Source organism: Flavobacterium sp. GNP001, assembly GCF_054343775.1.
This window is the reverse complement of sequence record NZ_JBTGUX010000001.1, coordinates 3,229,603-3,271,849: the sequence shown is the minus strand read 5'-3', so window position 1 is coordinate 3,271,849 and position 42,247 is coordinate 3,229,603. Positions and strand designations below refer to the sequence as shown.

General features: G+C 38.4%; 25 protein-coding genes (1 of these 25 cut by a window edge). 1 reads left to right on the top strand and 24 read right to left on the bottom strand.

Going from position 1 to position 42,247, the window contains the following annotated elements; translation table 11 throughout:
• The 18 genes from ACXX8U_RS14030 to aspS all read right to left on the bottom strand — a co-directional run.
• Positions 1-15,026 (bottom strand): tandem-95 repeat protein (locus tag ACXX8U_RS14030; protein WP_458566373.1); only part of this gene is annotated, 15,026 nt, incomplete at its 3' end.
• A gap of 1,193 nt (positions 15,027-16,219) precedes the next feature.
• Positions 16,220-16,933 (bottom strand): DsbA family oxidoreductase, encoded by a 714-nt coding sequence (locus tag ACXX8U_RS14025; RefSeq protein ID WP_458566372.1) that lies wholly within the window; start codon positions 16,931-16,933, stop codon positions 16,220-16,222.
• Between the two features lie 168 nt (positions 16,934-17,101).
• Complete coding sequence (locus tag ACXX8U_RS14020) at positions 17,102-18,472, bottom strand: NADH-quinone oxidoreductase subunit N (protein ID WP_458566371.1); 1,371 nt, start codon at positions 18,470-18,472, stop codon at positions 17,102-17,104.
• Between the two features lie 12 nt (positions 18,473-18,484).
• Positions 18,485-19,927 carry a complex I subunit 4 family protein gene (locus ACXX8U_RS14015; protein ID WP_458566370.1) on the bottom strand — a complete coding sequence of 481 codons (1,443 nt, stop codon included), beginning with the start codon at positions 19,925-19,927 and terminating at the stop codon, positions 18,485-18,487.
• Positions 19,928-19,936: 9 nt separating this feature from the next.
• On the bottom strand, positions 19,937-21,820 hold the full coding sequence (gene nuoL / locus ACXX8U_RS14010; protein WP_458566369.1) for an NADH-quinone oxidoreductase subunit L: 1,884 nt from the start codon (positions 21,818-21,820) through the stop codon (positions 19,937-19,939).
• Between the two features lie 6 nt (positions 21,821-21,826).
• Positions 21,827-22,147 (bottom strand): NADH-quinone oxidoreductase subunit NuoK, encoded by a 321-nt coding sequence (gene nuoK / locus ACXX8U_RS14005; protein ID WP_166139024.1) that lies wholly within the window; start codon positions 22,145-22,147, stop codon positions 21,827-21,829.
• 1 nt (position 22,148) lies between these two features.
• Positions 22,149-22,661: an NADH-quinone oxidoreductase subunit J family protein gene (locus ACXX8U_RS14000; RefSeq protein ID WP_166139020.1), complete on the bottom strand. Its 513-nt coding sequence runs from the start codon at positions 22,659-22,661 to the stop codon at positions 22,149-22,151.
• Entirely contained in the window at positions 22,661-23,206 is a 546-nt protein-coding gene (locus tag ACXX8U_RS13995) for a NuoI/complex I 23 kDa subunit family protein (RefSeq protein WP_458566368.1), read from the bottom strand. Before ACXX8U_RS13995 ends, ACXX8U_RS14000 begins: the two co-directional genes overlap by 1 nt.
• Before the next feature lie 151 nt (positions 23,207-23,357).
• Positions 23,358-24,410 (bottom strand): NADH-quinone oxidoreductase subunit NuoH, encoded by a 1,053-nt coding sequence (nuoH, locus tag ACXX8U_RS13990; RefSeq protein ID WP_166139015.1) that lies wholly within the window; start codon positions 24,408-24,410, stop codon positions 23,358-23,360.
• Positions 24,403-25,452 (bottom strand): NADH-quinone oxidoreductase subunit G, encoded by a 1,050-nt coding sequence (locus tag ACXX8U_RS13985; RefSeq protein WP_458566367.1) that lies wholly within the window; start codon positions 25,450-25,452, stop codon positions 24,403-24,405. Before ACXX8U_RS13985 ends, nuoH begins: the two co-directional genes overlap by 8 nt.
• A 69-nt stretch (positions 25,453-25,521) precedes the next feature.
• A complete protein-coding gene (gene nuoF, locus ACXX8U_RS13980) occupies positions 25,522-26,889 on the bottom strand; it encodes an NADH-quinone oxidoreductase subunit NuoF (protein ID WP_166139009.1) in 1,368 nt (455 codons plus the stop codon).
• A 1-nt stretch (position 26,890) separates the two neighbouring features.
• A complete protein-coding gene (locus ACXX8U_RS13975) occupies positions 26,891-27,421 on the bottom strand; it encodes a complex I 24 kDa subunit family protein (protein WP_210790725.1) in 531 nt (176 codons plus the stop codon).
• Positions 27,422-27,502: 81 nt separating this feature from the next.
• Positions 27,503-28,741, bottom strand: coding sequence for an NADH-quinone oxidoreductase subunit D (locus tag ACXX8U_RS13970; RefSeq protein WP_166139003.1), 1,239 nt, complete (start codon positions 28,739-28,741; stop codon positions 27,503-27,505).
• Positions 28,742-28,772: 31 nt separating this feature from the next.
• The gene (locus ACXX8U_RS13965; RefSeq protein ID WP_210790723.1) at positions 28,773-29,294 is read right to left on the bottom strand and encodes an NADH-quinone oxidoreductase subunit C; all 522 of its coding nucleotides are present in this window, start codon (positions 29,292-29,294) and stop codon (positions 28,773-28,775) included.
• 3 nt (positions 29,295-29,297) lie between these two features.
• A complete protein-coding gene (locus ACXX8U_RS13960) occupies positions 29,298-29,846 on the bottom strand; it encodes an NADH-quinone oxidoreductase subunit B (RefSeq protein ID WP_166138998.1) in 549 nt (182 codons plus the stop codon).
• Between the two features lie 127 nt (positions 29,847-29,973).
• Entirely contained in the window at positions 29,974-30,339 is a 366-nt protein-coding gene (locus tag ACXX8U_RS13955) for an NADH-quinone oxidoreductase subunit A (protein WP_166138995.1), read from the bottom strand.
• Between the two features lie 290 nt (positions 30,340-30,629).
• Positions 30,630-30,824, bottom strand: coding sequence for a cold-shock protein (locus tag ACXX8U_RS13950; protein WP_007137066.1), 195 nt, complete (start codon positions 30,822-30,824; stop codon positions 30,630-30,632).
• Between the two features lie 132 nt (positions 30,825-30,956).
• Positions 30,957-32,702, bottom strand: a complete 1,746-nt coding sequence (gene aspS, locus ACXX8U_RS13945; protein ID WP_458566366.1) for an aspartate--tRNA ligase — start codon at positions 32,700-32,702, stop codon at positions 30,957-30,959.
• Positions 32,703-32,927: 225 nt separating this feature from the next.
• Between aspS and ACXX8U_RS13940 the strand changes: the two genes are divergently transcribed.
• Positions 32,928-33,272, top strand: a complete 345-nt coding sequence (locus ACXX8U_RS13940) for a toxin-antitoxin system YwqK family antitoxin (protein ID WP_210790718.1) — start codon at positions 32,928-32,930, stop codon at positions 33,270-33,272.
• Between the two features lie 147 nt (positions 33,273-33,419).
• Here the strand turns inward: ACXX8U_RS13940 and ACXX8U_RS13935 are convergent, their stop codons facing one another.
• From ACXX8U_RS13935 to ACXX8U_RS13910, 6 genes are all read right to left on the bottom strand, one after another.
• Entirely contained in the window at positions 33,420-35,090 is a 1,671-nt protein-coding gene (locus tag ACXX8U_RS13935) for a sodium/sugar symporter (protein WP_458566365.1), read from the bottom strand.
• A gap of 3 nt (positions 35,091-35,093) precedes the next feature.
• The gene (locus ACXX8U_RS13930) at positions 35,094-36,161 is read right to left on the bottom strand and encodes a UDP-glucose--hexose-1-phosphate uridylyltransferase (protein ID WP_458566364.1); all 1,068 of its coding nucleotides are present in this window, start codon (positions 36,159-36,161) and stop codon (positions 35,094-35,096) included.
• A 98-nt stretch (positions 36,162-36,259) separates the two neighbouring features.
• Positions 36,260-37,435, bottom strand: a complete 1,176-nt coding sequence (galK, locus tag ACXX8U_RS13925) for a galactokinase (protein ID WP_458566363.1) — start codon at positions 37,433-37,435, stop codon at positions 36,260-36,262.
• Positions 37,436-37,488: 53 nt separating this feature from the next.
• Entirely contained in the window at positions 37,489-39,912 is a 2,424-nt protein-coding gene (locus tag ACXX8U_RS13920) for a DUF4982 domain-containing protein (RefSeq protein ID WP_458566362.1), read from the bottom strand.
• 203 nt (positions 39,913-40,115) lie between these two features.
• On the bottom strand, positions 40,116-41,159 hold the full coding sequence (locus tag ACXX8U_RS13915) for a glycoside hydrolase family 53 protein (protein ID WP_458566361.1): 1,044 nt from the start codon (positions 41,157-41,159) through the stop codon (positions 40,116-40,118).
• An 8-nt stretch (positions 41,160-41,167) separates the two neighbouring features.
• Positions 41,168-42,247, bottom strand: the 3' portion of a protein-coding gene (locus ACXX8U_RS13910) for a glycoside hydrolase family 53 protein (protein WP_458566360.1). 15 nt of this gene lie beyond the right edge of the window; the window shows 1,080 of its 1,095 coding nt (coding positions 16-1,095); its start codon lies off the right edge, out of view; its stop codon occupies positions 41,168-41,170.

Here is a 42,247-nt window from a genome sequence, read left to right as displayed (position 1 = left end):
AACGTATTAGTAACTAACACTGTTGCAGTTGCTGTATCGCAATTCGCTGGTGTTACATTTAATCCTGTTGATGGATTAGCTTCGCATAATTGGTAGGTGATACTGTACGTACCACTTGCAGTATTAGCTGCAACGGTTACTATACCGTTAGCATTAATACTCAATGGCCCTGTCGTTAATGGCGTTACATTGGTATTGGTCGTAGTGGCTGCTATGTTACTTAACGTATCATTTGTCAATACATTCAATGCTGTTACAACCGTATTGCTTGATGAAACAGTTACCGATGGATCATTCACTGCATCGATTGGATTACTAACTACAACTGTAGCCATAGCTGTATCGCAATTCGCTGGTGTTACATTTAATCCACTTGATGGATTAGCTTCGCATAATTGATAAGTGATACTGTACGTACCACTTACAGTATTGGCTGCAACGGTTACTATTCCATTAGCATCAATGCTCAGTGGTCCTGTCGTTAATGGCGTTACATTGGTATTGGTCGTAGTGACTGCTATGTTGCTTAACGTATCATTTGTCAATGCGTTCAATGCAGTTACAACTGTATTGTTTGAGGCAACAGTTACAGATGGATCATTCACTGCATCGATTGGATTGTTAACTACAACTGTTGCGATAGCGGTATCACAATTTGCTATGCTGGCACCAGCTTCGCACAATTCATAGGTAATTGCATATGTTCCACTTGCAGTATTGGCTGCAACGGTTACTATTCCATTAGCATCAATACTCAATGGTCCTGTCGTTAATGGCGTCACATTGGTATTAGTCGTAGTGCCTGCAACTCCATTTAACGTATCATTTGTTAAAGTATTTAAGGCCGTTACAATTATATTGTTTGACACAACAGTCACTGATGGGTCGTCTACTGCATCTATCGGATTTAAAACTACTATTGTAGCAATAGCGCTATTACAATTTGCAGGTACCACACTCAATCCTGTTGAAGGATTAACTTCACATAATTCATAGGTAATACTATAACTACCACTTGGAGTGTTTCCTGCTAATGTTACTGCTCCATTTGAATCGATACTCAATGGTCCTTCAGAAACTGGTGTAACATTCGTATTGGCTGGACTTACTAAAACAGTATTCAAAGTATCATTATCTGTTACATTAAACACCACTTTTGGATTTACTCCTGTGTTTACTGCCACTGGATTATCATCAACAGCATCAATTGGGTTTAATACAACAACTGTTGCGGTAGCGTTTGTGCAATTAACAGGATCTGCTCCCGTTTCACACAATTGATAAGTGATGCTATAGGTCCCTGAAACTGTATTAGGTGCTAGTGTCAAATTCCCATCTGCATCAATACTCAATGGACCTGTGGTTATTGGAGTAACATCGGTTTTTGCTAATGTAACTGCTATTCCATTCAAACTATCTGCTCCATTACCGTTATTAGCTAACACACTTCCAACTTGTGTAGCAACTGTAGTACTTGGAACTTGTGTTGGGAAGCTATCAGCAAAAGCATCAATATCATTACTAATAAGGATTTTTGCATTTGCTATATCACAGTTTGATGGATTTATCTTTTCACATATTTGATAAAAAACCATATAGGTACCTGAAACCTGTCCAGGTGGAACCGTAATTGTACCATTACTATTAAGTACAAATCCTGTTGGCGCAGTTCCACTTAATGTTAAATTAACATCTGCTGGATTTAAAACTACTCCATTTAGAGTGTCATTATTCAATACTGATGTGGTAGTTCCACCAATACCTCCTGTATATGGTACTGCTGTAAAATCATCAACAATGGCATCTACAGCTGCTTTGAAGACGTCTACTGTCACTGTTGCAGTACTGCAATTAGCCGGATTTGAACCAATTTCACATATTTGATACTCTAGGGTTCGAAGTCCTGCAGGTGTACCTGCTGCAATTGTAATGGTACCGTCTGGATTTAAAGTTAATGCTGGATTTGAAACTGTTGTTGTCAAAATTACATCAGCTGGATTAACTGGTGGAATTCCACTTAATGTATCATTCCCTAAAACTGAACCAGTTGTAGCTCCAGGGAGTCCTCCTGTTGTATCCGCATTTGCCACAATAGCATTTAAAACTACTATTGTAGCTGTTGCTGTTTTGCAATTAACAGGGTTTGCTCCTACTTCACATATTTGGTAAGTAATACTATAAGTACCGGAAACTGTGTTGGGTGCTAAACTAATCTCCCCATTACTTGCTATACTTAGTGGACCTGCTATTTGTGGTGTGACATTGGTATTTGCATCTGTAACTGGAACTCCATACAATGTATCATTTGTAGTTACATTTAAAACAACTTTAGAAACTTCACCAGTTGCTACTGTAAGAGGCCCATCATTTACTGCAACTAATGGATTCTGAACTACAACTGTCGCTGTAGCTGTATCACAATTGGCTGGACTTGCCCCAGATTCACACAATTGGTATGTTATTGTATAAGTTCCAGAAGCTGTGTTTGCTGCTAATATTAAATTACCGTCAACATCTACACTTAAAGGCCCTGTCGTTATTGGTGTTACATCACTATTAGTTGCTGTAACTAATTCACCATTCAACCTATCATTTGATATCACATTTTGTACGGTAACAGGCGTAGTAGCAGACGCAATTGTTGTTGGACCATCATTTACAGCATCTATTGGATTTAAAACTACTACAGTAGCCGTTGCATTATCGCAATTTGCTGGACTTACATTCGATCCTGTTGATGGATTGGCTTCACATAATTGGTAGGTGATGCTATAAGTACCACTTGCAGTATTAGCTGCAACGGTTACTATTCCGTTAGCATCGATACTCAATGGTCCAGTCGTTAATGGCGTTACATGCGTATTGGTCGTAGTGGCTGCCATGTTATTTAACGTATCATTTGTCAATGCGTTCAATGCAGTTACAACCGTATTGATTGATGAAACAGTTACCGATGGATCATTCACCGCATCGATCGCGTTGTTTACTACAACTGTAGCCGTAGCTGTATCGCAATTCGCTGGTGTTACATTTAATCCTGTTGATGGATTAGCTTCACATAATTGGTAGGTGATGCTATATGTACCACTTGCAGTATTAGCTGCAACAGTTACTATTCCATTAGCATCAATACTCAATGGCCCTGTCGTCAATGGTGTTACATTGGTATTGGTTGTAGTTGCTGCTATATTGTTTAACGTGTCATTTGTCAATGCGTTCAATGCAGTTACAACCGTATTGTTTGAGGCAACAGTTACCGATGAATCATTCACTGCATCGATTGGATTGTTAACCACAACTGTAGCCGTAGCTGTATCGCAATTTACTGGATTGGCTCCCACTTCACAAATTTCATATATTACTGTGTAGGTTCCTGATGGAGTATTTGCGTTTACTGTTATAGATCCGTCTACATTCAAGGTAAGTCCTGCCGGAACGTTTACTCCTGACAATGTTACTTGACGAGGATTGGTACCAATAACAACTGGATTACCATCTAAAGTATCATTTGCTACAACACTTGCTGTGCTATTGCCTACTGAAACTGCTGCTAACGTGTCATCATTTGCTACTAGCACTTCATTGACTGCTGTTACAGTTACAGAAATAGTAGCGCTATTCGATACTAATCCGTTATTGTCGTTTACCGTGTAGTTGATTGGTGTGGCTGCTCCGTTGAAGTTCAATACCGGTGTAAAGGTTACTACGCCTAAATTGTTTACCGTGTACGTTCCTTGTCCTGCTACTGTGAATGTCGTTTGGATACCGGCTGTAGCTGGGTCCAAATCTACTGTTGCTACATCAATGGTTCCGTCTGCATCTGTGTCGTTCGTGGTAACGTTGATGGTTACTGCCGTGTCTTCGTTGGTTGTAGCCGAATCGTTGTTCGCTACTGGTGCATCGTTAACTGCTGTTACTGTTACTGAGATGGTAGCAATATTTGATACTAATCCGTTATTGTCGTTTACAGTGTAGTTGATTGGTGTCGCTGTTCCGTTGAAGTTCAATACCGGTGTAAAGGTTACTACGCCTAAATTGTTTACCGTGTACGTTCCTTGTCCTGCTACTGTGAATGTCGTTTGGATACCGGCTGTAGCTGGGTCCAAATCTACTGTTGCTACATCAATGGTTCCGTCTGCATCTGTGTCGTTCGTGGTAACGTTGATGGTTACTGCCGTGTCTTCGTTGGTTGTAGCCGAATCGTTGTTCGCTACTGGTGCATCGTTAACTGCTGTTACTGTTACTGAGATGGTAGCAATATTTGATACTAATCCGTTATTGTCGTTTACAGTGTAGTTGATTGGTGTCGCTGTTCCGTTGAAGTTCAATACCGGTGTAAAGGTTACTACGCCTAAATTGTTTACCGTGTACGTTCCTTGTCCTGCTACTGTGAATGTCGTTTGGATACCGGCTGTAGCTGGGTCCAAATCTACTGTTGCTACATCAATGGTTCCGTCTGCATCTGTGTCGTTCGTGGTAACGTTGATCGTTACTGCCGTGTCTTCGTTGGTAGTAGCCGAATCGTTGTTCGCTACTGGTGCATCGTTAACTGCTGTTACTGTTACTGAGATAGTAGCAATATTGGATACTAATCCTAGGTTGTCGTTTACAGTGTAGTTGATTGGTGTCGCTGTTCCGTTGAAGTTCAATACCGGTGTAAAGGTTACTACGCCTAAATTGTTAACCGTGTACGTTCCTTGTCCTGCTACTGTGAATGTCGTTTGGATACCGGCTGTAGCTGGGTCCAAATCTACTGTTGCTACATTAATGGTTCCGTCTGCATCTGTGTCGTTCGTGGTAACGTTGATGGTTACTGCCGTGTCTTCGTTGGTTGTAGCCGAATCGTTGTTCGCTACTGGTGCATCGTTAACTGCTGTTACTGTTACTGAGATGGTAGCAATATTTGATACTAATCCGTTATTGTCGTTTACAGTGTAGTTGATTGGTGTCGCTGTTCCGTTGAAGTTCAATACCGGTGTAAAGGTTACTACGCCTAAATTGTTTACCGTGTACGTTCCTTGTCCTGCTACTGTGAATGTCGTTTGGATACCGGCTGTAGCTGGGTCCAAATCTACTGTTGCTACATTAATGGTTCCGTCTGCATCTGTGTCGTTCGTGGTAACGTTGATGGTTACTGCCGTGTCTTCGTTGGTTGTAGCCGAATCGTTGTTCGCTACTGGTGCATCGTTAACTGCTGTTACTGTTACTGAGATGGTAGCAATATTTGATACTAATCCGTTATTGTCGTTTACAGTGTAGTTGATTGGTGTCGCTGTTCCGTTGAAGTTCAATACCGGTGTAAAGGTTACTACGCCTAAATTGTTTACCGTGTACGTTCCTTGTCCTGCTACTGTGAATGTCGTTTGGATACCGGCTGTAGCTGGGTCCAAATCTACTGTTGCTACATCAATGGTTCCGTCTGCATCTGTGTCGTTCGTGGTAACGTTGATCGTTACTGCCGTGTCTTCGTTGGTAGTAGCCGAATCGTTGTTCGCTACTGGTGCATCGTTAACTGCTGTTACTGTTACTGAGATAGTAGCAACATTTGATACTAATCCGTTATTGTCGTTTACAGTGTAGTTGATTGGTGTCGCTGCTCCGTTGAAGTTCAATACTGGTGTAAAGGTTACTACGCCTAAGTTGTTTACCGCATACGTTCCTTGTCCTGCTACTGTGAATGTGTTTTGGATACCGGCTGTAGCTGGGTCCAAATCTACTGTTGCTACATCAATGGTTCCGTCTGCATCTGTGTCGTTCGTGGTAACGTTGATCGTTACTGGCGTGTCTTCGTTGGTTGTTGCCGAATCGTTGTTCGCTACTGGTGCATCGTTAACTGCTGTTACTGTTACTGAGATAGTAGCAATATTTGATACTAATCCGTTATTGTCGTTTACAGTGTAGTTGATTGGTGTCGCTGTTCCGTTGAAGTTCAATACCGGTGTAAAGGTTACTACGCCTAAATTGTTTACCGTGTACGTTCCTTGTCCTGCTACTGTGAATGTCGTTTGGATACCGGCTGTAGCTGGGTCCAAATCTACTGTTGCTACATCAATGGTACCGTCTGCATCTGTGTCGTTCGTTGTAACGTTGATCGTTACTGCCGTGTCTTCGTTGGTTGTAGCCGAATCGTTGTTCGCTACTGGTGCATCGTTAACTGCTGTTACTGTTACTGAGATAGTAGCAATATTGGATACTAATCCTAGGTTGTCGTTTACAGTGTAGTTGATTGGTGTCGCTGTTCCGTTGAAGTTCAATACCGGTGTAAAGGTTACTACGCCTAAGTTGTTTACCGTGTACGTTCCTTGTCCTGCTACTGTGAATGTCGTTTGGATACCGGCTGTAGCTGGGTCCAAATCTACTGTCGCTACATTAATGGTTCCGTCTGCATCTGTGTCGTTCGTTGTAACGTTGATGGTTACTGCCGTGTCTTCGTTGGTAGTAGCCGAATCGTTGTTCGCTACTGGTGCATCGTTAACTGCTGTTACTGTTACTGAGATAGTAGCAATATTGGATACTAATCCGTTATTGTCGTTTACAGTGTAGTTGATTGGTGTCGCTGCTCCGTTGAAGTTCAATACCGGTGTAAAGGTTACTACGCCTAAATTGTTTACCGCATACGTTCCTTGTCCTGCAACTGTGAATGTCGTTTGGATACCGGCTGTAGCTGGGTCCAAATCTACTGTTGCTACATCAATGGTTCCGTCTGCATCTGTGTCGTTCGTGGTAACGTTGATGGTTACTGCCGTGTCTTCGTTGGTTGTAGCCGAATCGTTGTTCGCTACTGGTGCATCGTTAACTGCTGTTACTGTTACTGAGATAGTAGCAACATTTGATACTAATCCGTTATTGTCGTTTACAGTGTAGTTGATTGGTGTCGCTGCTCCGTTGAAGTTCAATACTGGTGTAAAGGTTACTACGCCTAAGTTGTTTACCGCATACGTTCCTTGTCCTGCTACTGTGAATGTGTTTTGGATACCGGCTGTAGCTGGGTCCAAATCTACTGTTGCTACATCAATGGTTCCGTCTGCATCTGTGTCGTTCGTGGTAACGTTGATGGTTACTGCCGTGTCTTCGTTGGTTGTAGCCGAATCGTTGTTCGCTACTGGTGCATCGTTAACTGCTGTTACTGTTACTGAGATAGTAGCAACATTTGATACTAATCCGTTATTGTCGTTTACAGTGTAGTTGATTGGTGTCGCTGCTCCGTTGAAGTTCAATACCGGTGTAAAGGTTACTACGCCTAAGTTGTTTACCGTGTACGTTCCTTGTCCTGCTACTGTGAATGTGTTTTGGATACCGGCTGTAGCTGGGTCCAAATCTACTGTTGCTACATTAATGGTTCCGTCTGCATCTGTGTCGTTCGTTGTAACGTTGATGGTTACTGCCGTGTCTTCGTTGGTTGTTGCCGAATCGTTGTTCGCTACTGGTGCATCGTTAACTGCTGTTACTGTTACTGAGATAGTAGCAATATTTGATACTAATCCGTTATTGTCGTTTACAGTGTAGTTGATTGGTGTCGCTGTTCCGTTGAAGTTCAATACCGGTGTAAAGGTTACTACGCCTAAATTGTTTACCGTGTACGTTCCTTGTCCTGCTACTGTGAATGTCGTTTGGATACCGGCTGTAGCTGGGTCCAAATCTACTGTTGCTACATTAATGGTTCCGTCTGCATCTGTGTCGTTCGTTGTAACGTTGATGGTTACTGCCGTGTCTTCATTAGTAGTAGCCGAATCGTTGTTCGCTACTGGTGCATCGTTAACTGCTGTTACTGTTACTGAGATAGTAGCAATATTGGATACTAAGCCTAGGTTGTCGTTTACAGTGTAGTTGATTGGTGTCGCTGTTCCGTTGAAGTTCAATACCGGTGTAAAGGTTACTACGCCTAAATTGTTTACCGTGTACGTTCCTTGTCCTGCTACTGTGAATGTGTTTTGGATACCGGCTGTAGCTGGGTCCAAATCTACTGTCGCTACATTAATGGTTCCGTCTGCATCTGTGTCGTTCGTTGTAACGTTGATGGTTACTGCCGTGTCTTCGTTGGTAGTAGCCGAATCGTTGTTCGCTACTGGTGCATCGTTAACTGCTGTTACTGTTACTGAGATAGTAGCAATATTGGATACTAATCCTAGGTTGTCGTTTACAGTGTAGTTGATTGGTGTCGCTGCTCCGTTGAAGTTCAATACCGGTGTAAAGGTTACTACGCCTAAATTGTTTACCGCATACGTTCCTTGTCCTGCAACTGTGAATGTGTTTTGGATACCGGCTGTAGCTGGGTCCAAATCTACTGTTGCTACATTAATGGTTCCGTCTGCATCTGTGTCGTTCGTGGTAACGTTGATGGTTACTGCCGTGTCTTCGTTGGTTGTAGCCGAATCGTTGTTCGCTACTGGTGCATCGTTAACTGCTGTTACTGTTACTGAGATAGTAGCAATATTGGATACTAATCCGTTATTGTCGTTTACAGTGTAGTTGATTGGTGTCGCTGCTCCATTGAAGTTCAATACCGGTGTAAAGGTTACTACGCCTAAATTGTTTACCGTGTACGTTCCTTGTCCTGCTACTGTGAATGTCGTTTGGATACCAGCTGTAGCTGGGTCCAAATCTACTGTTGCTACATCAATGGTTCCGTCTGCATCTGTGTCGTTCGTGGTAACGTTGATGGTTACTGCCGTGTCTTCGTTGGTTGTAGCCGAATCGTTGTTCGCTACTGGTGCATCGTTAACTGCTGTTACTGTTACTGAGATGGTAGCAATATTTGATACTAATCCGTTATTGTCGTTTACAGTGTAGTTGATTGGTGTCGCTGTTCCGTTGAAGTTCAATACCGGTGTAAAGGTTACTACGCCTAAATTGTTTACCGTGTACGTTCCTTGTCCTGCTACTGTGAATGTCGTTTGGATACCGGCTGTAGCTGGGTCCAAATCTACTGTTGCTACATCAATGGTTCCGTCTGCATCTGTGTCGTTCGTGGTAACGTTGATGGTTACTGCCGTGTCTTCGTTGGTTGTAGCCGAATCGTTGTTCGCTACTGGTGCATCGTTAACTGCTGTTACTGTTACTGAGATGGTAGCAATATTTGATACTAATCCGTTATTGTCGTTTACAGTGTAGTTGATTGGTGTCGCTGTTCCGTTGAAGTTCAATACCGGTGTAAAGGTTACTACGCCTAAATTGTTTACCGTGTACGTTCCTTGTCCTGCTACTGTGAATGTCGTTTGGATACCGGCTGTAGCTGGGTCCAAATCTACTGTTGCTACATCAATGGTTCCGTCTGCATCTGTGTCGTTCGTGGTAACGTTGATCGTTACTGCCGTGTCTTCGTTGGTAGTAGCCGAATCGTTGTTCGCTACTGGTGCATCGTTAACTGCTGTTACTGTTACTGAGATAGTAGCAATATTGGATACTAATCCTAGGTTGTCGTTTACAGTGTAGTTGATTGGTGTCGCTGTTCCGTTGAAGTTCAATACCGGTGTAAAGGTTACTACGCCTAAATTGTTTACCGTGTACGTTCCTTGTCCTGCTACTGTGAATGTCGTTTGGATACCGGCTGTAGCTGGGTCCAAATCTACTGTTGCTACATTAATGGTTCCGTCTGCATCTGTGTCGTTCGTGGTAACGTTGATGGTTACTGCCGTGTCTTCGTTGGTTGTAGCCGAATCGTTGTTCGCTACTGGTGCATCGTTAACTGCTGTTACTGTTACTGAGATGGTAGCAATATTTGATACTAATCCGTTATTGTCGTTTACAGTGTAGTTGATTGGTGTCGCTGTTCCGTTGAAGTTCAATACCGGTGTAAAGGTTACTACGCCTAAATTGTTTACCGTGTACGTTCCTTGTCCTGCTACTGTGAATGTCGTTTGGATACCGGCTGTAGCTGGGTCCAAATCTACTGTTGCTACATCAATGGTTCCGTCTGCATCTGTGTCGTTCGTGGTAACGTTGATCGTTACTGCCGTGTCTTCGTTGGTAGTAGCCGAATCGTTGTTCGCTACTGGTGCATCGTTAACTGCTGTTACTGTTACTGAGATAGTAGCAATATTGGATACTAATCCTAGGTTGTCGTTTACAGTGTAGTTGATTGGTGTCGCTGTTCCGTTGAAGTTCAATACCGGTGTAAAGGTTACTACGCCTAAATTGTTAACCGTGTACGTTCCTTGTCCTGCTACTGTGAATGTCGTTTGGATACCGGCTGTAGCTGGGTCCAAATCTACTGTTGCTACATCAATGGTTCCGTCTGCATCTGTGTCGTTCGTGGTAACGTTGATCGTTACTGCCGTGTCTTCGTTGGTAGTAGCCGAATCGTTGTTCGCTACTGGTGCATCGTTAACTGCTGTTACTGTTACTGAGATAGTAGCAATATTGGATACTAATCCTAGGTTGTCGTTTACAGTGTAGTTGATTGGTGTCGCTGTTCCGTTGAAGTTCAATACCGGTGTAAAGGTTACTACGCCTAAATTGTTAACCGTGTACGTTCCTTGTCCTGCTACTGTGAATGTCGTTTGGATACCGGCTGTAGCTGGGTCCAAATCTACTGTTGCTACATTAATGGTTCCGTCTGCATCTGTGTCGTTCGTGGTAACGTTGATGGTTACTGCCGTGTCTTCGTTGGTTGTAGCCGAATCGTTGTTCGCTACTGGTGCATCGTTAACTGCTGTTACTGTTACTGAGATGGTAGCAATATTTGATACTAATCCGTTATTGTCGTTTACAGTGTAGTTGATTGGTGTCGCTGTTCCGTTGAAGTTCAATACCGGTGTAAAGGTTACTACGCCTAAATTGTTTACCGTGTACGTTCCTTGTCCTGCTACTGTGAATGTCGTTTGGATACCGGCTGTAGCTGGGTCCAAATCTACTGTTGCTACATTAATGGTTCCGTCTGCATCTGTGTCGTTCGTGGTAACGTTGATGGTTACTGCCGTGTCTTCGTTGGTTGTAGCCGAATCGTTGTTCGCTACTGGTGCATCGTTAACTGCTGTTACTGTTACTGAGATGGTAGCAATATTTGATACTAATCCGTTATTGTCGTTTACAGTGTAGTTGATTGGTGTCGCTGTTCCGTTGAAGTTCAATACCGGTGTAAAGGTTACTACGCCTAAGTTGTTTACCGTGTACGTTCCTTGTCCTGCTACTGTGAATGTCGTTTGGATACCGGCTGTAGCTGGGTCCAAATCTACTGTTGCTACATTAATGGTTCCGTCTGCATCTGTGTCGTTCGTTGTAACGTTGATGGTTACTGCCGTGTCTTCATTAGTAGTAGCCGAATCGTTGTTCGCTACTGGTGCATCGTTAACTGCTGTTACTGTTACTGAGATAGTAGCAATATTGGATACTAAGCCTAGGTTGTCGTTTACAGTGTAGTTGATTGGTGTCGCTGTTCCGTTGAAGTTCAATACCGGTGTAAAGGTTACTACGCCTAAATTGTTTACCGTGTACGTTCCTTGTCCTGCTACTGTGAATGTGTTTTGGATACCGGCTGTAGCTGGGTCCAAATCTACTGTCGCTACATTAATGGTTCCGTCTGCATCTGTGTCGTTCGTTGTAACGTTGATGGTTACTGCCGTGTCTTCGTTGGTAGTAGCCGAATCGTTGTTCGCTACTGGTGCATCGTTAACTGCTGTTACTGTTACTGAGATAGTAGCAATATTGGATACTAATCCGTTATTGTCGTTTACAGTATAGTTGATTGGTGTCGCTGTTCCGTTGAAGTTCAATACCGGTGTAAAGGTTACTACCCCTAAGTTGTTTACCGTGTACGTTCCTTGTCCTGCTACTGTGAATGTGTTCTGGATACCGGCTGTAGCTGGGTCCAAATCTACTGTTGCTACATTAATGGTTCCGTCTGTATCTGTGTCGTTCGTTGTAACGTTGATGGTTACTGCCGTGTCTTCGTTAGTAGTAGCCGAATCATTGTTCGCTACTGGTGCATCGTTAACTGCTATTACTGTTACTGAGATAGTAGCAATATTGGATACTAATCCTAGGTTGTCGTTTACAGTGTAGTTGATTGGTGTCGCTGCTCCGTTGAAGTTCAATACTGGTGTAAAGGTTACTACGCCTAAGTTGTTTACCGTGTACGTTCCTTGTCCTGCTACTGTGAATGTCGTTTGGATACCGGCTGTAGCTGGGTCCAAATCTACTGTCGCTACATTAATGGTTCCGTCTGCATCTGTGTCGTTCGTGGTAACGTTGATCGTTACTGCCGTGTCTTCGTTGGTTGTAGCCGAATCGTTGTTCGCTACTGGTCGTATATTAGGAGTAACTGTTGATGAATTGTTGCCTGCTGCAGGATCTGCCGTAGTACTAGAAATCGTTGCTGTATTGGCATAACTACCTGATGCATTTACTGTTGCAGTTATCGTTAATGTTGCACTTGAACCGTTGTTTAACGATCCAATTGTCCACAATCCTGTAGAACTACTAAAAGTTCCAACAGTTGGTGCTGTGTTACTTACATAGGTATAACCCGCTGGCAAAACATCTGAAACAGAAACACCTTCAGCTGTACTTGGTCCTGCATTATTTGCTGTTAAAGTAAAGGTCACACTGCTTCCCACATTTGGTGTAGCATTGTTTACTGTTTTGGCTATGCTTACGTTTGCTGAAGCATCAACAAAATTTCTACCTGTTATGGATTGAAAACCGAAAACATTATTATTGATAACACTATCATTTGCTCCTTCTACATCTGAAAAATTAGAGAAACCAGCCAAATTAGTCTGAGTAACTGTGTAATTTCCTAAACTTCCAACAGGAATTAAAAATGAATAATTTCCATTTGAATCTGTTGTTGTAGCTTGGCTACTTGGCCCACTTAATGTTACGGTGGACCCTGCGATATTTCCTCCTCCTTGGACAGAAACATTACCACATAATAATGGTGAGGTTAAAACAGTGCCTTCTCTACCTGTTAAAGTTATATCTTGAAAATATATCGAATTGAGTCTTTCTACAGTAGTTCCTCCCACTGCACCAATAGTAACAACCATGGATGAACGATTCTCAAAATAAGTTGTGTATGCATATTCTGGACCTACACCTGTACCACCTTGTACTGCCGAGGTAGTCGCAGTTCCCCTAAAACTAGTAGGGGTAGTTGCAAATGTTAAATTAGTAGGACTAGAATTAAATCTTGCATCTGGCAAATTCATTTCTACATACTCTCTTAAGGTACCACCATCTCCATCAACATCTAATGCAGATGCGTAATAATTTAATCGTACCGGATTTGCAAAAGTTCCACCCGCTGTAACAAAATTAAACGCAAAAGTAATACTTGCAGGATTAGATCCATTTGTTAAAATCGAAGGCTGAAATGCATTATCAAAACCATCTGACCCTTCTGTCACAGCAGGTTTATCTAGATCAACAATTGTTGGTAGCCCTCCCGTACCATTAATCGAAGATATCGTAACTAAGGCATCTACTCCCGCTGTAACACCCGGGAAACGATATACATCTCCCACATTTGCGACACCATCATTGGTACCCGACACAAAAACAGGGTTTTGAAAACTTAAGCTTGATACTGTAATCGCAGTTGAATTACAAGCCCTTTGAGAGGAAGAATCATATACAACCAAATCTGCAGGAGCTGAAGGAAAAGGTCCACATGCGTAATTGCTATTTGTTATGATTACTCTATAGTCATAGCCATTCTGCGTTAAAGTTACACCTGTTAAATTTAAACTAGCAGTTGTTGCTCCTGAATATATTCCTCCGTTTGTAATATTGGACCATGATGAGCCGCCATTAGTACTTTGTTGCCATTGGTATTGTATCGTGCCTGAAGACCCTACAGTTACCGAAAAAACAGCATTGCCATTATTAAAAGTCAACTGATTAGAGGGCTGAGTTGTGATCGAATTACCAACAATAACCACATTAGTATACGTTCCAGTATAAGAAGCTGCAATTACAGTTCCATTTGCATTTGTTGGGGCTATTGCTCCTCCAGTTTGACCAAATTGCTGGCCAGTTGCTGCAGATGTATTGTTATTGTAATATTCATTAGAATCTGAGCAGCCATCATTATCAGAGTCTAAATCTAAATGATTAGGTAAAGAATCAGCATCCGAACTCGCTTCATAAACATCTGGAACACCGTCACTATCAGCATCGGTATAGTTGGTGGTTGAACCATCAGCTCTGGCAATATATGTTGCAGATTGTCCGCTATTATTTGTTGTGTCTAAATAGTTGGGCAAACCATCACCATCTTGATCTCCGTTTGGATTATTACCTCCAGATTCAACAGAATCTAATATACCATCATTATCATCATCTAAATCAACATTGTCATTTTTACCATCATTGTCCGTATCTTGCAAACAAACTGCATACAAGGGATTTGTGATAGCAAAATTATTTTGATTCATATCAAATTCCTTGATAAAATTGTTATTAGCATAATTATCAAATTCAATACTCGATACATCATTAAATTCATACATTACTCTACTCGGTGCACCCCCGTTTTCAGTTGCAGTACCAATTGCGTTTAAATCTGGTGGAGTATTGTTAATCAGTAGCCTTGTAGGGTCGGCTGTGGCTGTAAATCTAACTGAAGCCCCACAATCTGTAGCTAAAGCTTCATTATCTGGTCCATCTATATCATTAATGACAAATCTAAAATCGTTAACAGGAACCGGTGTAACACCATCGGCAGCTAAAAATGTAAAACGAATTCTTGATTTGTTATTTGCTAATCCAGTCCCTCCAGTTCCATGTGTATAAACAATATTATCTCCGTTTAATGTAAAAGTCCCTACCTGAAGCCCTGAAATTTTTTGAGCTCTAACAAAAGCAAGTGTAGGAATAGTTGGAGAAGTTGCTACAAACAAAGCATTATCGGTGCCAGCACCAGATGATATACTTGAGACAGCAACATTTTCGAAATTTTGCGATATCCCGAAACTATAAAAGAATAGAAAAATTAAGACAAATATCTTTTCAATAAACTTAATTTTTACCGGTTTTAAATTATTAAAGTTTAGAACTTTAAAATCTTGAGAGTAATTTATATTCATATTACAGATATTTTATTGATAAGGGACACTTTGTGTATTTTCTTAAATGATAAGTAAACCTTGATGATTAAAAAACAAAAAACAAGCTATTAACCACTCCGTCTTAATTCGAACATTTTAACATAAATGTACGTTAAAAATATCTTAATGGTTTTACTAAAACTTAAAAAAAATAAAATTTTTATTTTGGGAACAAAGTTTACAAAAAAAATCTTAAAATCAAACATAATTTTTGCTTGATAACCATAAGATATAAAACAAAACACTTGTACATCAACACTTTTCGCGAATAAAATGATTTTGGTCACAATTTAGAAACACTTGTGAATTTACAGTTTTGGACCCTAACATTGATTGTAAGGCGTTTATCGCATAGTAAAACCTTTTAATCAGAAATTAATAGGTATACTTTGAACAAAAAAATAACCCCAGCAACATCTACCACTAAAATTAATTAAAGTGAAAATAAAAAATCTTTCGACGAACAGACAAAATGTGTGGATAAGCAGTAAAATATTGAGTTTAAATAGTAGTAAAATATAGATTTAAGCCCGAAATCTATTTTAAAAAAAGTCAACTGTGTCACTATTCGTGTACTGAAGTCAATGGTTTGCGGTATTAAAAAGAGCTCTTTCCCGTGAAGACTTTAATTGATTTGTTGTAATAACTAGAAATGTTAAACCAACATTCACAACAAATGTCATTAACATTAATCGAATTTTCAGAAGGCAACTCAAGTTCGCCTACCTCAAGATAATTGTATACGAACTTGGTAAAAAGCCTTATTGGCAATTTATTGAAGACAGTTAAAAGGAAGGCACGATCGAACTTACCTCTTGTGAAACTAAATCAAGACTAATCTGTTTCTTAGAATATAAATTTGAATAATTAAAACTAAATAAATTCAATCAATATCCTCCATTTAGAGTAAAATCCAGTTGCAATCAGAACTAAGAAGTAGTCTGATTGTTCCAATTCAAGGCGAAGCTCAGGCAAACAAAAATAATCACTGGGGAGATTGAGTATATTCTACACCTAAGTAAAATATTTATTTAAAGAATTTACAACTAAGGAATTACACTTTTGACATAAAAACAACAGTATCACATTTAGATAAAGAGCGAGTAAGATTTGAAGAACTATAAAAAAGCAAAAAGGCTGCACTCATAATATGCAGCCTTTTTTTATACTTTTTAACAGCCTTCTATACCACAGCTATCTCCCGAAGAATCATTAAGTAATTGCGGTTTTACTATAAAATCACCTTCGTCCCAAACTTTATTTAAAGTGTTCACAAAAGTCTCGACATGTTGCGCTCCAGATACCGCATATTTATTATCGAATACAAAAAAAGGAACACCTTGTACACCAATTGCATTAGCCTCGGCTATATCAGCGCGAACTTCGGCAACATATTTATCTGATGAAAGAACCTCTTCAATTTCAGTAGAAGGAAGTCCTGCAGCAAGTCCTAAATCAAAAAGCGTATTGTTGTCGTTTACATCCTTGCCATCCGTTAAATAGGCTTTTAGAAGCAATTCTTTTAACGCATCACCCAAGTTATACTTTTTAGCTAAATGCAACAATTGATGCGCCTTTAACGAATTAGCCATAATCGCATTTTCAAAATGAAAATCCAAACCTGAATTAGCTGCATTTTGGGTCATGTTGGCTAACATCTCCTTTGCCCAATCGGTATCTTTTCGATATTTTTCAGCCAAATGATCAACCAAGTTATCATCAGGAGAGGCAACGAAATTAGCATCTAACTGAAAGCTTTTCCATTCAATTTCCACAGTCTCTTTAAACTTGAACTGTTCAAGTGCAACCTCTAGCCTTCTCTTTCCGATATAACAAAACGGACACATAATATCCGACCATATTTGAATTTCTAAAGTATTTTGCATCTGTTCTATAATTTAAAAAATTATTGTTTGTATATACAAATGTACAACACTAAATAAAAACTACGTCTGCCATTATGCTTTAATTAAGAGTTTAAAGCTAGTTTTAAAACATAAAAAAACCATCAAAATTACTTTTGATGGTTTTGTATTATTGAGAATTTTATTCTTTTACGAAATAAGGTCTAACACTACTGAAGGAAACAAACCTAGTGCAATATTCAAAACTATTGCAATAACAGCAACTGCATAAATTATAACCGGCGTTCCAGTTCTCGTCTCATTCGCATCCTTAGTGAACATGGCTAATATAAGTTTAAAGTAATAACCAACACTGATAATTGAATTGATCACAGCAACAATAACTAGGGCAAGATATCCAGCTTTTATGGTATCACTAAACAAAACCAACTTAGCAAAGAAGCCTGCGAAAATAGGAATACCTGCCATAGACAGCAAAGCGGCAGTCAAGATCACAGCCAATAAAGGATTTGTTTTTCCTAAACCATGAAAATTTACAATATCTTCATTATCTCTATTTTTACATACATACAACACCACACTAAAAGCCGCTATTCCAGCAAGTGCGTAGGCAGAAGTATAATACAATAAACTACCTGCAGCAGTAGACAGACTTAATAAAGTCATCAACATAAAACCCGCGTGCGAAATACCAGAAAAAGCCAACATTCGCTTTACATTAACTTGACGTAATGCCATAATATTTCCAACCGTCATCGAAGCCATCGATATAATGACAACAACCAATTGGAAGGATTCAGAAACATCAGCATTCATTACCGAAAGTAACTTGAACAAAGTAGCAATAGCAACCACCTTAGCCAAAGTACTCATCAAAGCTGTAGTTAGTGCAGGAGATCCTTCGTAAACATCTGGAGCCCAAAAATGGAACGGTACAGCAGCAACTTTAAATAACATACCAATGGTAAGCAACACAATTCCGATAGGGAACCAAATAGGCAATTCGGCTGATTGAGATAGTTCACTAATTTCAGTAACATCAAAACTACCCATTGCTCCATAAATTAAACAAATACCGAACAATATAATACCTGAAGCAAATGAACCCATCAAGAAATATTTCATCCCCGCTTCGTTACTTTTTAAACTCAATCGATCGCTTGCAGCTAAGATGTAAAGTGCAATAGATAAAACTTCGATTCCTAAAAAGAACATCGCTAAATTTCCAAAGGCAACCATAGCAACAGCGCCGGCTAACAAAAATATTTTGATAGCAATAAAGTCAGAAATTTTAGACTGATTTTGTTCATAAAAATTATGCCCCAAAGCAACCAAGAAAATTGTCAAAACAATAAACAATGATGAAAATGCTCCTGAAAATTTACTTACAACAATCATGTTGTTATAAAAACTAGCAGGCGTATCCATTTCCGAAATTGTCAAACCAAGTACACCCAAAAGACCAATAATCGTAATTGGAACAATGGCTTTACGTAAATTAAATATTTCAAATAAAAGGCATAAAACACCTAATCCTATTATAGCTATTAATGTATTCATTTCTTATTTGACTTAGTTAATTCGGTTGATTTGTGTTAAAATTTCTTCAAGACTTGGCGTAATCAAGTCGGTAATTGGTTTAGGATACATTCCGAAAAAGAACAACACTCCAATAATGATAATAAAAGTAATCGCTTCAGATAAAGTAACATCAGCAAATACTTTGTTATTGGTTTCTCCTAACATTACATGCTGGTACATTTTCAACATGTAGTATGCTCCCAAAATAATCGTTATTCCTCCCAATATAGCGAACCAAACATTGATGCCGTATAAACTGTAAAGAACGGTAAACTCCCCTACAAAGTTAAAGGTAGTTGGTAAAGCTACAGAGGCCAAAACCAATATTAAAAATAGTGAACTAAATTTAGGAGCTTGAGTTCGCACACCACCCATTTCTGAGATTAATCTAGTTTCATATCTTCTAAACAAAACTTCAGCTGCATAAAACAATCCTACAACAACAAATCCGTGAGCGATCATTTGCAAAACTGCACCACGCAATCCATCTAATGTTAATGTATATGTTCCAGCTGCAATTAAACCTACGTGTGCCAACGAAGAATAAGCTAATAATTTCTTCAAATCTCTTTGTCTAAGCGCCACTATTGATCCATAGATAACACCTGCAATACCAAGACCTATAAAAACAAACATGTACTCTTTAGCCGCTAGAGCCGTAAGAGGTAATTGCCAACGGATAACACTATATAAACCCATTTTTAACATGATACCCGAAAGTAACATTGTTCCAACGGTTGGCGCTTTTTGGTAAACAGCAGCTTGCCAAGTATGAAATGGAATCAAAGGAATTTTAATTGCATAAGCTAAAAAGAAAGCAAGGAAAATCCAAAACTGCTCGTCAGCTGACAAATCCAATTGATACAAATCTTCTAAAAGTAAACTTCCAGCTTTTTGGTACATGTACACAAAAGCCACCAACATAAATAAAGAACCTGCAAGGGTGTAAATAAAGAATTTAACTACTGCCCTTTTGCGTGACTCTGAATCGCCATTACCCCACAATAAAGCTATAAAGTAAATAGGAACAAGTGCCAATTCCCAGAAAACATAATACAACAATCCATCACTTGCTAAAAACGTTCCGACCATTGCAAAGGACATGAACAAAACTAATGCATAGAAAGCTTTCGTGTTTTCAAATTTGGAACCCAATGAAGAAAGGATAATTATAGCTGTAAGAACGGTAGTCAATAACAACATGGCTATTGATAACCCATCTACTTTAAGTGCAAAAGATATATTAGGTTGCGCGATCCATTGCTGAATGAAGTTGGCATTTTGACCTAAATTATATTGATTTAGTATAACGATAGAAGCAGCTGCTGCCACTATACTGAAAAGTAAAGCTACTTTCGAAGCTAATTTATCACCTGAAAGAAAAGTGACAAAAGCACCTACTAAAAGAATAATTAAAATAAGAGATACATTCATAATATACGTTTATTGAGCTAAGAATAAATAAGAAACGATGGCACAAAGACCCAACACAAATACAAAAAGATAGAGTCCGATACTTCCAGTTTGTATTTTCTTACCTTGATAGCTTAATTCATTAGTCACTTTTCCAAAACCTAAAACTAAAGCTGATAAACCTGTCTCAACAGTATCTCTAAAAAAGTTAGAAAGAGCATTGATTGGTTTCACAAATATTGCATCGTAAACTTCATCAACATAATACTTGTTGTATATCGTTTTAGATAATCCAGTAAGCGCTTCGTCTTGAACAGGTACATTATTTTGCTTAACAAATTTGATGTAAGCTAGACCAATACCAAACAATCCACCAATAATAGCAACACCCATCAACATGTATTCAGTAGTACCTAAATGATGTGCAGCGGTAGCTAACTTTGGTAAAATCGGAATTAAATAGTGATTCAACCAACTGTTTCCTGGCAAACTAATAACACCACCTACTGTCGCTAAGATTGCTAATATTATTAATGGAATGGTTATCAAAGCTGGACTTTCGTGTAAATGATGTTTTTGCTCAGCAGTTCCTCTAAATTCTTGAAAGAACGTCAAGAACATCAATCGGAACATATAAAAAGCAGTCATGATAGAAGCGATACTTGCCACAACCCATAATGGAATATTATGATGGAAAGCAACTAACAATATTTCATCCTTAGAGAAGAAACCTGAAAACAAAGGAACACCAGAAATGGCTAATGAAGCAATCAACATCGTAATAAATGTAATTGGCATTGCTTTACGTAAACCACCCATATTACGCATGTCTTGTTCTCCGTGCAAAGCATGAATAACTGATCCTGAACCTAAGAACAAACAAGCTTTGAAGAACGCATGCGTGATTACATGAAATACAGCTACTTCATAAGCTCCTAAACCTAAAGCCAAAAACATTAATCCTAATTGAGAAACAGTAGAATAGGCCAACACTTTTTTGATATCGTTTTGTAACAAACCAATTGTAGCAGCAACCAAAGCAGTTACAGCACCTACAATTGCAATTACATTCTGAACATCTGGTGTTAAATCAAATAAAAAGTTCAAACGTGTTATCATAAAGATACCCGCCGTAACCATGGTAGCGGCGTGAATCAATGCAGAAACAGGAGTTGGTCCTGCCATTGCATCTGGCAACCAAGTATACAAAGGAATTTGAGCCGATTTACCACAAGCTCCAATAAACAATGCGAAACCTGCAACAGTAAGCCAATACATATCCACATTACTTCCGGTTGTGATGGCCGCTTTTAAACTAGTATAATCAACCGTCGAGAATAAACTTCCTAAGATGAAAATTCCAATCAACAATCCTAAATCACCAATACGGTTCATGATGAAAGCTTTCTTTGCAGCATCATTATATTCTTGATTTTTGTACCAAAATCCAATTAACAAGTACGAGCAAAGACCAACGCCTTCCCAACCGATAAACATTACCAATAGGTTACTTCCTATTACTAAAGTAATCATGAAAAAAATGAACAAATTCAAGTACGCAAAAAACTTGTGCATGTTTTCGTCATCATGCATGTAACTGATAGAATACAAATGAATCAATGATCCGATTCCTGTTACAAAAAGCAACCACAATAAAGAAAGTTGATCCAACTGAAATCCGAAATCAACTTTAAAATTGCTAATCTGAATCCAATCAAACAAAGCAATACGAATACCCTCCGGTTGCGCCGCTAATCCTCCAAAAAAGTAAACTGTAGCTACAAAACTAACTACAACTGCAAGTGTACCTATGACACCCGAAACCGTTTTGCCAAGGCTTTTGCCAAAAAACACATTCAATAAAAATCCTAAAAAAGGAGCAAGAACTAAAACTAAAGCTATATTGGTATTCATCTCCATTTATCCTTTTAAGTTTTTTAAATTATCAATAGTAATTGAGCCAAGATTTCTGAAAATAGAAACCAAAATAGCCAATCCTACTGCAACCTCTGCTGCTGCAACTGCCATCGAAAAGAACACAAAAACTTGTCCTTGTGCATCTTGATGGTAAGTTGAAAATGCTACAAAAAGCAAATTCACCGCATTCAACATAATTTCAATAGACATAAATACGATAATGGCATTTCGTCTGTACAACACTCCAAAAATCCCAATACAAAAAAGTATGACACTCAAGAATATGTAATTTTCAATACCAATGTGGTTTAAAATATTATTCATCTTATTTCTGCAATTTTTCTTTTTTAGACAATAATACTGTTCCAATCATCGCAACCAATAATAATATCGAAGCAAATTCAAACGGAACCATGTATTCATTCAGTAACACTTTACCAAGCACTTTGATTGATTGATAATCCTCGCCAGTAGTTACATATTCTCCAACAATTGGCTTTGAATTAATGAAAATCAATATCAAAACCGCACAAATCAAACAGAACGAAACAATAGCTCCTAAACGGGTAATTCGCGGGCGGTGCACTTCTTTCTGTTCATTTAAATTCATCAACATGATCGTAAAGAGAAACAAAATCATGATAGCCCCTGAGTAAACAATGACGTGAACTATTGCTAAAAATTGCGCATTCAATAAAAGGTAATGTCCTGCGATAGAGAAAAAACAAATCACTAAATAAATAGCACTGTGAATTGGGTTTCGACTAAAAATAGTTAAAAATGCGGTGGCTAAAGTAATTGCAGCCAATACACAAAATATGATAAGTACTGTAGACATTAGTTAGCGTTTTTAAGTTGAGTATTTTTCATAGCCATTTCCAAAGGCATTACTAATCTGTCTTTGCCAAAGATAAAATCTTCTCTCTCATAGCTTGACGGTACAAGAACTTTACTTGTTGTAAGGTAGATGGCGTCTTTCGGACAAGCCTCTTCACAAAGACCGCAAAAAATACAACGCAACATATTAATTTCATAAATAGAAGCATATTTCTCCTCACGATACAAATGCTTTTCATCCGCTTTACGCTCTTCGGCTTTCATAGTAATAGCTTCAGCCGGGCATGATAAGGCACATAAACCACAAGCGGTACAGTTTTCACGACCTTGTTCGTCACGCTTTAACATGTGTTGCCCGCGGTAAACCGGACTCATGGCACGAACTTGCTCCGGGTATTGTATGGTAACCTTTCTAGTAAACAAATGCTGAATGGTGATAAGCAATCCCTTGATAATCGCAACAAGGTACATGCGCTCCCAAAAAGTCATCTCCTTGTTGGAGACTAACTTTTTTCTTCCCGATAAGGATATACTTTCTATTGACATTTTTTATTTTTATTTGAAGCTTATTCCTGCTATTCGTTTCAATCTTTTATCCTGATAAAAATCAGGCTAAAAGGATTTTCACTACTATCAGGGCTAGGGCTTACGGTAAACAACTCTAATTTCTTCCTGGTTTTAGTACAGCTAACTTAATTTATAATCCAAAATAAGCAGCGATATCAGCTCTTAAAATTACAATTCCGGTAATTATAATATTGATAATCGAAAGCGGAATCAAAATTCTCCATCCTAAGTTCATCAATTGATCGTATCTAAATCTAGGAATCGTCCAACGTACCCACATGTAGAAAAAGATAAACCCACACAACTTGATAAATAAAGCACCAAACCCTAAAATATTCGCCGCATTCACTCCCCAATTTTCAACAACCCAACTCATTCCTGGATAATTATACCCTCCAAAAAACAAGACCGCTAAAATAGTAGAAGAAATGAACATATTTGCATATTCAGCAAATAAATAAAAGCCCATTTTCATAGACGAATATTCCGTGTGGTAACCTCCAATTAATTCACTTTCGCACTCCGCTAAATCAAAAGGAGTTCTGTTCGATTCTGCAAAAGCACAAATTAAAAAGATTACAAACGAAAGTGGTTGGTAAAATACATTCCAGTTCATTCCAGCTTGCTGTGCAGAGATTTCTCTTAAACTTAAAGTTCCAGTCATCATCAACAAAGCAATCATTGAAAGTCCCATGGCAACCTCATACGACACCATTTGCGAAGCAGCACGAACCGCTCCCATCAACGAGAACTTATTGTTCGAAGCCCATCCTCCAATCATGATTCCGTAAACACCCACAGACACCACTCCAAAAAAGTAGAGTAAACCAATGTTCAAATCGGTTGCTTGTAATAAAATATCTCTTCCAAACAAATGCAACCTGTCTCCCCACGGAATCACAGCACTTGTCATTAAAGCCGTACTCATAGCAATAGCTGGACCTACAAAAAACAAGAAACGGTTTGGCGTATTTGGCTCAAACTCTTCTTTAGAGAATAATTTTAAACCATCAGCTAGTGGTTGAAACAAACCTAGCGGACCCGCTCTGTTTGGTCCTACACGATCTTGCAACCATGCTGCCACTTTACGCTCTGCCCAAGTAGAATACATTGCCATTAACATCGTCAACGCAAAAACGGCAACAATGATGACACTTTTTTCAATTATAATAACGCTATCCATTGTTCTCGGTAGTATTAAAAGTTGTACTTCCTTCGTTTGTCAATGGAATTTCAGCCATACTGATTTTTTTACGATCTACTGCTCTACCCAACAAAATGTTCTCTTCAGTTGCAATTTGCACTTTTTCTAACTTTCTGTTGTATTTGTTCACGTTGATTACAGAATCTTTTTCAAAAGCTCTTGGTCCTTCAATAGTCCAGTCAGCTACATCTTTGTGGTCAAAACGACAACCGTTACAAATGAACTCATCAACTTCATGGTATTCATCTTTACGACCAGTTACGCGCTGAATTTCGTCACCAAACATCCAAACAGTAGTTTTACCTGAACAAGTAGGACAATCTCTGTGTGCATTATACGGTTTGCTAAACCAAACTCTTGATTTGAATCTAAACGTTTTATCCGTTAAAGCGCCGACAGGACACACATCAATCATGTTTCCTGAAAACTCATTGTCAATTGCTTTTGAAATACATGTTGAAATATTAGAGTGATCTCCTCTATCCATAACACCGTGCACGCGCTCATCTGTTAATTGGTCAGCCACCATTACACAACGGTAACAAAGGATGCAACGATTCATGTGTAACTGAATATTCGGACCAATATCTTCTGGCTCAAAAGTTCTTTTCTCTTCAATAAAACGAGTTTCTGACTTTCCGTGCTCAAAACTTAAGTTTTGCAAATCACATTCACCAGCTTGATCACAAACTGGGCAATCTAAAGGGTGATTGATCAATAAAAACTCAGTTACCGATTTTCTGGCTTCTTGAACTCTTGGTGATGATTTACTATTCACTTCCATTCCGTCCATACAGCCTGTAACACATGATGCCATTAATTTTGGCATAGGTCTTGGGTCTGCATCGCTACCTTTGGCAACTTCAACTAAACAACAACGGCATTTTCCACCGCTTCCTTTTAGTTTAGAATAATAACACATCGCTGGCGGTACTACCTCACCACCTATCATACGTGCTGCTTGCAGGATAGTTGTTCCTTGTTCTACTTCTATTGACTGTCCGTCTATTGTTACTTTCATTTCTTTATTAGTTTCAAGTTTAAAGTTTCATATTTCAGGAGTTGTCCTGAATTTGAAACCTGAAACGTTTTATACTGTTTGCTTTGCTACTAGGTGCTTTACTTGTTCAAAAGGCTCGGCAACAAAATGATTTCTATTTTTGATTTTCTCTGGGAAACGAATGTGGTATTCAAATTCATCTCTAAAGTGACGAATCGCAGCCGCTACTGGCCATGAAGCAGCATCACCTAAAGGACAAATCGTATTTCCTTCAATTTTACTTTGAATACTCAACAACAATTCGATATCTTCCTCACGTCCGTGTCCGTTTTCAATACGGTGCAATACTTTTTCTAACCAACCCGTACCTTCACGACATGGTGAACATTGCCCACAACTTTCATGATGATAAAAACGAGAAAAATTCCATGTGTTACGAACGATACAAGCTGTATCATCATAAACAATAAAACCTCCTGAACCCAACATCGATCCTGTAGCAAATCCACCATCACTCAAAGACTCATAAGTCATCAAACGATCTTCGCCATTTGCTGTTTTGTAAATCAAATTTGCTGGCAAAATTGGCACAGAACTTCCTCCTGGTACAAACGCTTTCAATGGTCTGTCAGAACTCATACCACCCAAATATTCATCTGAGTTCATGAATTCGTACACACTTAATCCTAAATCAATTTCGTAAACACCAGGGTTTTTAATATTTCCTGAAGCAGAAATTAATTTGGTTCCCGTAGATCTACCTATACCGATTTTAGCATAGTCAGCACCTGAATTGTTTACAATCCATGGCACGGCTGCAATGGTTTCAACATTATTCACTACCGTTGGATTAGCCCATAAACCAGATACTGCAGGAAACGGCGGCTTGATTCTTGGGTTTCCTCTTTTACCTTCTAACGACTCAATAAGAGCAGTCTCTTCTCCACAAATATAGGCACCACCACCAATTTGAACATGTAAATCCAAATCGTATCCGGTACCTAAAATATTTTTACCCAACCATCCGGCAGCTTTCGCCTCAGCAATGGCGCGTTCTAAAATTTTATACACCCACATGTACTCTCCACGAATGTAGATGTACGATAAATTTGCACCAAGAGCATAACTTGAGGTAATCATTCCTTCAATCAATAAGTGCGGAATGTACTCCATCAAATAACGATCCTTAAAAGTACCCGGCTCCGACTCATCAGCATTACAAACCAAGTGTCTTGGCTTACCCGATTTTTTGTCGATAAAACTCCACTTCATCCCTGCAGGGAACCCTGCTCCACCACGACCACGTAATCCTGAAGTCTTTACTTCTTCTACTACTTCGTCAGGTGTCAAGGTTTTTAAAGCTTTTTCTACAGAAGCATAACCACCATTAGCGCGGTACACCTCGTAAGTTTTAATTCCTGGAATATTTACTTTATCTAATAATATTTTCTGTGACATATTATTTATCGTGTAGAATTATTGTATTGTTTTTGCAATCATCAATTAACTGATCTACTTTTTCTTTGGTCAAATGTTCCTTGTAAAAATCACCCAACTGCATCATTGGAGCATATCCACAAGCACCTAAACACTCTACTCCTCGAACTTCGAATAAACCGTCTGCCGTAGGTTCTCCAACCTTTACACCTAATTTTTCGCAAGTATAATCCATCAAGTCCTCTACTCCATTCAAACAACAAGGTGATGTTTGGCAAAATTCAAACATGTATTTACCAACTGGTCGACGGTTGAACATGGTATAAAACGAAACTACTTCATACACCTCAACCGGTTTTATCGAAAGGATCTCCGCTACTTTATCTTGCAATTCAATACTCAACCAATCATTGTGAGCATCTTGAACTTCATGCAAAACAGGAAGTAAAGCTGATTTTTGTTTGCCCTCTGGATAATGACTTATTAGCTCATTGATGCGAGTCATCAAGGCTTCAGTCATATTTATTTCTTGTTTGTACTGTGTTCTTTCCATTTTAAATATTTTAAATTTTGAATTATAAACTTTAAATGTTTTGAATACTTTATAATTTAAAATTCATCATTTATAATTTTACTAAGCGTCTAACTCTCCCGCAATTACATTTAAACTTGACAAAATAACAATCGCATCAGATAGTAACGAACCTTTAATCATTTCTGGATACGCTTGGTAGTATATAAAACAAGGTCTACGGAAATGCAAACGGTATGGGGTTCTACTTCCATCGGTTACCAAATAAAAACCAACTTCACCATTTCCTCCTTCAACAGGATGGTAAATTTCAGCCACTGGTACTGGAACTTCACCCATAACAATCTTAAAGTGATAAATTAAAGATTCCATGTTGTTATATACATCTTCTTTTGGAGGCAAGTAATAATCTGGTACATCAGCATGGTATTCATTTCCTGCTGGCATTTTATCCAACGCTTGACGAATAATGCTTAAACTCTCCCAAACCTCGGCATTACGAACGCAAAAACGATCGTAAGTATCACCTGATTTTCCTACCGGTACGATGAAATCAAAATCTTCGTATGAAGAATAAGGTTGTGCAACACGCACATCATAATCTACACCAGCTGCACGCAAGTTAGGACCCGTAAAACCATAAGCCATAGCTTGTTCTGCAGTGATCGCTCCAACATTAACGGTACGGTCAATAAAGATTCTATTTCTTTCAAAAAGGTTTTCAAACTCTTTCCAAGCAACTGGAAATTCTTCTAAAAACACATCTAATTTTCTAAAAGCTTCTGGAGACCAATCTCTTTCAAAACCACCAATACGACCCATATTTGTTGTCAAACGAGCACCACAAATTTCTTCGTAAATCTCATATACTTTTTCTCTAAATTGAAAAACATATAAGAAACCAGTGTAAGCTCCAGTATCAACTCCTAAAATAGAGTTACAAATAATATGATCGGTAATACGCGCTAATTCCATTACTATAACACGCAAGTACTGCGCACGTTTTGGAACCTCAATACCTAACAATTTTTCTAAAGTCATCCACCAACCCATATTATTGATAGGCGATGAACAATAATTCATCCTATCTGTAAGGGGAGTGATTTGATAAAAAGGTCGGTTCTCGGCGATTTTTTCGAATGCTCTGTGAATATATCCAATTGTAGGCTCTGCCTCTAAAATACGTTCCCCATCCATCAACAAGATATTTTGAAAAATACCGTGTGTAGCTGGGTGCGTAGGCCCTAAATTTAGAATCGAAAGCTCGCTTCCGTCTTCATTTAGTTGCTCTGCAATTCGTTTAGCATAGCGATGCTCTGGTGGTAATAATAGTTCTGACATTTAGTTAATGTGAAAAATTATAATATTTTTTTTAGCAATTTTTGACAGTACGACCGAAGAAACGATCGTCTTTATCCGTTCTTCCGCTGTCTTCCATCGGAAACTCTTTACGCATGGGGAACGAAATCATTTCATCCATATTCAAAATACGTTTCAATTGTGGATGACCAATGAAGTTAATACCGTAAAAATCGTATGCTTCACGCTCCATCCAATTAGAACTTAAAAAGATGTTGGAAATGGTTTTAATTTCAGGATTAGCGCCATTTAAATACGCTTTGATTCGGATTCTTTTGTTCTCGTACCAATTGTGCAGGTGATATACCACTGCAAACTGATGATCTTCATCATTATCAGGGTAATGAATACCGCATAAATCAGTTAAGAAATGAAAACGTAATGTAGGATCATTTTTCAAAAAAAGGATGATAGCAGTAATTTTATCTGAACTCGCTTCAAATGAAAATATATCTTGTTCTTGTTTGAAGTCAAAAACAGCTGAATCAAAAGTTTCAACTAGTTTTTCTTGAATTTGTGTAGTTTCTAGCGCCATTCTTTATTTGATATTATAAGAAGCTAATAATTCTTGGTATTCAGGTGAACTTCTGCGTCTCACCGATTCAGTTTTTACCAATTCTTGCAATTTCATTACACCATCAACAATTTGTTCTGGTCTAGGTGGACATCCTGGCACATAAACATCTACAGGAATTACTTTATCAATACCTTGTAAAACAGAATACGTATCGAAAATACCACCAGATGAAGCACAAGCACCAACAGCAATTACCCAGCGAGGCTCAGACATTTGCTCGTATACTTGACGCAAGATAGGCGCCATTTTTTTTGATATTGTTCCCATTACTAGTAACATATCCGCTTGACGAGGCGAAAAACTCACACGCTCTGATCCGAAACGGGCCAAATCATAATGTGAAGCCATTGTTGCCATAAATTCGATTCCACAACAAGAGGTTGCAAATGGCAAAGGCCATAATGAATTGGCACGAGCCAAACCCACAACATCATTCAGTTTTGTAGCAAAAAAACCTTCACCAACAACACCTTCTGGAGGGGCAACCATAGTTACATTTGAATTACTCATCTTTTGAAAAATTATGAAGTATGAATTATGAATTGTGAGTTCATAATTAAAATTTTAAAACATCCTTTTAAAACACATTAGAAATTAGAATCTATGGCATTCGCTAGTTCCAATTCCTAAATATTCTTTATTCCCACTCGAGTGCCTTCTTTTTGATAATGTAAAAGAAACCCACCAAAAGCAACAACATAAAAACAACCATCTTGATCATTCCATCCATTCCTAGTTCTCTAAAATTTACAGCCCAAGGATATAAAAAGATAACCTCAACATCAAAAAGAACAAAAAGAATAGCTACCAAGAAATATTTAACAGAAAAAGGAATACGCGCATTACCTACGGATTCGATTCCACATTCGAAATTTTTATCCTTCACCTCCGAAGATCGCTTAGGACCTAATTTACCCGAAACTAAAATAGTACCTACAACAAAACCTACAGCTAAAATGAACTGCATAAGGATTGGAATGTAATTTAATTGATCTGATTGCATATAATGGTTTTTACGAATAACAATAAGCTACAAAGATAACTTTCAAAAAATTAAATACCAATTAAAACTTAGAAATACATGACTACTACAACGATGTAAATTTGCAATTTTTATCAATTATAAATAAGGCTTTAATAAATAATTAAGAGCTGTTTAAGCTTGATTTTTTACGAATATGTAAATTTTCGATTCCATCAATCTTTCCGATGATGCATATTCATAAAAAAAGCGTCCCGATATATTCGGGACGCCTTAAACATTCGTAGGCAATAAAAAAGTATTTTTTATGCTTAGATCACTGCTACTTTCGCAGCAACTTTTCCTTTTCTTCCTTCTTCTTCTTCGTAACTAACTCTGTCACCTTCGCGCAATTCTTCCGCGTTGATTCCTGAAGCGTGAACGAAAATGTCTTTTCCTGTTTCTTCGTCTGTAATGAATCCGTAACCTTTAGACTCATTGAAAAATTTAACTGTACCTGTACGCATTGTAATAGTAATAATAATTTATAATGTAGCAAATGTAATATTTAATACAATACGAAAAACGTTCGAGGCTTTTTATTTTGTAAAATTATTGATATTCAACGTTTTCTAGGACTCTTACGTTTCCTAGGTCACTTATTTTAATTGAATATGTAACTCATTTAGTTGCGAAACATCTATTGCAGATGGTGCATCAATCATCACATCGCGACCCGAATTGTTTTTTGGGAAAGCAATAAAATCACGAATTGTTTCTTGTCCACCCAAAATCGCAACAAGTCGATCTAGTCCAAATGCTAATCCTCCGTGAGGTGGTGCACCAAACTGAAAAGCATCCATCAAGAAACCAAACTGCGCTTTAGCCTCTTCTGGAGTAAAGCCTAAATATTTAAACATTAATTGCTGTGTTTCTTTGTCATGAATACGAATAGAACCTCCACCAATTTCGTTACCATTCAAAACCATATCATAAGCATTAGCACGAACTTGACCAGGATTGGTTTCTAGCAAGTGCATATCTTCTGGTTTTGGAGAAGTAAACGGGTGATGCATCGCGTGGTAACGACCACTTTCTTCATCAAATTCTAACAAAGGAAAATCTACTACCCATAGCGGTGCAAATTCCGCTGGATTTCTCAATCCTAAACGAGTGGCTAACTCCATACGCAAAGCACTTAATTGCGTACGCGTTTTATCTGCTGGTCCTGAAAGCACGAAAATCATATCTCCTGCTTTTGCACCAGTTATTTTTGCCCATTGTTGCAAATCATCTTGATCGTAAAATTTATCTACTGATGATTTAAAAGTACCATCCTCATTGCATTTTACATATACCATTCCCGACGCACCCACTTGAGGACGTTTTACCCAGTCAATTAACCCATCAATTTCTTTACGAGTATAATTTCCAGCTCCTGGCACTGCTATACCTACAACTAATTCTGCTGCATTAAAAACAGGGAATTCTTTGTGTTGAGCTACGGCATTTAACTCTCCAAACTCCATCCCAAAGCGGATGTCTGGCTTGTCATTTCCATAGGTTTTCATGGCGTAGTCGTAAGTAATTCTTGGGAATTTATCTACTTCAATGCCTTTAATTTCTTTTAGTAAATGTCTTGTTAATCCTTCAAAGACATTCAATATATCTTCTTGCTCAACAAAAGCCATCTCACAATCGATTTGTGTAAATTCCGGCTGTCTGTCGGCACGTAAATCTTCGTCACGGAAACATTTTACAATTTGAAAATATTTATCCATTCCACCTACCATCAATAATTGTTTGAAGGTTTGAGGTGATTGCGGTAAGGCATAAAACTGCCCTTCATTCATGCGAGAAGGCACTACGAAATCTCTAGCTCCTTCTGGAGTCGATTTAATAAGATAAGGCGTTTCTACTTCACAGAAATCCAAATCAGATAAATACTTACGAACTTCCATGGCCACTTTGTGACGGAAAAGCAAACTGTTTTTAACTGGATTACGACGGATATCTAGGTAACGGTATTTCATACGAATATCTTCGCCACCATCTGTTTCATCTTCTATTGTAAAAGGTGGAGTTAAGGCTGCATTCAAGATTTGTAATTCTGAAACCAAGATCTCGATATCACCCGTACTCATGTTTTTATTTTTGGCCTCACGCTCAATCACGGTACCTTTTACCTGAATAACAAATTCACGGCCTAAAGTTTTAGCTAACTCAAAAACTGTTTTTTCAGTACGACTTTCGTCAAAAATTAATTGTGTAATTCCGTAACGATCACGCAAGTCAACCCAATTCACAAATCCTTTATCACGAGATTTTTGAACCCAACCTGCCAATGTAACTTCGTTATTGATATGCGTGGCATTCAACTCACCACAATTATGACTTCTATACATGTTTTACAAATTTATTATTTAAGCGCTACAACGCGGGTGCAAATTTAGGACTAATATTCAATAATGGATTGCCAAAGCTTAAATTTTACCATCAAAGCGATGGCAAACTTGAAAGCCAATGTTAAGTTTTACTCCAATGTTACCAAATTGTTAACTTAAAGTTTTTTTATTGTAAAATAGTTTTTATATTTGTGACTATAAATGAAACTTTTAAAAACCTACATCATGAAAAAATATATCATCATTGCCGTATTACTATTTACTGGAATCGTATCTGCTCAAGAAAACAATCCAAAACTAGAAGCTATTGGAGAATTAGTAAAAACAACTTACTATTATGAAAATGGAAATGTACAACAAGAAGGATTTTTCAAAAACGGAAAACTAGAAGGAATCTGGACATCGTATGCTGAAAATGGTAACAAACTAAGTGTTGCTACCTACAGTAATGGTGAAAAAACAGGAAAATGGTTATTCTGGAATGGAATCAATCTCAATGAAGTTGACTACTCAAACAATAGAGTTGCTACTGTAAAAACTTGGAAACAAGATGCGATAGTTAACAATTAACATCAAAAAATATAAAGGTTAAAAAAAAAGCTTTCGAGATATTCGAAAGCTTTTTTTTGCACCAGCATCACCTTTAATAATTTAATCTGGTTTTACCATTTTTAATACTTCACATTAAAATCAAATACAATGTGAAGCATTAATCTTTTACCAAAAAATAGTATAGAATGCAGCTATTAATGACAACACAATCAACATTCCTACTGTAAAGGCAGGACTCATTTTAAACATTGCTCGATCAATTTCAAGACCATTGGTTTTAACACCTCTTGACGTTTCGTACAAACTAATACTCACCATACCCATTATACAAATCAAGAATACAAACCCCATACGATCAATAAACGGAATTTCATACAATCCATCTGCATTTGGTACTGCAAACCCTGTTGAATATATAAATGACAAATCAACAACAGCTGGCATAAATTTGAAAGCAAGCGACAGCAAGAAACCACCAATGGTTGCAAACAAAGCCGCATTTGAAGTTGTTTTCTTCCAGAAGAAACCAAGAATAAACATGGCGAAAACTCCAGGACTTACAAAACCTGTGTACTCCTGAATGTATTGAAATCCTCCTTTTTTATCAATTCCTAAAAATGGAGCCACAACTACAGCAATCAGCATAGCAACTACGATTGCTTTTTTACCAATGCTAACAAGTTTCTTCTCATCGGCATCCACATTTAGTTTCGTCTTGTAAATGTCTAAAGTAAAAATAGTAGCAATACTATTCGCTTTTCCAGCCAACGAAGCTACAATAGCAGCAGTAAGTGCAGCAAAAGAAAGCCCTTTTAAACCTACTGGAAGTAAATTTAACAAAACAGGATAAGCACGATCTGGATTTAACGAGCCGTCTTGTAGCATCTCGGAACCAAAATATCCTTTTTGATACAATACAAAAGCAGCTATTCCAGGCAATACAACAATAATAGGCATTAACAGTTTTAAGAATGCAGCAAACAAAATTCCATTCCGCGCCGTTTTAATATCCGCTCCTAATGCTCGCTGCGTGATGTATTGGTTACAACCCCAATAATTGAGATTGATAATTAACATTCCTCCAATCAAAACAGACAGACCTGGTAAATCCATATAATTCGGGTTCGTTTTGTCAAAAATCATGTGGAAATGATCGTTAGCCTCAGTGGTCATCAAATTAAAACCATTAATAACACCTGTTGTGCCAAATTCCTCGGCAACCAAATTCAGGGCTAGATAAGTAGTTACCAACCCTCCTAATATCAAAAAGAAAACTTGAATAACATCCGTGTAACCAATAACCTTCATACCGCCTAGCGTAATCATAACCGCGAAAAACGCCAAGAAAATCATACACAAAGTCAAATTCAATCCAGAAATACTACTGATTGCCAAAGCGCCTAGGTATAAAATGGAAGTCAAATTTACTAAAACATACAACAACAGCCAAAACACCGCCATAATCATGGCCACATTACTATTATACCTTTGATTAAGATACTGCGGCATGGTAAAAATTTTATTTTTTAGATATACTGGAATAAAGAAAATAGCAACAATAATTAAGGTGAAAGCCGCCATCCACTCATAAGTAGCAATGGCTAATCCCATCTTGAAACCACTTCCGCTCATTCCGATAAACTGCTCCGCACTAATATTACTCGCAATTAATGATGCGCCAATAGCCCACCATGTGAGTGACCCCTCGGCTAAAAAATAATCCTTACTACTGGTTTCTTCTTTTTTCTTCTTGCGATAAATCCATACTCCATAACTCACAATTAAGATGAAGTAGAAGAAAAAGACAATGTAATCTTGGGTTGCTAATGTTTGCATTGGTTAAATAGTTTTTGGTTTTTGGTTGGTTTTATAGTGAATGGTTGGCAATGCTCTTAATATGGCTGCGCTTTTTTCTGGTGTAATATCCCGTTGCGATTCGCCCATCATTTCATATCCTACCATGAATTTTTTAACCGTTGCCGAACGTAACAAGGGCGGGTAAAAATGCATGTGAAAATGCCACTCAGGATGCGCATCACCATCAGTTGGCGACTGATGAATACCTGACGAATACGGAAACGAAGTTTCGAAAAGGTTATCATACTTTGTTGTCAACTGTTTCAATATCAGCGCGAAATCAGCCACTTCGGCTTTGGTAAAATTAGTTATTTTATTAACATTACGCTTACTAATAATTATCGTTTCATAAGGCCAAATGGCCCAGAACGGAACTAAAGCTATAAAATATTCATTTTCGATCACAATTCGCTCTTGAGAACGCAACTCCTCTTGCACATAATCCTGCAAAAGTGTGCGCTGGTATTGGTCCCAATATTTTTTCAGACTAACTTGTGTTTTTTCAACCTGAGTTGGTAGAGATGATTGTGCCCAAATTTGCCCATGCGGATGCGGATTACTGCAACCCATCACACTGCCTTTGTTTTCAAAAATTTGTACATGGTTGATGTATGATACAGTGCCTAAATCTGTGTACTCGCGCTGCCAAGTCGCAATGATATCTTCAATCTCATGCGCCTCCATTTCTGGTAAAGTCAGATGATGTTTGGGTGAAAAACAAACGACTCTTGAAATTCCTCTTTCTGGCCTAGCCTTAAAAAAACGTTCGTTTTGATCTTCCTCAAAATGGATTTCATCTTGTTTTAAAGCTGCAAAATCATTCTCAAAAACAAAGGCATTTTCATACTCGGGGTTTACTTCTCCGTTGGCACGAACGTTACCTGGACATAAATAACAAGTTGGGTCGTATTCCGGTAGTTTTTCTGTTGCTATAGATTCATTTTGGCCTTGCCAAGGTCGTTTAGAACGGTGTGGCGAAACCAAAACCCATTCATTAATTAAGGGATTGAAACGCCTATGTGGATCTTCGTTAATATCAAAATTTTTCATGCTATTCATTTATTGTTTGTACCATCACTTGATTGGAAGGTCTATTCAACACAAACTAATTTTGTGCTTAAAAATGGATGTAATCAGTGTTCCGTTTTTTAGTGCTTCAGAGGTTCATACAAAGAAGTACCATTTCCGATTTTAACATCATAAATCTTTAAATCGATACCAAAAGTAGTTTTGTAACCTTCAACTAATTTCGTTTTTATTGCGTCTTCTTCTCCCTTTTTGATCAAATTTATGGTACAACCACCAAAACCGCCACCCATTAAACGCGAACCTACAACGGCCTTTTCATTTTTTACAGAATCAACTAAATAATCAAGTTCGACGCAACTCACTTCATATTCTTGAGATAATCCTTCGTGGGTTTCAAACATCAACTGTCCTAAAGTTTTAATAGCGCCTGCGTCTAGCGCGGCACAAGCTAAAGTTACTCTTTCGATTTCTTTCACCACAAACGAACATCTTTTAAAAACGTCGGCACTCATCACGTCTTGCAATTGTAGTACATGCTCCAAACTACAATCTCTAAAACTATTGATTTCTGGGAACTTATTTTTCAAAAGAGACAACCCTTCTTCGCATTGTTCTCTTCTTTGATTGTAGGCCGAAGTCATCAAGGAGTGTTTCACATTCGAATCGAACAAAATCAAGGCATAATCATTAAAGTCGGCCGTGTGGTATTCGTATTCTAAAGTTTTGCAATCAATTTTAATTACTTTGTTTTCGAGTCCCATTACACTTGAAAACTGGTCCATGATACCACAATTAATTCCTACCCAATGTTCTGCTTTTTGACCCATAAGCGCCATATCAATTGGTTTTATTTGCAAATTAAAAAGCGCATTAATTCCGTATAAAAAACCACATTCAAGCGCTGCCGAAGATGACAAGCCGGAACCAACTGGAATATTACTGCTAAACACACAATTAAAACCTTCAAAATTAAATCCATTATCTTGTAATTGTTTGATCACTCCTAAAATATAATTTGTCCATTCAATTTTGCTATGACTAACATCTGCCGAAAGATCAAATACCAATTCTTCATTCAAATCCAAGGCTATAATTTTGGATTCGTTTGAATTGTTTTTGGCAAAAGCAAAGCAAATAATCTTATCAATGGCAGCGGGCAAAACATAACCATCATTATAATCAATATGTTCTCCGATGATATTAATTCGACCAGGAGAAAGCACTATTTTTTCGGGAGTTGAACCAAATTTTTCCTGAAAAAAAGCACTCGTCTTTTGTATTACTACATCATTCATAAACTTCTAATTTTACTGTATTATTGGCCTGCTGCGCCTTTTGCTTGGGTTGATTATTTGACAAGCAAATCGACAAAACCACTTTTTAAACCTGCTCCACTTACCTCTAATTTCGCTGTTCCAACACTTACTTTTGATTGTACTAAAACCACTAATTTTCCGCTAAAAAGCTTCATTGTATCATTATGAAACATTTCGAGCGAGGTAGCGTCACCATTACAAGCCGCTCTGTACGATGCTGCACCAGAAACTTTAAATTTTAATTGATTTGTAGCTGTTGGGCACGGAATTCCATTTTTATCAACAACTGAAACCGTAACAAACGAAATATCTTCACCATCAGCCGAGATTGTTTTTCGATCCGCCTCAAGCACAATATGATGCGGTTTTCCTGCGGTTTGAATTTGCTCTTCGGCCACTGCTTTACCGTTATCATCTAGGGCAACTACTTTTACTGTTCCCGGCTCGTATTTAACATCCATCCACATCAGGCGGTAGCGATTTTGTGGTGTGCTGTTATTTTTTTTCTGCACGCCCATGCTTTTGCCATTGATAAAAAGCTCAGCACTGTTGTAATTGGTGTAGACAAAAACAGGCGTTGTTTGCCCCTCGCGGCCTTCCCAATTCCAATGTGGTAAAATGTGCAGCGTTGTATCCTTAGTATTCCAACGACTGCGATACAAATAATATCGGTCTTTCGGTAAACCCGCTAAATCATTGATTCCGAAATACGAACTTCGTGACGGCCAACTTTCGTCGTAAGGTGTCGGTTCGCCCAAATAATCAAAACCGGTCCAAACGAATTCGCCAATTACCCAAGGTTTATCATCTTGCAGCACAAAATCTTCATCGGGAACATTTGACCAACTGCAGGCTTCTAAATCATAAGACGAAGATTGAAAATCGGGATATTGCTTCATTTTTTCCTGAACAACGGGAAATTTATAAATTCCTCGTGAACTTACTGTGGAAGCCGTTTCGGAACCCAAAATAAAACCTTGAGGGAATTTTTTTTGAGCCTCATCGTATAAATGAACGCGATAATTGAGTCCAGGAATATCTAGCAAGGCTCCAAAACCCGATTCGATGGTAGCTTTTACCTGATCCATTCCTACGGTTACGGGACGAGTTGGATCTTCTCGATGAAATATTTCTTGCAACCATTTGGCTCTTTTAACGCCCTCTTCGCCCCACTGATCAGGGACTTCGTTACCTGAACTCCACATCACAATCGAAGGATGATTTCTGGTAGCTCGAACTAAATTTACGATATCTTTCTCTGCATATTCTTCAAAAAAACGATGGTAGCCATTGTCTACCTTTGGCTTAGCCCATTCATCAAAACTTTCTGCCAGAAATAGAAACCCCATTTCATCGGCTAACTCTAATTGTTCCAATGATGGCATGTTGTGCGAACTTCGGATGGCATTGCAACCCATATCCTTTAAAATTTGCATTTGTCTGCGCAACGCCGCTTTGTTAACAGCAACCCCAAGCGGTCCCAAATCGTGGTGCAAACAAACTCCTTTGAACTTAGTCACTTTTCCATTTAAGCTAAAGCCTTTGGCTGCTTCATATTTGATGGACCTGATTCCGAAAACGGTAGTATTTTCATCTTTTAACTGGTCACCAACGAACAGCTGCGACACTGCTTTGTACAAATACGGGCTCTCTGGACTCCACAATTTCGGTTTTTCTACTTTTATATTTTGATCGAACTCTTGACCAAAAGGCACGGTTGCTTCGTCAGAACCAATTTTTTTACCATCGGCATCAAAAATAGTAGTTACTAATCGCGAGTTTTCTCCTGATACTTTCGTTTTGAGGTTCACTTTTGCAACAGCATCTGTAACAAGTGGTGTAGTTACAAACTGTCCCCATTGATCGATACTTTCTTCATTCTTGATGATCACGCTTACATTTCGATACAATCCTGCACCCGGATACCAACGTGAAGCAAATTCTTTGTTAGATAGTTTTACCGCTAAAGTATTATTGCCTTCTTGTGCCCATTGCGAAATATCGAAATAAAAATAGCTGTAACCGTATTTCCACTCGCCTACTTTTTTTCCGTTCCAGTAAATTTCAGGCTCACTCATGGCGCCTTCAAAAAGCAAAATGATTTTTTTGCCTTTTACATCTTTTGGCAAACTCACAGTGTTGCGGTACCAAGCAGTACCAATATGCGGCAAAGCTCCTGTTCTACCTGTTTTTTCAGTAGCTACAGTTTCTCCGTTTTGAACGATGGCTACCTTTTGGATATCAACATTTTTATCAAAAGGACCGTAGATTGCCCAATCATGCGGAACGCTCACTTTTTGCCATTTGGCATCGTTAAAAACGACTTTTTCTGCGCCAGCGTGATCGCCTTTTTGAAATTTCCAATTGGAATTTAACACCTTAACTTCTCTTGATTGAGGAAAAGCTGTCGTGGTGAATATTATAAACACCAAAATAATAGAGGATATTTTTTTCATTTGAAACTATATAATAATTTATTAGCTATTCCACTTATAAACATTTAAGTCATTTAAGCGAAAGTTACTTAGCTTGGCCATTTACTATTCGAAAGAAAATATAAGTTTAAACATTCACGTAAACGAATTGCTATTTTTTCTAACAATCAAGTTAAAAACTCATATGACTTATATGTTGTGACATTTCTTTTGAATCCTATTCATTACTCTTTAAAAGCATCCAAAGCCATTGAAGGTTTTCCATCTGATTGCCAAGCGCTCAAACTGTAACCGCTCCAAGATTTGGCTCCTTGCGGTTCCCAATACATGACGCCTAATCCTTTTTGGTTGGGAACTGCTTTCACGGCTTTGATAGTTTCTGTTAATAATTCAAAAGTATTTTGAGGTTTATCATCCTCGCCGCCTACTTCAACTACCATAACTTCTTTACCATAGCGAGAAACCATATCATTTAAATTAAAAGCCAAATCTGAAATGGTTTCTGAATAATCTTTTTTGATCCAAAACGGATAATACGATAACCCAATTACATCATACTTGACCTTAAAAAGCGTAGCTTGGTCAAAAAACCAACGGAATTTTTCGTTATTATTTCCCTCATCAAGATGCACAATTACTTTAATTTTTGGGTCAATTGCTTTTGTGGCTTCGTATCCTTTATTTAACAGTTGCGCTAGTTGCTTAAAATTTGAAGTTTTACCTTCGGGCCAAAGCATACCGCCAGGAATTTCGTTTCCAACTTGGACCCATTCTGGAGTCACTTTTGCCGCTTTTAACACACGCAGCATTTCAAAAGTATGATTGTAGACATCTGTTAAAAGCTGCTCAAACGAATGATTTCCCCAAGCTTTAGGTTTGGATTGTTTAGCCGGATCAGCCCAAGAATCACTGTAATGAAAGTTAATCATGATGCGCATACCCATTTTTTGAGCGCGAACTGCCATAGCAACCGTTTCGGCTGGGCTACAATGCCCGCTAGCTTTATCGTCATTTGGATTTACCCATACGCGCAAGCGAACAGAATTCATTCCGCGGTCTTTCAAAAGTTGTAGAGCGTCTGTGGGCTTTCCATCCGTATCGTAAAATTTGTAACCTGTAGCTTCCATTTGTGGCAACCAACCTACATCGGCACCTTTGGCGAAAGCCGGAACAGTCGAAGCTATTTTCTTTGTTGAACTACAAGAAAAAAACAGGAGTTGAAACAAAACTAAAGGGAAAAAATGTCTGGTCTTAGTTATTTTCATCATGTTTCGTCTTATTGTGCAAAAGCTTGTAAAACAGGCAAGGCTTTATTGTTAAAATCATAAAAAGCTTGGTTCTCAAAGGTAGATCCATTGGTAGCTTGATTCCCTTTGAAAGAAACCCACTCGCCACCCCAATAGGCAAATCCCTGACCGTATTCTGATGCTTTTACTAAATTTTTAATAGCTAGCACAAAACTTTTTTGTCCATCAGGAGTTGCTGGATATCCAGTTACCAACTGCGATTCAAGCCCCACAATATTGTTGGTGTAATCATTCCAAGTTAAAGTAAATGGATAAGCCGTCTCAGCAATGAGTACTTTTTTAGCAAATGTTTTTCCCAAGGCATCAATAGTTGTTTTTATATTGTTGGTATCTTTTCCGTGCCAAATTGGATAGTAAGACAAACCGATGTAGTCATAATCGACACCTTTTACTTTATTGAAAAACCAATTCGTATCTGAGGGAGAAACTCCTGCATAATGAATCATGATTTTGGTAGAAGGTTGCGCAGCCCGAACTGCTGCACTTGCCGCCGCCAACAAGGATAAACTTTGCGTTTCTTGGCTGATCAAATTACCTTGAGGCCAAAGCAAACCGCTATTTATTTCGTTTCCTATTTGAATAATATCTGGCTTTATTTCATTCATTATTGTTGTAGTGTAGGTTGTTATAGCTGTTTTAAGAGCAGTGAATGAGAGTGATTTCCACTCCGCTGGCGTTTCTTGTGCTCCTGGATCAGCCCAAGTATCCGAATAATGAACGGTCAACCAAACTTTGAAACCCGCTTGTTTTGCTTTTTGTGCTAGTGTCTTCACCTCAGCTAAACCAGAACGTCCGTTGCTTGGATTATTCCACAAACGAATTCGAACGGTGTTGCATCCTGAATTTTTTAAGGTGGTTAGCATATTTTCCGGCTGGTTGTTGGCGTTGTACAACACTTTTCCTGACGCTTCTAGTTCTGGCAAATACGAAATATCAGCTGCTCGTATAAATGCATCAACAACGGCAGGTGGCGCTACCTCAACCTCTGTTTCATTACTATTAGAACATGAAAAAAGCGAAGCAATGGCAACGATTTTAATTAAAAAAGC

Bases quoted from the DNA above. Each gene is read 5' to 3' on its own strand.
- ACXX8U_RS13965 (WP_210790723.1), bottom strand. From the start codon at position 29,294: ATGGCGCTAGAAACTACACAAATTCAAGAAAAACTAGTTGAAACTTTT.
- ACXX8U_RS13920 (WP_458566362.1), bottom strand. From the start codon at position 39,912: ATGAAAAAAATATCCTCTATTATTTTGGTGTTTATAATATTCACCACG.
- ACXX8U_RS13985 (WP_458566367.1), bottom strand. From the start codon at position 25,452: ATGAAAGTAACAATAGACGGACAGTCAATAGAAGTAGAACAAGGAACA.
- ACXX8U_RS13940 (WP_210790718.1), top strand. From the start codon at position 32,928: ATGAAAAAATATATCATCATTGCCGTATTACTATTTACTGGAATCGTA.
- ACXX8U_RS13950 (WP_007137066.1), bottom strand. From the start codon at position 30,824: ATGCGTACAGGTACAGTTAAATTTTTCAATGAGTCTAAAGGTTACGGA.
- ACXX8U_RS13975 (WP_210790725.1), bottom strand. From the start codon at position 27,421: ATGGAAAGAACACAGTACAAACAAGAAATAAATATGACTGAAGCCTTG.
- ACXX8U_RS14000 (WP_166139020.1), bottom strand. From the start codon at position 22,661: ATGTCTACAGTACTTATCATATTTTGTGTATTGGCTGCAATTACTTTA.
- ACXX8U_RS13960 (WP_166138998.1), bottom strand. From the start codon at position 29,846: ATGAGTAATTCAAATGTAACTATGGTTGCCCCTCCAGAAGGTGTTGTT.
- ACXX8U_RS14015 (WP_458566370.1), bottom strand. From the start codon at position 19,927: ATGAATGTATCTCTTATTTTAATTATTCTTTTAGTAGGTGCTTTTGTC.
- nuoH (WP_166139015.1), bottom strand. From the start codon at position 24,410: ATGGATAGCGTTATTATAATTGAAAAAAGTGTCATCATTGTTGCCGTT.
- nuoF (WP_166139009.1), bottom strand. From the start codon at position 26,889: ATGTCACAGAAAATATTATTAGATAAAGTAAATATTCCAGGAATTAAA.
- nuoL (WP_458566369.1), bottom strand. From the start codon at position 21,820: ATGAATACCAATATAGCTTTAGTTTTAGTTCTTGCTCCTTTTTTAGGA.
- aspS (WP_458566366.1), bottom strand. From the start codon at position 32,702: ATGTATAGAAGTCATAATTGTGGTGAGTTGAATGCCACGCATATCAAT.
- ACXX8U_RS14020 (WP_458566371.1), bottom strand. From the start codon at position 18,472: ATGAATACATTAATAGCTATAATAGGATTAGGTGTTTTATGCCTTTTA.
- ACXX8U_RS13915 (WP_458566361.1), bottom strand. From the start codon at position 41,159: ATGATGAAAATAACTAAGACCAGACATTTTTTCCCTTTAGTTTTGTTT.
- ACXX8U_RS13935 (WP_458566365.1), bottom strand. From the start codon at position 35,090: ATGCAAACATTAGCAACCCAAGATTACATTGTCTTTTTCTTCTACTTC.
- ACXX8U_RS13955 (WP_166138995.1), bottom strand. From the start codon at position 30,339: ATGCAATCAGATCAATTAAATTACATTCCAATCCTTATGCAGTTCATT.
- ACXX8U_RS14025 (WP_458566372.1), bottom strand. From the start codon at position 16,933: ATGCAAAATACTTTAGAAATTCAAATATGGTCGGATATTATGTGTCCG.
- ACXX8U_RS13995 (WP_458566368.1), bottom strand. From the start codon at position 23,206: ATGTCAATAGAAAGTATATCCTTATCGGGAAGAAAAAAGTTAGTCTCC.
- galK (WP_458566363.1), bottom strand. From the start codon at position 37,435: ATGAATGATGTAGTAATACAAAAGACGAGTGCTTTTTTTCAGGAAAAA.
- nuoK (WP_166139024.1), bottom strand. From the start codon at position 22,147: ATGAATAATATTTTAAACCACATTGGTATTGAAAATTACATATTCTTG.
- ACXX8U_RS13970 (WP_166139003.1), bottom strand. From the start codon at position 28,741: ATGTCAGAACTATTATTACCACCAGAGCATCGCTATGCTAAACGAATT.
- ACXX8U_RS13930 (WP_458566364.1), bottom strand. From the start codon at position 36,161: ATGAAAAATTTTGATATTAACGAAGATCCACATAGGCGTTTCAATCCC.